Raw genomic sequence first — 57,260 nt, forward strand, 5'->3', positions numbered from 1 at the left:
AGGCGCCCGGCGGTCAGGGCATGCCCGGCGGTGCGGGCGCGCCGCAGCAGGGCCGCGAGGACGCCGGCGAGTCCCGGCCCGAAGAGGCCCGCCGCGAGGAGACCGACCGCGAGCGCGAGGAGCGCGAGGGCCGTGATCGCGACGAGCGCTACCAGGCGGCTCCGCCTGCGGGCGCAGGACCCGCGGAGGGCCGCCCGGGTGCCGGGCCGGTCCCGGTCGCGCCGGACCATCCGCGGCAGACCGGCGGCGAGGACGACCTCGCCCGCCGGATGTGACGTCCTACTTCGGGACGAACTCCACCCCGGTCAGCACCGCGGCGTCGTCCCGGCCGGGCGCGACGACGGTCGCGACGTAGCGTCCGTCGTCCTTCCAGACGTTCGCCTTGAGCGTTTCACCGGGGAACACCACGCCGGCGAAGCGCGCGCCATAGGTGTCCACGGCCGCGGCATCGCCGTCGAGCACGTGGTCGGTGATCGCCTTGCACGTCATGCCGTAGGTGCACAGGCCGTGCAGGATCGGCTTGGGAAAGCCTGCGGTCGAGGCGAATCCGGGGTCGGAGTGCAGCGGGTTGCGGTCGCCGCAGAGCCGGTACAGCAGCGCCTGCTGGGGCAGCACCGGGATCGACAGTTCGAAGTCGGGTGCGCGCTCAGGCGGTGCGGTGCTGGTCGAAGGACCGCGCTCGCCGCCGAAGCCGCCCTCGCCGCGCGCGAAGATCGACCGCTTCTGCGTCCACAGCAGAGTGCCGTCGGGTGCGGTGACGGTGGTCTCCGACCAGATCACCGCGGCCTTGCCCTTGTCCCAGATGTCGGTGAACCGGGTGACGGCCACACCGGTGCCGCTCGCCGGAATCGGGCCAGGCGCCGAGATCGCCTCGCTGGCGTGCAACACCTTCGACAGCTCGATGTCGATGCCCGGGAACTGCACCGTCGGCGGCTTCGTCATGTGGAAGCTCTGCGCGACATTGCCGAACGTCGGCAGCACCTGCGGGGTGTCGTCGGTCAGGTAGCGCAGTTCCCGCGGGTCCATCGGGTCGGCGCCGGCCCCGAGGCCGAGGTGGTACAGCTGCACATCGCTGCTGCTCCACGAGAACTCGTCGGGTTCGAGCTCGGCTCCGAGCGCCTCGTCCAGGTTGATCGGCATCAGTTCCCCGCCCCGCCTGATGTCTGCGCGGCTCCGGCGAGGTGCAGGGCAGCCAGGTAGCCGAACGCCATGGCCGGACCGATGGTCCCGCCGGGGCCCGGATAGGTGTGACCCATCACCGGGGCGCTCACATTGCCTGCGGCATAGAGCCCTTCGATCACCGAGCCGTCGTCGCGAAGCGCCCGGCCGTGCACGTCGGTGCGGATGCCGCCCTTGGTCCCCAGGTCGCCGGGCACCATCTTGGCCGCGTAGTACGGCCCGTGACTGATTTCGCCGAGGTTCGGGTTCGGCTTGACGGTCGGGTCACCGTAGTAGCGGTCGTAGGCGCTCTCGCCGCGGTGGAAGTCCTCGTCGACGCCGGAGCGGGCGAAGCCGTTGAACCGTGCGATCGTGGCCTCCAGCGCGTCGGCCGGCACACCGGTCTTGCCGGCCAGTTCGGCCAGCGTGTCGGCCTTGACGATCACGCCGGACTCCAGCCATTTGCGCGGAATGCGCTGTCCGGGCTGCAGTCCCGCGAAGATGTAGCGGTCACGGTACTGCTGGTCGAACACCAGCCAGGCCGGGATGTTCTCGCCGGGTCCGGATCCCTGGCCGTAGACGCCGCCGTACATGTGGTGGCACGCCTCGACATACGGCATGGACTCGTTCATGAACCGATTGCCGGACATGTTGACGATGATCGAGCCGGGCGAGTTGCGTTCCGAGAGCGCGAACCACGGCGCGCCGACCAGCGGCACCGTCGGTCCCCACCAGGCGTCCTCCATGACGTCCAGTGCGGCGCCGAGCTTCTCGGCCGCCACGATGCCGTCGCCGGTGTTCGCCTTGGCGCCGACGGTCCACTCGGTGCTGATCGGCGCGCGCTGGTACTTCACCCGCATCTGCTCGTTGTGCTCGAACCCGCCGCTGCCCAGGATCACTCCGCGGCGCACCCGGATCAGTTCGGGCTCGGCGTTTGTGGAGTCCCGCGCATCAACAACGTAGACGCCGCGCACCACCCCGTCCTCGATGTAGAGGTCGGTCAGCGCGGTGTTGAGCCGCACCGGGACCCCGGCCTGCTGGAGCCCGATGCGCAGGGGGGCGATCAACGCGCGGCCCATGCCGACCAGGTTCTTGCCGGTCGCCTTCGCCCACGTCGCGCGCATGCCGACCTTCAGGCTGCGCAGCACGCCGCGTGGGTGGCGCTTGAGCTGGTTCAGCCGGACATAGTCCTGCTGCATGACCACCATGTTCATCGGCACCTTGCCGTACGGCGGCTCGAGGCCGTCGAGGTCGGCGCCGAGCTTCTTGGCGTCGAACGGCTTCGGCTCGACGGAGCGACCGGTCGGCTTGCCGCCCGGTGCCTCCGGGTAGTAGTCCGAGTACCCGGGCACCCAGCACAGCTTCAACGGCGAGTGCTTCAGCACGAACGACAACATCTCCGGCGCCCGGTCCAGATAGGTGTCGATCCGCTCGGCCGGCACCACGTCGCCGATGATGGCGTGCAGGTACTGGCGGGCCGCGTCGGGGGTGTCCTTAACGCCGTCACGCTTGAGGATCTCGTTGTTCGGGATCCAGACGCCGCCACCTGACCGCGCAGTGGAACCACCGTAGTGCGGGGCCTTCTCAACGACTACTGTGGAAAGGCCCTGGTGAGCGGCGGTGAGGGCGGCAACCATGCCGGCTGCGCCGCTCCCCACCACGACGACGTCGTACTCCTGTCCGGTCATGTAGAACACGTTATAGAATCGCCCGGCCGACCCACAACTGCGCCGGTCGACGAAACGAGGGGAATTCAGGTAGATGCTCTCTGCCGAGGTGCGTGAGTGGCTTGCCGCCGACCTGGCGCAGGCCGAACGGAGCCGCGTTCCGATCAGCCCGCTGACCGCCCGCGAATCCGACATCGACGTCGTCGACGCCTACGAGATCCAGCTGATCAACATCCGTCAGCGCGTCGCTGAGGGAGCCCGGGTGATCGGCCACAAAGTGGGCCTGTCGTCCGAGGCGATGCAGAAGATGATGGGCGTCGACGAACCGGACTACGGCCACCTGCTCGACGAGATGCAGGTGTACGAGGATCGTCCGGTCCGCAGCGCGAACTACCTGTACCCGCGGGTCGAGGTCGAGGTCGGCTTCATCCTCGCCGACGACCTGCCCGGGGCGAACTGCACCGAGGAGGACGTGCTCGCCGCGACGGCCGCGTTCGCGCCGGCGATCGAGCTCATCGACACCCGGATCACCGACTGGAAGATCAAGTTGTGCGACACCATCGCCGACAACGCGTCCTCGGCGGGTTGGGTGCTCGGCGAGGCCAGGGTGTCGCCGAAGGACATCGACATCAAGGCCATCGACGCGGTGCTGACCAACAACGGCGAGGTCGTCGCAGAGGGGCGCAGCGACGCGGTGCTGGGCAACCCGGTCACTGCGGTGGCGTGGCTGGCGCGCAAGGTCGAGAGCTTCGGCGTCCGGTTGAAGGCCGGCGACATCGTGCTGCCGGGCTCGTGCACACGTGCGATAGATGCACCACCCGGCAGTCATTTCGTCGCGGACTTCGCCGGGTTAGGTTCAGTCAAGCTGAGTTTCGAATAAGCCAGGGGAGAAGCAATGCCGCAGAAGCTGCAAGTCGCGATCGTCGGATCGGGCAACATCAGCACCGATCTGCTGTACAAGCTGCTGCGGTCGGATGTGCTGGAACCGCGGTGGATGGTCGGGATCGACCCGGAGTCCGAGGGTCTGGCGCGGGCGCGCAAGTTGGGTCTAGAGACCACCCACGAGGGGGTGGATTGGCTGCTGGCGCGGGATGAGAAGCCGGACATGGTGTTCGAGGCCACCAGCGCCTACGTGCACCGCGACGCCGCCCCGCGCTACGCCGAGGCGGGCATCCGCGCGATCGACCTGACACCGGCCGCGGTCGGGCCGGGGGTGATCCCGCCGGCGAACCTGCGCGAGCACCTGGATGCGCCGAACGTCAACATGGTGACCTGTGGCGGGCAGGCCACCATCCCGATCGTGCATGCCGTGTCTCGCGTGGTGGATGTGCCCTACGGCGAGATCGTGGCATCGGTGTCGTCGGCGTCGGCCGGGCCGGGGACGCGGGCCAACATCGACGAGTTCACCAAGACCACCAGCGCCGGGGTCTCGGGCATCGGCGGCGCCAGGCGGGGCAAGGCGATCATCATCCTCAACCCGGCCGATCCGCCGATGATCATGCGCGACACCATCTTCTGCGCCATCCCCGAGGACGCCGACCGTGATGCGATCGCGCAGTCGATCCGTGACGTGGTGGCCGAGGTGCAGACCTACGTGCCGGGCTACCGGCTGCTCAACGAGCCGCAGTTCGACGACCCGTCGATGAACTCCGGCGGGCAGGCGGTGGTGACGACGTTCATCGAGGTGGAGGGTGCGGGTGACTACCTGCCGCCCTACGCCGGGAACCTCGACATCATGACCGCCGCGGCCACCAAGGTCGGCGAGGAGATCGCCAGAGAAAAACTTGGAGCAAGCCTTTCTGCAGGATCCGGAGCACAGGCATGAGTACCGACGAGATCTATTTCGACCCCATGTGGGACATCCGGATGACGGACACCTCCCTGCGGGACGGCAGCCACCACAAGCGCCACCAGTTCACCACCGACGAGGTCGGTGCGATCGTCGCGGCCCTGGACACGGCGGGCGTTCCGGTCATCGAGGTCACCCACGGCGACGGGCTGGGCGGGTCGAGCTTCAACTACGGGTTCTCCAAGACCCCGGAGCAGGAGCTGATCAAGCTGGCCGCCGAGACGGCGAAGAACTCCAAGATCGCCTTCCTGATGCTGCCCGGGGTGGGCACCAAGGAGGACATCAAGGAGGCGCAGAACAACGGCGGTTCGATCTGCCGGATCGCCACCCACTGCACCGAGGCCGACGTCTCGATCCAGCACTTCGGCCTGGCCAGCGAGCTCGGCCTGGAGACCGTCGGGTTCCTGATGATGAGCCACACCATTCCGCCGGAGAAGCTGGCGGCTCAGGCCCGCATCATGGCCGACGCCGGCTGTCAGTGCGTCTACGTGGTCGACTCCGCCGGTGCGCTGGTACTCGAGGGGGTCGCCGACCGGGTCTCGGCGCTGGTCGCCGAACTCGGTGAGGACGCCCAGGTCGGTTTCCACGGTCACGAGAACCTCGGGCTCGGGGTGGCCAACTCGATCGAGGCGGTGCGGGCGGGCGCCAAGCAGATCGACGGGTCGTGCCGCCGGTTCGGCGCCGGTGCGGGCAACGCTCCGGTCGAGGCACTGATCGGGGTGTTCGACAAGATCGGTGTGAAGACCGGTATCGACTTCTTCGACATCGCCGACGCGGCCGAGGAGGTCGTCGCGCCGGCGATGCCCGCCGAATGCCTGTTGGACCGCAACGCGTTGATCATGGGCTACTCGGGGGTCTACTCCAGTTTCCTCAAGCACGCCATCCGCCAGTCCGAGCGCTACGGGGTGCCCGCGCACAAGTTGCTGCACCGCGCGGGCCAGCGCAAGCTGATCGGCGGTCAGGAAGACCAGCTCATCGATATCGCGCTGGAGATCAAGCGTGAGCAGGACGCCGCCGCCGAGGTGAGCTGAGCAACGTCTCGATTGTGACATCACAGCCTGTCCCGTTCTGACGCGCAGTCGTTTGCGGGTATGGTGTGCATCGCTGTCGCACCTGCGATGGTTGCCGTGAGCACACCCGGCTTACCGCGACATCGGAGACGCCCTGAACGATCGATCTATGGTGACTGGAACACTCCAGATGCCGGAGCCCATCGGGGGTCCGGTCAGCGATGTGTTCCTCGCACCCCGTGCCCGCGGCTGGATCCACGTCGTCGCCGCATTCCTTGCCGTGCTCGGCGGCGCGGCGCTGATCGGGGTCGCGTGGACCGGTGACCGGCCGACAGCGGCCGGCTGGGCCGCGCTGGTCTACGTTGCCGCGATCATCACGATGTTCAGCGTCAGTGCGGTGTACCACCGGATGCGGTGGACCTCGCCGGTCACCCAGAAGTGGATGATGCGCGTCGACCATTCGGTGATCTTCGTGTTCATCGCAGGCACCTACACACCGCTCGCACTGCTGGCCATGCCGCCGTCGATTGGGGCCGAGGTGCTCGTGGTCGTGTGGACCGGCGCCGCGGCCGGCGTGCTGTTCAAGATGGCCTGGCCGTCCGGCCCGCGGTGGATCGGCGTCAGCCTTTACCTGGCCTTCGGCTGGGCGGCGATCTGGTTCGCCGAGACGCTGCTGCTCGGTGCCGGCCTGACGGTCGTCGCACTCTTGATCGCCGGCGCGGTGCTCTACAACATCGGCGCCGTCTGCTACGGCATGCGCTGGCCGAATCCGTGGCCGACCACGTTCGGGCACCACGAGGTGTTCCATGCGTTCACCGCGGTCGCGGCGCTCTGTCACTTCGCCGCCATCTGGCTCGTGATCGCCTAGCTGCCCGTCGGGCTGTCACCGGGGCCAGGCACGATTGCGGCATGGCGACGCGGACCGAGGCCCAGGCCCTTCTCGAGCAGCTGGCAGGACCGCACGCCACCCTGCGCGACGACCAGTGGACGGCCATCGAGGCCCTCGTCGTGCACCGGCGCCAAGCGCTGGTGGTGCAGCGCACCGGGTGGGGCAAGTCGGCGGTGTACTTCATCGCCGCAAGGCTGCTGCGCGCCGCCGGGCACGGTCCCACCGTCATCGTGTCGCCGCTGCTGGCGCTGATGCGCAACCAGGTGGCCGCCGCCGAGCGGGCCGGGGTGCGTGCCGCGACGATCAACTCGAGCAATGTCACCGACTGGGACGAGATCCACGCCCGGGTGGGGGCCGGTGACCTCGATGTCCTGCTGGTCAGTCCGGAGCGGCTGAACAACCCCGACTTCCGTGACCAGGTGCTGCCCGCGCTGGCCCGCGACGCGGGCCTGGTCGTGGTGGACGAAGCACACTGCGTGTCCGACTGGGGCCACGACTTCCGGCCCGACTACCGCCGGATCCGCACCCTCATCGCCGACCTCGGCGCCGACATCCCGGTGCTCGCCACCACCGCGACGGCCAACGACCGGGTGGTCGACGACGTCGCGAGCCAGCTGGGCGTGGGCGGCCGCGACACGGTGGTGCTGCGCGGCGGACTGGACCGGGAGTCGCTGCGGCTGTCGGTGGTGAACGCGGGCAACCCGGCCCAGCGGGCCGCCTGGATCGCCTCGCACCTCGGGTCGCTGCCCGGCTCGGGGATCGTCTACACCCTGACTGTCGCGCAGGCGCACGACGTGGCGGCGCTGCTGCGGGAGAACGGCCACCCGGTCGCCGCATACACCGGCGCCACCGAGGCCGCCGAGCGCGAGCAGCTCGAGGCGGACCTGCTCGCCAACGAGGTCAAGGCGCTGATCGCGACGTCCGCACTGGGCATGGGTTTCGACAAGCCGGATCTTGGGTTCGTCGTGCACCTCGGCGCGCCGTCGTCACCGATCGCCTACTACCAGCAGGTCGGCCGCGCCGGCAGGTCGACGGCGCAGGCAGAGGTGATCCTGCTGCCCGGCCGGGAGGACCAGGACGTGTGGCGCTACTTCGCATCGGTGGCGTTCCCGTCGGAGGCGATGGTGCGCGACGTGCTGCGGGCGCTCGAGCCCGACCGCCCGCAGTCGACTCCTGCGCTCGAACCGCTCGTCGACCTGAATCGCGCGCGGCTGGAGATGGTGCTCAAGGTGCTCGACGTCGACGGGGCGGTCCGGCGGGTCAAGGGCGGCTGGGTGGGCACGGGTGAGCCGTGGACCTACGACGAGGAGCGCTACCGCAACCTCGACGCGGCGCGCCGGCGTGAGCAACAGGCGATGCTCGAGTACCAGTCGACCGACGAGTGCCGGATGACGTTCCTGCGCCGCCAGCTCGACGATCCGGAGCTGACCGACGGCGAGCGCTGCGGCCGGTGTGACAATTGCGCGGGCAGTCACTACGGCGCCGACGTCGACGACGCGACCGCACAGGCCACCCGGCAACGGCTGCTGCGGCCGGGCGTGGAGATCACCCCGCGCAAGCAGTGGCCGTCCGGGCTGGCCAAACTCGGCGTGCCGCTGTCCGGCCGCATCGGCGACGGGCCGGAGCCGGGGCGGGTGATCGGCCGGCTCACCGATCTCGGTTGGGGCGCGCGACTGCGCGCGGTGCTCGACGCGCCGGACGAGGAGGTGAGCGACGACCTCGTACGTGCCGCGGTCGACGTGCTGGCCGCGTGGGAGTGGCAGACACGCCCCGTCGCCGTCCTAGCGATGGACTCGGTGGCGCGGCCGCGGCTGATCGGGTCGCTGGCCGGCAGGCTCGCCGAGCTGGGCCGTCTCGCGAACCTGGGCACCTTGCGGTACCGGCCCGACCGTCGCCCGGTGAGCGCCGCGAACTCCGCGTATCGCGTTGCCGCGCTGGACGATTCGTGGGAAACGCCGGACCTGTCGACGGTGGGCGGGCCGGTGCTGCTGGTCGATGACCTCACCGACACCGGCTGGACCCTGACGATGGCCGCCCGGGTGGTGCGGGACGGGGGAGCGCCTGCCGTGCTGCCGTTCGCGATGGCCGCGGTCAGCTGAGCGAAGGCCAGGGTGGCTTCTCGCCGCCCAGCTGAACGGTCAGTGCGTCGGCGGACGACATCAGCCGGCGCGCCCGCTTGACGATCTCGGCGGCGCTCAGCGACCGGCCGACGTGCAGGGAGACGACCATGGCCTGGCGCTGATGGTGGTCGTACACGGGGGCGGAGATGACGCTGACGTCGTGGCGTTGCCGCCCGTCGCCGGCGGATTCGCTCCGCAGGTACACCCGCTCGCCGATGTCGGACACCATCTCGCCGAGCAGCGCGCGTAACTCGTGGGGCAGTGTGCTCGGGATGCCCGCGGTCAGCGCGTAGAGCCGCTGCCCGGCCGCAGTCTGCCGCTCCACCAGGTAGCCGTCGGCCCGGCACTCGGCGATCACCCGCTGCAGCCGGTCGTCGTCCGTGCGGAGCGGCACCGTCGGCTCCTTGGCCAGCCATGTCCGTACGGCGTCGTCGTCCCAGAGCACGAACATCAACCCGACGGGCGGCGCGAACGGATAGCTCTGGCCCACGTGCACCGGGGCGCTCACCGCCGGTGGCGACACCAGGTCCAGCACGGTGATGCGCTCCTCGACCACCGCCGACAGCGCGGCCGTCGCCGAGTGGGCCGCCGAGAGCCGGCGCAGCTCGGCGCGCGCGGCCGGGTTGACCCGGAGTGACTCCTGGGCGGTGTGCCCGAGCGCGATCAGCGCGGGGCCCAGCCGGTAGGTCTTGTCCTGCGCGTCGCGCACCAGGTATCCCGCCGCGGTCAGGGTGGTGACGATGCCCAGGCATGTGGGCTTGCTCAGCTGCAGGCGCCGCGCCAGGTCGGACAGCCCGAACCGGCCCTGGGGGTGGCCGGCGAGGTAGTCCAGCACTGCCACCACGCGTTCGGTGGGTGGAGATGTGCGAGCCGTCGACATGTCAGAAATGTACCTTGCCGTTCCAAATATGAACCACGGATCGACCGACGACCATTGACTAGCACTAGAACGCGTTCTAGTTTCAAGGCGTGTACTCCGCACCCTTCGCCGAGGCGATCGCCGAGGCCGAGCGCCTCGTCACCGAAGCGCCGTTCATCGAATCCGAAGCCGATCTGCTCGAGGGTCTGCAGTATCTCGCCGGCGGCATCGCCGCCTGCACGCACCTCGCCTTCGACTACGACCGCGACCACCCGTTCCTGCAGTCGGGGACCGGCCCGTTCACGAAGATGGGTCTGGACAACCCGGACACGCTGTACTTCGGCACCCGGGTGCACCCGGGCCACGAGTACGTCGTCACCGGCAAGCGCGGCACCACCACCGATCTGAGCTTTCAGATGCTCGGGGGCGACTACACCGACGACAACGTGCCGGCCAGCCAGGCCGCATTCGACGACCGTGAACTCGACATCGCCGAGGACGGCACCTTCGAATGGCGGGTCACACCGAACAGCCCGTCACAGTTGCTGATCCGTGAGGTCTACAACGACTGGTCGGCCCAGCGCGGCTACGTCAACGTCGCCCGCACCGACACCGCGGGCACCGCGCCCCCGCCGCTGACGAAGGAACTCATCGAGAAGCGCTACGCCGTTGCGGGCAAGCAACTCGTCCAGCGGGTCAAGACGTGGCTGCAGTTCCCGCAGTGGTTCTACGACAACCTGCCGGTCAACACGATGGTCGCGCCGCGGCTGACGCCCGGTGGGCTGGCCACGCAGTACTCGTCGGTGGGTCGCTTCGACCTCGCGCCGGACGAGGCCATGGTCATCACCCTGCCGGTGTCCGACGCCCCGTACCTGGGCTTCCAGCTGGGTAGCCTGTGGTACATCTCGCTGGACTACATCAACCACCAGACGTCGCTGAACGGCACTCAGGCGCAGGCGGACCCGGACGGCAAGATCCGCATCGTCGTCGCCGACGCCAACCCCGGCGTGACGAACTGGTGCGAAACCCTCGGTCACCGCAAGGGCTATCTCCAGTTCCGGTGGCAGCGCCTCTCGCGGGAGCTGACGGAGGCCGATGGACCGTCGGTGGAGGTCGTCGACGTCGACAAGGTCGCCTCCGCACTGCCGTTCCACGACACGAACAAGATCTCCGACGACGACTGGCGCGAACGCATCGCGCTGCGGCAGCGGCAGATCCAGAACAGAATGGTGGGATGACCCGATGACCGGACTGCTCGACGGCAAGGTGGTCGTGATCAGCGGTGTGGGACCGGCGCTGGGGACCACGCTGGCCCGCCGCTGCGCCGAGAACGGCGCCGATCTGGTGCTGGCGGCGCGCACCGTGGAACGGCTGGACGACGTCGCCAAGCAGATCACCGACCTGGGGCGGCGCGCGGTATCGGTCGGCACCGACATCACCGACGACGCCCAGGTGGCCAACCTGGTCGAGAAGACGCTCGAGGCCTACGGCAGGGTCGACGTCCTCATCAACAACGCGTTCCGCGTTCCGTCGATGAAGCCGTTGGCCAACACCACCTTCGAGCACATGCGCGATGCCATCGAACTCACGGTGTTCGGTGCGCTGCGGTTGATCCAGGGCTTCACGCCGGCGCTGGCCGAAGCGAACGGGTCCGTGGTCAACGTGAACTCGATGGTGGTACGGCACTCCCAGGCCAAGTACGGCGCCTACAAGATGGCCAAGTCCGCGCTGCTGGCGATGTCCCAGTCGCTGTCCACCGAACTGGGCGAGCAGGGCATCCGAGTGAATTCGGTGCTGCCCGGCTACATCTGGGGCGGCACGCTGGAGAGTTACTTCTCCCACCAGGCCGGCAAGTACGGCACCACCGTCGACGAGATCTACAAGGCCACCGCAGCCGCCTCCGACTTGAAGCGGCTGCCCACGGAGAACGAGGTGGCTTCGGCGATCCTGTTCATGGCCAGCGATCTGTCGAGCGGGATCACCGGACAGGCGCTGGACGTCAACTGCGGAGAGTACAAAGCGTGAGCGCACGTACCAACGTCGGCACCGTCGAGGATCTGCACGCGTCGGCCACCAAGGCCTGCGGCCTCGACGATTTCGGCTCCGACGACGACAACTACCGCGAGGCGCTCGGCGTGCTGCTCGAGTCCTTCCAGCGCGATGCCGACCTGACTGAGTTCGGCAGCAAGATGCAGCGCTTCTTCGTCCGCAACGCCCTTGTGGCGCGGCTGGTCTCGGAGGCGGCGTGGAAGCAGTACCCCGAACACGCCGACGTCGCGATCGAACGGCCGATCTTCGTCACCGGGCTGCCCCGGACCGGCACCACTGCCCTGCACCGGCTGCTCTCCGCCGACCCGGGCCACCAGGGTCTCGAGCTGTGGCTGGCCGAGTTCCCGCAGCCGCGGCCGCCGCGCGAGACGTGGGCGGACAACCCCGTCTTCCAGCAACTCGACGCCCAGTTCACCAAGGCGCACGAAGAGAACCCGGACTACACCGGGCTGCACTACATGACTGCCGACGAGGTGGAGGAGTGCTGGCAGCTGCTGCGCCAATCCCTGCACTCGGTGTCCTACGAGACCCTGGCGCACGTCCCGACGTACTCGCAGTGGCTGGCCCGCCAGGACTGGACGAAGTCGTATCAACGGCACCGGCGCAATCTGCAGCTGATCGGGCTCAACGACGCCGAGAAGCGCTGGGTGCTCAAGAATCCGAGCCACCTGTTCGCGCTCGACGCGCTGTTCGCCACCTATCCCGATGCGCTCGTCATCCAGTGCCACCGGCCGCCAGAGACGCTGATGGCGTCGATGTGCTCGCTGGCCCAGCACACCACCGAGGGTTGGTCGCACCGGTTCGTCGGCGAGCAGATCGGCGCCGATTCGCTCGAGACCTGGTCACGTGGCCTCGAGAGGTTCAACACCGTTCGGGCGCAACATGACTCGGCGCAGTTCTACGACATGGACTACTTCGACTTCATCGCCGACCCGGTCGCCGAGGTGGAGCGCATCTACCGGCACTTCGGCCTGCCGTACACCGACGCCGCGCGCGGTGCGATGGAGCAGAGCCACGCCGAGAGCAAGAAGGGGCCCCGAGCGCCGAAGCACACTTACTCGCTGGCCGATTACGGCCTGACCGACGACATCGTCAAGGAGCGCTTCGCCGGCCTCTAGACGGTCACACCGTCATGTCGGCCAGGGTGTTGATGCGCTGCAGCGCATCCCGCGCGACGGACAGCACGTCGAAGCCGTTCCTCTGCGCGCACGCGGTGAGTTCGACGGCCGCATTGTGCGCGGCGACGAAGGCGTTGTCGCACGACCACCCGCCGGTGATGGACCACAGCACGATCTGGGCCGAGCCCGACTCGCGCACAGGCAGAAGGCGGAAGTCGATCGTCTTGCCCTCCATGGTCGTCACCGCCAGGGCGTCATCCCGGCAGGCGTCGATGGTGCGTCTCACCTCGTCGACGGCGGCGGCGGTGTCGAAGTCGGCGCGGTACACCGCGGCCATCTGCTGCACCGAGACGGTACGCGCGGGGTCGCCGTAGAACTGACCGCCGTCGTGCGCGGCAGGCGTCCTGCTGAAGATGAACGGCGGATCGACCTCCTGCGCCAGGCCGGCGCACCTCTCGGGTTCGACGGTCACAAACAGGTTCGATTCGTGCTCCGGTGCGGTCTTCTCGCTCAGCAGGCCGCCGACCTGGCCTGCGGTGATGGGAGCGACGGGCACCACGGCGCGGGGACGGGCGTCGTCCACCACCTGGGTGCAGCCGCCGAGCGCGACACACAGCAGACCTGCCGCCGCGGTCCTGAGCATGGGATCAGTGTCGCAGCTCAGCCGTCGCCGGGCGACGGGGCGGACGACACCTCCTCGAGACAACCCTCGGCGACGGCGTGTTTGATGCTGTCGGCCAACCTCGGGCAACTGCGTGAGCGTGCCGAGTGGCCGCCGGACTCCCGGATCTCGGTGAAGTAGGCGCACCGCTGCGAAGCAGCGGAGTTCCACTGCACGGCGGTGTGTTCCGGGCCGAGCTTCTTCACGTCCACCGCCACGTGGCAGAACCGGCAGTCGATGGACACCAGACCCGCGCTCAGGTAGCGCTCACGGTCGCGACGGCTGGCCTCCCGCACCGCCTCGGCCCGTCGCGGGTCCGCGGCGAAGTCCGGTGCCTTGGACCACGATCCGCGGCTGGGCGCGGCCGGCACGTCGTCCTCGTCATCATGGGCGCCGTGGAGGAGAAGCATCGACCGGGCCAACCGGTCGACGTCCGGTGCCTCCTGGCGCTCGCCCGTCATGACGTGGCCTGTTCGGCCTTTGCGTCGTCGGGTTCCTTCTCGGCTTCCTGACGCTTGAGGTTCTCCTCCACCTCGACCTGCCACTTCTCGTTGGCGGCCGTGGTGTCGACCTCGATCTCGAAACGGTCGGTCATGTCGGGCGTGACGTCGGCGACGTCGACGTAGAACTGCTGGTACCAGCGGCGCATCTGGTAGACGGCGCCGTCCTCTTCGACGAGCAGTGGGTTGTCGATGCGGGTCTTGTGCTTCCAGATCTCGACGTCCTGCAGGAAGCCCTTGCTGACGCCCTCGGTGAACACCCGCGCCAGCTTGTCGGTGGTCTTGTCGTCCAGGCCCTTGGGCTTCTCGACGATGACACCCCACTGCAGCACGAAGGAATCCTGCGAGACCGGGTAGTGGCAGTTGATCAGGATCGACTCGGCCTTGAAGCCGCCGTAGTTGTTGTGCAGCCAGTTGATCATGAACGACGGGCCGAAGTACGACGCCTCGCTGTCCAGGTGCGCCTCGCCATAGGTGGTGCCCATGTCGTTGATGTCCGCACGGCCCACGTTGTGCAGGTACTGCGACGCGATGTGGCCCTCGAAGACGTTCTTGAAGTAGGTCGGCAATCCGTAGTGGATGTAGAAGAAGTGCGCCATGTCGGTGACGTTGTCGATGATCTCGCGGCAGTTGGAGCCCTCGATGAGCATCGAGTTCCACCGCCAGTCGGTCCACTCGTCGCTGGCGAACTCCGGGATCTCGGGGATCTGCACTTCGGGCTGCGGTGGGTTGCCCTCGTGGTCGTGCCACACGAAGAGCAGCCCGCCGCGGACGTCGGTGTGCCAGGCCCGGGTGCGGGCGAGCCGCGGGGTGCGCTTGGCGTACGGGACGAGCTTGCACTTGCCGTCACCGCCCCAGCGCCAGTCGTGGAACGGGCACGCGACCTCGTCGCCCTTGATGGTGCCCTGGGACAGGTTGCCGCCCATGTGCCTGCAATACCCGTCGAGGATCTTCAGTTCGCCCTTCGAGTCAGCGAACACCACGAGCATGGTGCCGAAGATCTCGACACCGTGCGGTTCGCCGTCCAGGAAGTCCTTGACGGGTCCCAGGCAGTGCCAGCCCCGGGCGTACCGGTCGGGCAGCGCTCCGGTGTCGATCTCGCGGACGCCTGCGCCGGCGGTATCAGTAGCCACGTCGCACCTCCAGATCTGGGCTTCTAACTAGAACACGTTACAGTTTTATCCCGCGTTCGCACAATGATTGGCCCGTGACCTGCGGCATACCCATGTCGGCGGCCTTCTGAACTGCTCACTCGCCGTCCAGGGCGGCCAATACCGCGTGCGCGGCGGTGACCCGGGCGGCGATCGGGAAATTCTTGTTGGCCAGCATGACGACGCCGATGCGGCGCTGCGGCACGAAGGCGGCGTAGGCGCCGAAGCCGTCGGTGGACCCGGTCTTGTTGAACAGGGTCGGCGCGCCGGGCTGCTCAGGGGGCAGGGCCGCCACCGGGTGGGGCTCCATCGCCATCGACGTGGAATTGCCCGCGAGCAGCTGGTCGAGGGCGACGGGGTAGGGGTACTGCTCCCAGCCCAGGCCCTGCACCATCGGGCCGACACGGTAGCGGCCGACGTGCGTCGTCTCGACGGCCCGGCGCAACCGGGGCTCCAGGCCGTCGGGGGAGATGTTGTGTTCGACGAACCGGATCATGTCCGTCGCGGTGGACTTCACGCCGTAGGCCTCGGCGTCGAAGACGCCGGGATTGACCCGTACCGGTCGGTCGGTCTTGTCATACCCCCAGGCGTAGGCGTTCTGCGCCTGCGGCGGCACACGCACGAAGCTCTGCGGCAATCCGAGTCCGGGCATGACGTCGGTCTGCATGACGTCGGTGAAGTCGCGGCCCATCGCCCTCGCGCTGAGGTGCCCGAGCAGCCCGATGCTGGCGTTCGAGTACTGCCTGATCCGGCCCGGCGGGGCGGTCGGGTGCCACTGCCGGAAGTACTCCGTCATCGTGGGGGCGTCGGTGACGGCCTCGGGGAACTGCAGCGGGAGCCCGCCCGCGGTGTAGGTGCCGAGATTCGTCAGCGTGGCGCCGTCGATGGGGGCGCCGGTGAGCGCGGGCAGGTAGCGGCCCGGGTGGTCGTCGAGCGAGATGGCGCCCGTCTCGGCGGCGTACCCGGCCAGGGTGGCGGTGAAGGTCTTGCTCACCGACCCGATCTCGAACAGCGTGCCGGGCGTGACGGGCGCCCCGGTGTCCCGTGCCGCCACGCCGTAGCTGAAGAACTGGCTGCGGCCGTCGACGGTGACGGCGACGGCCATGCCGGGGATCCCGTGTTCGGCCATCAGCGGGGCGAACGCGCGGTCCACCGCGGCGGCGACGGTCCCCGGTTCGGCGCCCGCCGGCGCGGCCGGTGCCACAGCGGCAAGGATCGCCGCGGCAAGCAGGATTTTGAGCACTCGCACGGAGCTTCTCCTCGGGGTCGGGTCCGTCGTCCGCCCCAAGGTAGCCGCTACCGGCCGCGCCCCTGCCCCGCGTGCGTCAGGCGGGCTTGTCGGCGGCGACGACCCACATCGAGTAGTACTGCGAACCGCCGCCGTAGGCATGGCCCAGCGCCTTGCGGGCGCCCTGCACCTGGTGCTCGCCCGCCTTGCCCATCACCTGGATCGCGGCCTCGGCGAAACGGATCATGCCCGAGGCGCCGATCGGGTTGGACGACAGCACACCGCCCGACGGGTTGAGCGGGATCCGTCCGCCGATCGCGGTCTCGCCGGCCTCGGTGAGCTTCCAGCCCTCACCTTCGGGGGCGAAGCCGAGGTTCTCCAACCACATCGGCTCGAACCACGAGAACGGCACGTACACCTCGGCGACGTCGATCTCGTCGATCGGGCTGGTGATGCCCGCGGCCTTCCACAGCGCCTTGGCGGCGTCCCGGCCGGCCTGCGGGTTGACCTGGTCGCGGCCCGAGTAGGCGAGTGGTTCGGTGCGCAGCGCGGTCGCGTGGATCCACGCCACCGGATTCCCCTCGGCGACGCGGGCGTCGGCGATCTCTTCGTTGCCGATCACCATCGCGCAGGCGCCGTCGGAGGACGGGCACGTCTCGTCGAACCGGATCGGGTCCCACAGCATCTGCGAGGCCATCACCTTCTCGAGCGTGATGTCGGGCTGGTGCAGGTGCGCCAGCGGGTTCTTGGCGCCGTTGAGGCGGTCCTTCACCGCGACCATCGCACCGATGTGCGTCGGCGCACCCGACCGGCGGATGTAGGAACGCACGTGCGGCGCGAAGTAGCCGCCGGCACCGGCGCCGACGGGCTTGGTGAACGGCACCGGAATGCTCAACGCCCACATGGCGTTCGACTCCGACTGCTTCTCCCAGGCCATCGTCAGCACCCGCCGGTACTTGCCGGACTGCACCAGTGACGCGGCGACCACACCGGTGGACCCGCCCACCGAACCGGCGGTGTGCACCCGGATCAGTGGTTTGCCCGTTGCGCCCACGGCGTCGGCCATGAACAGCTCGGGCATCATCACGCCCTCGAAGAAGTCCGGCGCCTTGCCGACCACCACGGCGTCGATGTCGTCGAACGTCGATCCCGAGTCGGCGAGCGCCCTGTCGATCGCCTCACGGACGAGGCCGTTCATCGACACGTCCTGGCGCTTGGCGACGTACTTCGTCTGGCCGGTGCCCAGCACCGCAGCGAGTTGCTTACCCATCGTGTTACCGGCCTTCCAGGACTGCGACCAGATTCTGTTGCAATGCAGGGCCACTCGTCGCGTGGGCGAGTACCCGTTGCGCGGACCCGTCGAAGATGTGCCGCGCCGCGAAGCCGATGCGCTCGAGGCCCGCCGAGAACATCGGATTGGCGGCCAGCGCGCCGCCGGACGGGTTGATCTTCGTCGAGCCGTTCAGCCCGATCGCCTCTTTGAGGATCAGGTGCTGGTGGGTGAACGGCGCGTAGAGCTCGGCGACGTCGATCGATCCGGCGTCGCCACCCGTGGCGGCCTTCGCCGACGCCGCGGTCGACGGGGACGTCGTCAGGTCGCGGGCGCCCAGGATCGGCGTCTCGATGCGGTGCTCGAATCCGGTGATCCAGGCCGGGTTCTCGCGCAGCTCGCGGGCGCGGTCGCCGGCGGCCAGGACGATCGCGGCGGCGCCGTCGGAGATCGGCGCGATGTCGTGGCGGCGCAACGGATCGGCGAAGTACGGCCGCGCGAGCAGTTCGTCGACGCTCTCGGCGGGCTGCTCGCGGTCGGTGCGCTCGGCGACGGCGAACGAGTCGAGCGCCACCTGGGCCATCTGTTCGGCGGTCCATTTTCCGGCGTCGAGCCCGAGGCGGGCCTGCAGGCCGGCCATCGACACCGAGTCGGGCCACAGCGGCGCGACGGTGTACGGGTCGGTCTGCAGTGCCAGCACGCGGCGCAGGACGCCGGCGCTGGACTTGCCGAAGCCGTAGACCAGTGCCGTGTCGACCTCACCGGTGAGGATCTTGATGTAGGCCTCGTAGAGCGCCCAGGCCGCGTCCATCTCGACGTGGGACTCGTTGATCGGCGGCACGGCGCCGATCGAGTCGATCGCGGAGATGAACGAGAATGCCCGGCCGGCAAGGTAGTCCGACGACCCCGAACACCAGAAGCCGATGTCGGTCTGCTTGAGGCCGAGGTCTTCGTAGAGCTCGGCGAAACACGGCATCAGCATCTCGACGCCGTTGGTGGTGCCGTCGGTGCGGCGCACGTGCGGGGCGTGCGCGAAGCCCACCACTGCAACATCATTCGAGCCAGTCATTGTGTGTGCGCCCCTCAGAGGTGGTGCTTGTAGGTGTCGTACTCGGCGTCGGGCTCACCCGTCGGCCGGAAGTGCGAGATGTTGTCGATGCCAAGACCCCACTCCTCGCGGGGCTTCCACACCGCCTGCACCCGCATCCCCATCCGCACATCGGCGGCCTCGATCTCGGTGACCAGGTGCAGGAACGGGATGTCCGCGCCGTCGAGCAGCACGTAGGCCGCCACGTACGGCGGCTTGATGCGCTGACCCGCGAACGGGATGTTGATGATCGCGAACGTCGTCACGGTGCCCTTGTCCGGCAGCTCGACGAACTCGGTGGTGGGCCGGCCGGTGCCCGGATCCGCTTCGCGCGGCGGGAAATACAGCTTGCCCTCCTTGCCGGTGCGCGCACCGAGCAGCTTGCCCTCCTCCAGCGCCCGCAGGAACGTGCTCTCCGGCAGCGACGCGGTGTGCTGGATCTCGATGCTGCTGTGGGACACCTGCACCGTCACCGGTTCGCGGTCGTCGGTGACGTCGGGGTGCTGTTCGGCCTCGTCGCCGAGCTCGAAGTAGGCGATGTCGGTGATCGCGCCCACCGGCTCGTCGGCCCAGTGCGCGCGCACCCGGGTGCCGGCGCTGATGGCGTCGGACGACCCGGCGTCGACCGCGTGCAGCATCGGGGTGTCGGCGCCGTCCAGCGTGATGAGCGCCCACGCGAACGGACGGTCCAGCGGTTGGCCCTCCAGCGGCTGTGGCTGCCACGTCCACGACACCACCGTGCCGACCTCGCCCACCGGTACGATCTCCGTCAGCTGTTCGTAGCTGACCGGGTCGTATTCGGCGGGTGGCACGAGCACGCGCCCGTCGGTGCCGCGCACGCCGAGGATGCGCCGCGAGCGCAGCGCCGTGAAGAACTGACCGAGGAGTGGTCCGACTGAACGGGTGTAGTCGAAAGACAGTCTCAGCGGCGCGGAGAGCGGCTTCTCATGCTGGTCGATCAGGGCCGGGCTGCTTTGGCTGGCGGTCACGGCATCGAGTAGAACAGGTTCTAACTATGGTTTCAAGAACAGGGTGGCACTGATGAAACTGGGACTGCAGCTCGGCTACTGGGGCGCACAGCCGCCGGAGAACGCCGCGGAACTCGTCGCAGCGGCCGAGGACGCCGGTTTCGACACCGTGTTCACGGCCGAGGCGTGGGGCTCGGACGCCTACACCCCCCTGGCGTGGTGGGGTCGCGAGACCACCCGCATGCGGCTGGGCACGTCGGTCATCCAGCTCTCGGCGCGCACGCCCACCGCCTGTGCGATGGCCGCGCTGACGCTCGACCACCTGTCCGGCGGGCGGCACATCCTCGGCCTCGGCGTCTCGGGGCCGCAGGTCGTGGAGGGCTGGTACGGCCAACGGTTCCCGAAGCCGCTGGCGCGCACCCGCGAGTACATCGACATCCTTCGCCAGGTGTGGGCGCGCGAGGCGCCGGTGCACAGCGACGGCCCGCACTACCCGCTGCCGCTGACCGGCGAGGGCACCACCGGACTGGGCAAGAACCTCAAGCCGATCACCCACCCGCTGCGTGCCGACATCCCGGTGATGCTGGGCGCCGAGGGCCCGAAGAACGTGGCGCTGGCCGCCGAGATCTGCGACGGCTGGCTGCCGATCTTCTACTCGCCGCGCATCGCGGGGATGTACAACGAGTGGCTCGACGAGGGCTTCGCCCGGCCGGGCGCGCGCCGCTCCCGCGAGGACTTCGAGATCTGCGCGACGGCGCAGGTGGTGGTCACCGACGACCGGCCGGCGGTGATGGAGCTGATGAAGCCGCACCTGGCGCTCTACGTCGGCGGGATGGGCGCCGAGGGCACCAACTTCCATGCCGACGTCTACCGCCGGATGGGCTACTCCGAGGTGGTCGACGACGTGACGCGGCTGTTCCGGTCCGACCGCAAGGACGAGGCCGCCAAGGCCATTCCGGACGAGCTGGTCGACGACTCGGCGATCGTCGGTGACCTGGCGTTCGTCGAGGAGCAGATCAAGGCGTGGGAGGCCTCCGGCGTCACGATGATGGTGATCGGCGCGCGGTCGACCGAGCAGATCCGTGATCTCGCGGCCCTGGTCTGAGTAGACACTTCTTGCAAGCTGTCTAGAACACGTTCTAGATTCAACGTGTGACCGAACCCACTGGGTCTTCGCGCAAGCGCTCATCCGCCACCACCCCTGCCCCTGGGCAGACTTCCACGTACACCATCCAGGGCACCACGCTGACCATGCCGGTGCGTATCCGTAGGGCCGACACCCACGTCGCGATGTTCTCCGTCGACGCGGCCGCCGCGCAGCGGTTGATCGACTACAGCGGGCTGAAGGTGTTCGACCTGCGGCCGGGCCGCGCGGTGGTGATGCTGATGCTTGTCCGGTACCACGACGGCGACCTCGGGAAGTACCACGAGTTCGGCACGGCGGTGATGGTCAGCCCGCCGGGCAAGACCCTGAAGGGGCTGGCGTCGATGCAGTCGGCGGCCGCGTTCATCCATCACCTGCCGGTCAACCAGGGCTTCACCCTGGAAGCGGGACAACGCATCTGGGGCTTCCCGAAGATCATGGCCGACTTCTCCGTCCGGGAGACGGGCGGCTTCGCCTTCGACGTCAGCGAGGACGGGAAGCTCATCGCGGGCATCGAGTTCCGCAGCGGCGTGCCGATCCCCTCGGCGTTGACCGCCAAGCCCCAGGTGCTCACCACCTTCAGCCACCGCGACGGCGTCACCCGCGAGATCCCGTGGGAGATGCGGAACTCCGGGATGCGGGTCCGCCTCGGCGGCGCGCGGTTGCGACTCGGTGACCATCCCTACGCAGACGAGCTGCGGTCGCTCGGTCTGCCGAAACGGGCGTTCGCCAGCCAATCGTCTGGCAACGTCGAGATGACCTTCGGCGACGCCCAGGAGATCCGATGACACAGACGCTCCCGACGACCAAGCCCGACGTCGACCTCGCCGACGGCAACTTCTACGCCGACGGGCCCGCCGCCCGCGAGGCCTACCGGTGGATGCGGGCCAACCAGCCGGTGTTCCGGGATCGCAACGGCCTGGCGGCGGCGACCACGCACGCCGCGGTGCTCGACGCGGAGCGCAATCCCGAGCTGTTCTCGTCGACCGGCGGCATCCGCCCCGACCAGCCGGGCATGCCGTACATGATCGACATGGACGATCCGGCGCACGTGCTACGGCGCAAGCTGGTGAACTCCGGCTTCACCCGCAAGCGCGTGATGGACAAGGTGCCGTCGATCGAGCGGCTCTGCGACACCCTGATCGACGCCGTCTGCGAACGCGGCGAATGCGACTTCGTGCGCGACATCGCCGCGCCGCTGCCGATGGCGGTGATCGGCGACATGCTCGGCGTGCTTCCCGAAGAGCGCGACATGCTGCTGCAGTGGTCCGACGACCTGGTGTGCGGGCTGAGCTCGCACGTCGACGAGCTGACCGTGCAGAAGCTGATGGACACCTTCGCCGCCTACACCGCGTTCACCATGGACGTGATCGCCAAGCGGCGGGCCGAACCCACCGACGACCTGTTCTCGGTGCTGGTGCACGCCGAGGTCGAAGGTTCCATGATGGCCGACGACGAGATCGTCATGGAGACGCTGCTGATCCTGATCGGCGGCGACGAGACCACCCGGCACACGCTGTCGGGCGGCACCGAGCAGCTGCTGCGCCACCGCGACCAGTGGGAGAGCCTGCGCGCCGACGTGGAGAAGCTGCCGGGCGCGATCGAGGAGACCCTGCGCTGGACCTCGCCGGTGAAGAACATGTGCCGCACGCTGACCGCCGACACGGAGTTCCACGGCACCGAGCTGAAGCAGGGCGAGAAGCTGATGCTGATGTTCGAGGCGGCCAACTTCGACGAGGAGGTGTTCGGCGATCCCGACAACTTCCGGATCGATCGCAATCCGAACAGTCACCTGGCCTTCGGCTTCGGAACGCACTTCTGCCTCGGCAATCAGCTGGCCCGCCTCGAGCTGCGGCTGATGCTGACCAAGGTGTTGCAGCGGCTGCCCGACCTGCGCCTCGCCGACGGCGCGACGGTGCCGCTGCGGGCGGCCAACTTCGTCAGCGGGCCGGAGGCGATGCCGGTGGTGTTCACGCCGACCGCGCGGGTGCTCTGACTCTCTTCCGCCGAGCGTGCGGTCAGTGCGAAATTTCGCCCGAGATTTCGCAGTGAGCTCACGCTCGGCGACCCCAGGCGGCCTGTAGCCGACAGATGATGCCCCCTTCGGTGTCCTGGGACGTGACCCGGATGTCGGTCCAGCCCAGCTCGGTGACGGCGTCGTGGCGGTGGATGTCCTTGTTGAAGCGGATGGGTCCGCGATGGTGGGCGCCTTCGTAGTCGAGCGCGACCTTGATGTCCTCCCAGCCCATGTCGAGCACGGCCACCAGGACGCCGTACCGGTCGCGAACGGGGATCTGTGTGGTCGGCGGCGGAAAGCCGTTGCGAATGACCAGGAGTCGTAGCCACGTCTCTCGCGGCGATTCGGCGCCCGGGTCCACGAGCGCGAGAGCCCGACGCGCCGCCCGAATGCCGCGGCGGCCTCGGTACCGCTCCGCGAGGAGTTCGACGTCGGCGACTTTGAGGTGGGTGGCATTCGCCAGTGCGTCGATCGCGGCGACAGCCGAGCCCTGCGGATAACGGCATGCCAGGTCGAGTGCGGTGCGGACCGGAGTCGTCACCGCGATCCCGCCGATCACCTCGACCTCGTCGTCGGCGACCTGACCCGACCACGTGTGGATCCCGCGCGGTGGCCGGCGGTTGCCCCACAGCAGCTCGGCATCGCGCTTCGCGTCGACCCACTTGGCACCGTACAGAGCGGCTGCCGACTGACCCGCGACGACAGCCTCGCGTCGTGACCACAGCCACGCCGCGCGAGCCTTCGTCACCGCGGAGACGTCAGTGCCGGGCGCGACATAGACGTCCGGGTAGAGCGCGACGAAGCGGCTGCGCAATTGATACGGCGTGAGCCGACCCGAAGTCACGGCCTCGCTGCCGATGAACGCGTCCCCCATGGCAGAAGTGTGCCGAGACCGGCCGACAACTCACCGAGCGTGCGGTCACTGCGAAATTTCGACCGATTTCTCGCACTGAGCGCACGTTCGGCGCCCCGACCCCCGGAGCCGCCTACTTCATCTGGAAGTTGGGCGCCCGCTTCTCCTTGAACGCCCGCGGGCCTTCCTTCGCGTCGTCGCTGATGAAGACCTCGATGCCGATCTTCGTGTCGATCTTGAACGCGTCGTTCTCGTGCAGGCCTTCGGTCTCATGGATCGACCGCAGGATGGCCTGCACGGCGAGCGGACCGTTCTTGTTGATCACCTCGGCGATCTCGAGTGCCTTGTCCAGGGCGGTGCCGTCGGGCACGACGTAGCCGATCAGGCCGTACTGCAGGGCCTCGGCGGCGGTGATGTGCCTGCCGGTGAGCAGCAGGTCGCACGCGATGGTGTACGGGATCTGGCGCGGCAGGCGCACCGCCGACCCGCCCATCGGGTACAGGCTCCACTTGGCCTCGGAGATGCCGAACTTGGCGCTCTCACCGGCGATGCGGATGTCGGTGCCCTGCAGGATCTCGGTGCCGCCCGCGATGGCGGGTCCCTCGACGGCCGCGATCAGCGGCTTGGTCAGCCGGCGGCCCTTGAGCAGGCCGTCGATGCGCGACGGGTCGTAGGCGCCGCTCTTGAAGGAATCGCCGGGAGGCGCCTTGGTCGCGGCCTTGAGATCCATGCCCGCGCAGAAGTAGCCGCCGGCGCCGGTGAGGATGCACGTCCGGATCTCCGGATCGTTGTCGACGCGGTCCCAGGCCTCGACCATTATCGAGAGCATCTCGGTCGAGAGCGCGTTGCGCGCCTCGGGCCGGTTGAGCGTCAGGATCAGAGTGTGTCCGCGCTGCTCAATGAGGGCGTCGGGGCCCTTTTCCGGCTCGCTCACAGGTATCCGCCTTCCCACCGATCAACCACAGACTTGTCACGAAATGTAACACGTTCTAGTTTAGGGATCGTGGCCCTGAACATCGCCGATCTTGCCGAGCACGCCATCGACGCCGTGCCTGACCGTGTCGCCCTGATCAGCGGCGACGAAACGCTGACCTACGGCCAACTCGAGGAGAGGGCCAACCGGCTGGCGCACTACCTGCTCGAGCAGGGGGTGAAGAAGGACGACAAGGTCGGTCTGTACTGCCGCAACCGCATCGAGATCGTGATCGCGATGCTGGGCATCGTCAAGGCGGGCGCCATCCTGGTCAACGTCAACTTCCGCTACGTCGAGGGCGAGCTGAAGTACCTGTTCGACAACTCCGACATGGTCGCGCTGGTGCACGAGCGCCGCTACGCGGACCGGGTCGCCAACGTGCTGCCCGAGACGCCGAACGTCAAGACGATCCTGGTCGTCGAGGACGGGTCCGACGACGACTTTCAGCGCTACGGCGGCGTCGAGTTCTACGCCGCCCTCGAACAGTCGTCGCCCGAACGCGATTTCGGCCCGCGCAGCGAGGACGACATCTACCTGCTCTACACCGGCGGCACCACCGGCTTCCCCAAGGGCGTGATGTGGCGCCACGAGGACATCTACCGGGTCCTGTTCGGCGGCACCGACTTCGCGACGGGTGAGCCGATCGCCGGCGAGTACGACCTGGCCAAGCAGGCCGCCGAGAACGCACCGATGATCCGCTACCCGATCCCGCCGATGATCCACGGCGCCACCCAGTCCGCGACGTGGATGGCGCTGTTCTCCGGGCAGACGGTGGTGCTGGTGCCGGAGTTCGACGCCGACGAGGTGTGGCGGACCATCGAGAAGCACAAGGTCAACCTGCTCTTCTTCACCGGCGACGCGATGGCCCGCCCGCTTCTGGATGCGCTTCTGGCGCACCAGGACAACGGCAACACCTATGACCTGTCGAGCCTGTTCCTGCTCGCCAGCACCGCGGCGCTGTTCTCCACCAGCATCAAGGAGAAGTTCCTCGAGCTGCTGCCCAACCGCATCATCACCGACTCGATCGGGTCCTCGGAGACCGGCTTCGGCGGCACCAGCGTGGTGGCCAAGGGGGAGTCCCACACCGGCGGCCCGCGCGTGACGATCGACAAGAACACCAAGGTGCTCGACGAGGACGGCAACGAGGTCGAGCCCGGATCGGGCAAGCGCGGCATCATCGCCAAGTGCGGCCACATCCCGGTCGGCTACTTCAAGGACGAGAAGAAGACCGCCGAGACGTTCAGGACGTTCAACGGTGTGCGCTACGCGATCCCGGGTGACTACGCCGAGGTCGAGGCCGACGGCACGGTGACGATGCTCGGCCGCGGATCGGTGTCGATCAACAGCGGCGGCGAGAAGATCTACCCCGAAGAGGTCGAGGCCGCACTCAAGGGACACCCCGACGTGTTCGACGCGCTGGTGGTCGGTGTGCCCGACCCGCGCTTCGGACAGCACGTGGCGGCCGTCGTGCATTCCCGCAGGGGCAGCCGCCCGGCGCTGGCCGACCTCGACGCGTTCGTGCGTAAGGAGATCGCGGGATACAAGGTGCCGCGCAGCCTCTGGTACGTCGACGAGATCAAGCGGTCACCCGCGGGCAAGCCGGACTACCGGTGGGCCAAGGACCTGACCGAGGAGCGCGCCGCCGACGAGGTGCACGCCAAACACGTGGGAGCGGGAGCGTAGGCGCATGAGAACCGAGCTGTGCGATCGCTTCGGCATCCAGTACCCGATCTTCGTCTTCACGCCGTCGGAGAAGGTGGCGGCGGCGGTCACCCGTGCCGGCGGCCTCGGCGTGCTCGGATGTGTGCGCTTCAACGAGGCCGACGAACTCGAGAACGTCCTTCAGTGGATGGACGAGAACACCGAGGGCAAGCCCTACGGCGTCGACATCGTCATGCCGGCGAAGATCCCCACCGAGGGCACGTCGGTCGACATCAACAAGTTGATCCCGCAGAGCCACCGCGACTTCGTCGACAAGACGCTCGCCGACCTCGGCGTGCCGCCGCTGCCCGAGGACGAGGAGCGCTCCGAAGGCGTGCTCGGGTGGCTGCACTCGGTGGCCCGCAGCCACGTCGAGGTGGCACTCAAGCACCCGATCAAGCTGATCGCCAACGCGCTCGGCTCGCCGCCGAAGGACGTCATCGACCAGGCGCACGAGGCCGGGGTCCCGGTGGCCGCGCTGGCCGGCTCCGCCAAACACGCACTGCGGCATGCGGAGAACGGTGTCGACATCGTCGTCGCGCAGGGGCACGAGGCCGGCGGTCACACCGGTGAGATCGGTTCGATGGTGCTGTGGCCGGAGATCGTCGATGCGCTCGGCGGCAAGGCCCCCGTGCTGGCCGCCGGTGGCATCGGCACCGGCCGGCAGGTGGCCGCGGCGCTCGCGCTCGGCGCCCAGGGTGTCTGGATGGGCTCGGCGTTCCTGACCTCGGCCGAGTACGACCTCGGCGTGCGCCGCGAGTCCGGCGTCTCGGTGATCCAGGAGGCGATGCTCACCGCGACGTCGGCCGACACCGTCCGGCGCCGCATCTACACCGGCAAGCCTGCCCGGCTTCTCAAGACGAAGTGGACCGACGCCTGGGATGCGCCCGACGCGCCGGAGCCGCTGCCGATGCCGTTGCAGAACATCCTCGTCAGCGAGGCGCATCAGCGGATGAACGAGTCGGACAACCCCGCGACCGTGTCGATGCCGGTGGGCCAGATCGTCGGACGGATGAACGAGATCCGGCCCGTCGCCGACATCATCGCCGAACTGGTGACGGGTTTCGAGGAGGCCAGCAGGCGGCTCGACGGGATCCGCGGGAGCTGACCGGCCTGCTCAGAAGGTGATCGTGGTCTTCTCGTCGATGTCCATTGTCGCCGGGGCCAGCACCATGCCCTGATCCTCGAGCGAGTCCGCGTTGAGTTGCAGCACGTACACCGCGTCGGGACCCGGGATCACGACGGTCTTCTGGGCGACCAGCTTGGTCACGCCGTCCTGCACCCACGTCCCGCCCAGCTGGAACGCGGGATACTCGCCGAGAGTGCTCGTTTCGCCCTCGTTCATCGCCGACCAGCCGGACAGGTTCTTCAGCTCGCCCGACGCGAGATCGATGATGGCCTGCGGGTCGACATTGCCCTCGAGCCTGGACACCAACGCCACGATCGACGGCTGGTACTGCTCGGATTCCGGACCGGTGTAGGCGATCGCGCCATAGGCCCACTCGGGCGTCTGATCGCCGGCGGTCACCCATCCCTCGGGGATCGGGAGGTCGATGACGGGTGCGCCGGGGTCGCCCATCTTGACCGGCGTCTCCTTGATGCCGTTCTCGGCGATGTAGCTGGCGATGGTCGGGTTGGCGCCGGCGGCGTCCTCGTCGCGCGGCGCGATGCGCAGCTTGTCGGGCGCGGCCGCTGCCGAAGAGGTTGTGCTGGAGGGGCTCTCGCTGCTGGTGGCGCTGCTGGTGCTCGAGGCGGCGGGCTCGGTGTCCGAGCCGCAGCCGGACAGGGCGAGCCCGAGGACGGCGGCCGCGGCCACCGCTCCAGTTATGCCGCTGGTTTTCATCAATCGACCTCCATGGAGTGGAAACGCGGAACACCGCGACAACACCGCAAACTTGTCGAGTGCGAGCGAAGCGTAGCTCACCCGGGTTGCCTGGGCTGTCCGATTTGTTCACGACGGTTCGCGCCGGTGTCCCTAACGTGAACGGTATGGATATCGCGCTCACCGGAACCACGATCGAGATCGTCGCGAAGGACCTGCGGCGGACGCTGGAGTTCTACCGCCTGCTGGGTTTGGCCGTTCCGGAACCCGAAGGCGCCCCGCACGTCGAGGCCGAACTGCCCGGCGGCAATCTGCTCGCCTTCGACACCGAGGAGACCATCGCCGGGATGCACCCGGGGTGGACCCCGCCCGTCGCGGCGGGCCGGGTGGCGCTGGCATTCCGGGTCGGCTCGCCCGACCAGGTCGATGCGCTATACGAAAGGCTCACCACGGCGGGTCATTCCGGCGCTCTCGAGCCGTTCGACGCGCCGTGGGGGCAGCGCTATGCCACCGTGACGGACCCCGACGGCACATCGGTGGACCTGTTCGCGCCGCTGCCCAGCTGAGCGATCCCGACGCCTGCCAGCGTGCGGACCTCGCGGTGCAGGTGCGGCTGATCGGCGTAACCGGCGCGCGCGGCGACCTCGGCTGCGGCGAGTCCGTCGCCGAGCAGACGCACCGCACGACGGAACCGCAGCACCCGCCGCAGCGCCGCCGGGCCGTAGCCGTACACCGCCGCGCAGTGCCGCTGCAGGGTTCGTGCGGACCAGCCCACCTCGGCGGCCACCGCCGACACCGCCGCACCGTCGGCCAGGCGTGCGGTGACGTGGCGCAGCACCGGCAGCGACCACGGCGCCGTCTCGGTGGCCGGTTCGCCGGCGGCCAGTGCGTCGGTCATCACCAGCAGCGGCCGGTCGGCGACATCGGGTCGCAGGTCGGCCACCGGCACCCGCTCATCGCGGAGCTCGGACGCCGGGACATCCAACAGCCGGGGCAGCACGCCGGGTCGGAACCGCAGTCCGCGCACCGTCTCCCGGTGCGGTCCGCTGTGGTGTGCGCCTGTGTCGGGTCCGGCGACGACCACGCGGCCGTCCATCCGGATGAGATCCATGCATCCGTCGGGTAGTACCCGACCCGGCTCGGCGGACCCGTCGCGTGTCCATCCGCACTCGATCAGATCGCGAAGCCGGCGCGGCGGCGGGAATTCGCGGTAGCCCACCTCGTCGACGTTACCGCCGCCGCGCTTCGGCCAACCCACCGCGGGACGGGGCCCGAACCCATAACCTGGACACATGTCCAGCGAGGTGTCCGACCACCGCGTGACGTGCCCGCTCTGCGAGGCGATGTGCGGGCTGCGGGTCCTGGTGCGCGACGACCGGGTGCTGAGCATCCGCGGCAACGGCGACGACGTGTGGTCGCGCGGCCACCTCTGCCCGAAGGGCACCACACTGGGGCAATTGCACGAGGACCCCGACCGGTTGCGGATGCCGATGGTCAAGGGCAGCGACGGTGTGCACCGCACGGTCGGATGGGACGAGGCGTTCGCCGAGGCCGAGCGGCGGCTGCGGCCGGTGCTGGAGGAGGACGGCGCCAAGGCGCTGAGCGTCTACGTCGGAAATCCCGTGGCGCACAACCTCGATCTCGCCTCCTACATCGGCGCGTTGGTCGGCATGGCCGGAGCGGCGGGCATGCCCGCGTACTACTCGCCGGGAACCGTCGACCAGTGGCCGCTCAACGTGGTGGGCACGCTGCTGTTCGGCGGGATGTGGAACGCGCCGATCCCCGACCTCGAGCGCACCGACCACCTCGTCATCCTCGGCGCGAACCCCGCTGCCTCCCAGGGCTCGATGCTGTCCGCGCCCGACGTGATGGGACACCTCGCCGACATCCGTCGCCGCGGCGGCGCCGTGGTCGTCGTCGATCCGCGCCGCACCCCCACGGCCGACCGCGCCACCGAGTGGGTGCCTATCCGCCCCGGCACCGACGCACTGCTGCTGTTCGCCATTCTGCGAATCCTGGCCGCCGACGGCAACATCCGGCGGCCCGCGCATCTGGAGGGCAAGGTGGACGGGCTCGACGAGGCGATCGCGCTCGCCGATCCCTTCACCGCGGAGCGGGTCAGCGCGGCCACCGGCATCGAGGCAGCCACCATCCGGCGCATCGCCGCCGGCCTCGCCGCGGCGCAGTCGCCCGTGTTGTACAGCCGGATCGGCACCTGCACACAGGAGTTCGGCACGCTGACCACCTGGCTGGTGTTCGCCGTCAACGTGGCGCTCGGGGCCGTCGACCGGCGCGGCGGGGCGGTGTTCGCCAAACCGGCGGTGTTCTCGCCGATGTTCATGAGGCCGCCCGATCAGACAGGTGAGCGGTGGGAATTCGGCCGCTTCCGCAGCCGGGTCCGCGGCGCTCCGGAAGTCCTCGGGCAGTTCCCGCTCAGTTGCCTCGCCGAGGAGATCGACACCCCGGGGGACGGCCGCATCCGCGCGCTGATCACGGTGGCGGGCAATCCGGTGATCTCGGCGCCCGGCGCACGTCGGCTCGACATGGCGCTGCCGAAGCTCGACGCGATGATCGCGGTCGACAACTGGCTCAACGAGACCACCCGGCACGCGCACGTCATCCTGCCCGGGCTGTCGCCGCTCGAACGCGCGCACAGCGACGACCTGTACTGGATGTACGCCGTCGCTTCGTGCCTCAAGTGGTCGGAGCCGGTGTTCCCGCCCGACCCGGGCCGCCCGGCGGAATGGGAGATCCTGCTGCGGCTGGGCGCTGCGGCGCTCGGCGTTCCGGTTCCGGAGGTCGACGTGGCGGCGATGGACGACATGTACACCACCGGGCTGCTGTCGGCGATGTGCGACCAGCCGGGAACACCGCTGACGGGACGCGACCCGGGTGAGGCGTTCGCGGCGCTGTCCGGCGTCGGACCGGCGAGGCTCGCGGACCTCGGAATCCGTCTGGGGCCGTGGGGAGATCAGCTGGGCCTGCGGCCCGGCGGGCTGACGTTGGACGCAGTGCGCGCCCACCCCGACGGACTACGGCTGGCCGAACTGGACGGCGGGCGCCTCGACGAGGCCGTCACCACACCGTCGGGCCGGATCGAGTTGATCCACCCGTGGATCACCGACGACATCCCGCGCCTGCTCGACCGGATCGACCGCACGAGCGCGGATCTGGTCCTGACCAGCCGGCGTCACCTGAGGTCCAACAACTCGTGGCTGCACAACGTCCCGGCCCTGATGCGCGGGCGCGACCGCTGCACGCTGCTGATCCATCCCGACGACGCCCGTTCGGCAGGCGTCGCGAACGGGGACCTCGCCGTGGTCACGACGAGCGCGGGTTCACTCGAGATACCGGTCGAGACGTCGGACGAGATGATGCCCGGCGTGGTGTCCCTGCCGCACGGGTGGGGCCACGGCAGGCCCGGCACCCGGCTCGAGGTCGCCAACGCCCATCCGGGTGTCAACTCGAATCTGCTGAACCCGGTCGACGTGATCGACGTCCCGAGCAACACCCATGTGGTGAACGGGGTGCCGTGCCGGGTCAGCGCGCCGGCCGGCTGATCTCCCACACCGGGTCGGCGCAGCCGGTGCCTTCGGCGGACAACTGCCGCTTGAGCACCTTGAACGTCTCGGTGCGGGGCAGTTCGGCGGTGATGCGGACGAACGACGGCCACTGCTTGGGGCCCAGATCGTCCTGCGCCGAAAGGAATTCGCGCAGTCGCGAGGCATCGAGGCCGGCACCGGGACCCAGCACCAGCGCGGCCATCACCTGGTCGCCGACGGCCGGGTCGGGAATGGGATAGACGGCCACGTGGGCGACGTCGGGATGGCGCGCCAGGATCCGCTCGATCGGCGCGGTGCCCAGGTTCTCGCCGTCGACGCGCATCCAGTCGCCGAGCCGGCCGGCGAAGTACACGAAACCGTTCTCGTCGCAGTAGGCGAGATCACCGCTGTGATACATGCCGCCCGCCATCCGTACGGCCTCGGCGTCGGGGTCGTTGTAGTAGCCGCGGAACTGGCCGCGCCCGCGGGGATTGACCAGTTCGCCGATCTTGCCGGGTGGACATGGTTCGCCGGTCTCGACGTCGACGACGGCCACCTCGTCGGTCAGCGGCCCGAGGGCGCCGTCCGGGGTGTCCGGCGTGCGCGCGATCGACACCCCGCCCTCGGTGGACCCGAAGCCGTCGACCACCACCACGCCGAACCGCCGCGCGAAGCGGTCCAGGTCGCGCGGCGCACCCTCGTTGCCGTACAGGAACTTCAGCGGATTGTCGGCGTCGTCGTCGCGCTCGGGCGTGGCGAGGATGTAGGACAGCGGTTTACCGACGTAGTTGGCGTAGGTGGCGCCGAAGCGGCGGACGTCGGACATGAACGCCGAGGCGGAGAACCTGCGCCGCAGCGCGATCGACCCGCCGGCGGCCGCGGCCACCGCCCAGCCGGCCATGATCGCGTTGGAGTGGAACAGCGGCATCGACAGGTAGAACGTGTCCGCCGGACCGAGGCCGAACCGGTCGGCGAGCATCCGGCCGGGGAACGCCACCTTCTCGTGGGTGACGCGTACCGCCTTGGGTTCGCCGCTGGTGCCGGAGGTGAAGATCAGCATGTACAGGTCGTCGGACGCGACGTCGGCGAACCGCACCGGGGTGCCGTGCTGCGCGGCCAGCTCGTCGGCCCACGCCGTCGACCCGACGTCGACGAACTCCACCCCGTCGGGCACCGGACCCGCGTCGTCGGCGAGCACCAGCTGGCAGTCGGCCCGGTCGATGTCGCGGGCGAGCGCGGCGCCGCGGCGAGTGGGGTTGAGCCCCACCGGCACCAGCCCCGTCATGGCCGCGGCGACGAGCACCGTGGAGAAGAACGGCGTATTACCCAGCAGCACACCGATGTGCGGCGGGCGGTCCGGGTCCAGCCGCGCCCGCAGCGCCGCACCGAGTGCCGCGCCGTCGGCCAGGTGTTGCCGCCAACTGACGAACGAGTCGTCGGCGTACACACCACGGTCGTCGACCTCGGCCAACGGTTCCAGCAGTCGACCGACGGTCGGCCCGCCGTCCACGGTCAGACCGGGGTGTCGGCCAGCTCGCGGCCGATGCGCAGCAGCGCACCGGTGGCGCCGCCGACCGCGAACTCGGTCTGCTTGGCGGCCAGGAAGTACCGGTGCACCGGGTGGTCCATGTCGATGCCGACGCCGCCGTGCACGTGCACCGTCGTGTGGGCGACCCGGTGGCCGGCCTCGGCCGCCCAGAATGCCGCACTGGCGACGTCGATGTCGGACGCAAGGTCCTCCGACAGCCGCCAGGCCGCCTGGGTCAGGGTGAGCCGGAGACCCTTGATGTCGATGTAGCCGTCGGCGAGGCGCGACGACACCGCCTGGAAGCTGCCGATCGGCCGGTCGAACTGCTCGCGCTCCCTGGCGTATTCGGCGGTCAGCTCGAGCGCGCGCTCCAGCACGCCGAGCTGGAAGGCACTTCGGCCGAGCATGGACCTCGCGGTGAGCCACGACACCGCGTCGCCGAGTCCGCGGTCGCCGCCGACCTCGACGCCCTGCAACTCCAGGTATCCGACGCTGCCCAGACCGGTGGTCTCCAGCGCGCGCACCGAGACCCCCGGGTCGTCCTTGCTCACCAGGAAGACCGTGGTGCCGGAGTCCGTTTCGGCCGGCACCAGGAACGCGTCGGCCACCGGCCCGTAGGGGACCTGGGTGCGGGTGCCGGTCAGGGTGTGGTTCCCGCCGCTCGCCGTCGCACGGACCGGACCTTCGCCCATCTCGCCGTCCAGGGCGATCGTGAGCACCTTGCCGCCGGTGACCGCGGGCGCCGCCCACTCCTGTTGCAGCGCCTCGGTTCCGAACGCGGCGAGCGCACCGGCGGCCAGTACCACCGATTCGAGGTACGGCACCGCGGCCAGCTGGCGGCCCAGCGCCACCAGCACCGCCACCTCCTCGAGCACCCCGTACCCGCCGCCGCCCAGCGACTCGGGGGCGGTGGTGCTCAGCACGTCGGCGTCGATCAGCTTCTGCCACAGTTCCCGGTCGAAGCGGTGCTCCTGCTTGTCGAGCTCGCGCTGGTGCTCGGGGGTGACCACCGACTCGGTGATGGTGCGGACCAGGCCGCCGAGGTCGTCGGCGGCTTCGGTTGTCGTGAAATCCATTTCGAGGCCCTTTCCTACCGGTTGACCCGGGGCAGGCCGAGGGCGACCATGCCGATGATGTCGCGCTGGATCTCGTTCGTGCCGCCGCCGAAGGTCAGGATGAGCGCCGAGCGGTGCATCCGCTCGATGCGCCCCCGCAGCAGTGCGCCGGGGGAGTCGGCCCGCAGCGTCGCCGAGGTGCCGAGCACCTCCATCAGCAGCCGGTAGGCCTCGGTCGCCAGCTCGGTGCCGTACACCTTGGCCGCCGAGGCGTCGGCGGGCGAGGGACCGGCGCCGCCGGCGGAAGCGAGTTCCCAGTTGACCAGCTTGAGCACCTCGGCCTTGGCGTGCACCCGGGCCAGGTTGAGCTGCACCCACTCCGAGTCGATCAGGCGGTTGCCGTGCGCGTCCTTGGTGTGCTGCGCCCAGTCGCGGACCGCGTTGAGCGCCACATAGATCGGCTGGGCCGAGACGAGGGCGACGCGTTCGTGGTTCAGCTGGTTGGTCACCAGCTTCCAGCCTGCGTTCTCCTCGCCGACCAGACTGGTCGCGGGAACCCGGACGTCCTGGTAGTAGGTGGCACTGGTGTCGACGCCCGACATCGTGTGCACCGGCGTCCAGGAGAAGCCGTCGGCCGTGGTGGGCACGATGAGCATCGAGATGCCGCGGTGCTTCTTGGCCTCCGGATTGGTCCGCACCGCCAGCCAGACGTAGTCGGCGTAGGCGATCAGGCTGGTCCACATCTTCTGGCCGTTGATCACGTAGTCATCGCCGTCGCGCACCGCGGTGGTGCGCAGCGAGGCGAGGTCGGTGCCCGCGCCGGGTTCGGAGTAGCCGATCGAGAAGTGCAGTTCCCCGGCGGCGATGCGGGGCAGGAAGAACTTCTTCTGCTCCTCGGTGCCGAACGCCATGATGGTCGGCGCGACGCTGTTGATCGTGAGGAACGGGACCGGGACGTTGGCGATCGCCGCCTCGTCGGTGAAGATCAGCGCGTCGATGGGCGGGCGGCCCTGGCCGCCGTACTCGGTCGGCCAGTTCAGCGTCAGCCAGCCGTCCCTGCCCATCTGCGCGACGGTCTCGCGGTAGACGTTGCCGCGCCCCATCTCGCCGTCGTTGGAGGCGAGTGCCTCTGCCCGGTCGGGCGTCATGAGCTTGGCGAAGTAGGCGCGCAGTTCGCGGCGCAACTCCTCCTGTTCGGGGCTGTAGCCGATCCGCATGGCGGTGAATCCTCACTTGTCGGCACCCTGCCGTGGGCACCCTGGTATCCACCTGGTTGTAACACGTTCTAGTCTTGGGGTCCAGGCCGGTGTTGCACACGCGCCTGAAGCCGGGGTCGTATTCTGACCCTTCGTCACGGGCGGGCCGTCCGAACAGCGGTTGCGAGGAGGTTGTCATGCGAGTGGAAGTCGACCGGGACCGTTGCGAGGGCAATGCGGTCTGCGTGGGGATTGCCCCGGATCTGTTCGATCTCGACGACGAGGACTATGCCGTCGTCAAGCAGGATCCGGTGCCCGCCGACCAGGAGGACGTCGCCGAGCAGTCCGTCGCCGAATGCCCCCGTGCCGCCCTGATCCGGAAAGACTAGAGGTATTCATAAATTGACTGATTCAGACGTGACCGATCTGTCCGGACGGGTCGCCGTCGTGACCGGCGCGGCCGCCGGGCTGGGCCGCGCCGAGGCGATAGGGCTCGCGCAGGCCGGCGCGTCGGTCGTCGTGAACGACATCGCCGCGGCGCTCGACAAGTCCGACGTGCTCGACGAGATCGCCGCCGCAGGCGCCAAGGGGGTCGCGGTGGCCGGCGACATCAGTGAGCGCGCCACCGCCGACGAACTGGTGGAGACGGCGGACGGCCTCGGCGGGCTCGGCATCGTCGTCAACAACGCCGGCATCACCCGCGACCGGATCCTGTTCAACATGTCCGACGAGGAGTGGGACGCCGTCATCGCCGTGCACCTGCGGGGGCACTTCCTGCTCACCCGCAATGCGGCCACCTACTGGCGGTCCAAGGCGAAGGCCGGGGACGGGACCGTCTACGGACGCATCATCAACACGTCGTCGGAGGCCGGCCTGTCCGGTCCGGTCGGCCAGCCGAATTACGGCGCCGCCAAGGCCGGCATCACCGCGCTGACGTTGTCGGCGGCGCGCGCACTCGAGCGCTTCGGCGTGCGGGCGAACGCCATCGCGCCGCGGGCCCGCACCGCGATGACCGCCGGGGTCTTCGGCGACGCCCCGGAGCTGCCGACGGGGCAGGTCGACCCGCTGTCGACCGACCACGTCGTGAACCTGGTCCGGTTTCTGGCGTCACCCGCCTCGGGAGGGGTCAACGGACAGCTCTTCATCGTCTATGGTCCGACTGTCACGTTGGTGGCGGCGCCGGTCGCGGAGCATCAGTTCACCGCCGACGCCGACGCGTGGGACCCCTCGGAGCTGAGTTCGACACTGCGCGAATACTTTGCTGACCGGGATCCCGAGCGCGGCTTCTCCGCCACCGCGCTGATGGAGTCACGAGACTGACAGTCTCGGTTGTCAGCCGGCCGATGAGGCTAGAACACGTTTCAGAATGATCTGTGTCACACTGGCGCTGACCAGCGTGGATATAACGAAATGGACCGGTTTTGCGGTTCTTTGACACTGCGAACTTGTTCTAGTTACTATGAGCCGGCTCACTAAGAGCAGTGCTTAAACCCGGGGTGGAATGGCCGCCGTCACAAGCGGTCCGGGGTTTTTCGCCACGGCGAGAATCCCGACAACTCCCCCCGCCCTGAGAACGGAGCCGAGGTTGTTCGAACAGCTCGCGGTCCCGGCTCGGGCTGTGGGCGGTTTCATGCAGATGTCCGTCGAAACTCTCCGAGCCACGTTCCGTCGGCCGTTCCAGTTTCAGGAGTTCCTCGACCAGACCTGGATGATCGCCAGGGTTTCGCTCATTCCGACGGTGCTGATCTCGATTCCGTTCACGGTGCTGGTCGCGTTCACCCTCAACATTCTGCTGCGCGAACTCGGCGCCGCGGATCTGTCGGGCTCCGGAACCGCGTTCGGCACCGTCACCCAGCTGGGTCCGATCTCGACCGTGCTCGTCGTCGCCGGCGCGGGGGCGACTGCGATCTGCGCCGATCTGGGCGCTCGCACCATTCGCGAGGAGATCGACGCGATGCGGGTGCTCGGCATCGATCCCATCCAACGACTCGTCGTGCCGCGGGTGCTGGCGTCGACGGTCGTGGCCATGTTGCTCAACGGTCTGGTGATTGCGATCGGCCTGAGCGGCGGCTACGTGTTCTCCGTGCTCCTGCAGGGCGTGAATCCGGGAGCGTTCATCAGCGGCCTGACCATCCTGACCGGGTTGCCCGAGTTGGTGATCTCAGAAGTCAAGGCCCTTTTGTTCGGCGTCATGGCCGGATTGGTCGGGTGCTACCGAGGCCTCACCGTCAAGGGCGGACCCAAGGGTGTCGGAGAAGCTGTCAACGAGACCGTCATCTATGCCTTCATCTGCCTCTTCGTGATCAATGTGCTGATGACGGCGATCGGCGTTCGGATCACCCAATGAGTCAGCTCGGAAGTTACGACGCGTCGCTGCGAATCCGGCGTGCGTTCCGATGGCTGCCTCGGGCTGTCGACACGTTCGGCGAGCAGGCATTGTTCTACGCCGAGTCGATCCGATACATCCCGCACGCGCTGGTGCACTACCGCAAGGAAACACTCCGGCTGATCGCCGAGATGACGCTGGGCTCCGGTGCGCTGCTGCTCATCGGCGGCACGGTCGGCGTCGCGGCGTTTCTGACCCTGGCGTCGGGCGGCGTCATCGCGGTCCAGGGTTACGAGTCGCTCGGCAACATCGGCATCGAGGCGCTGACCGGGTTCCTCTCCGCGTTTCTCAACGTGCGCATCGTTGCGCCGATCATCGCCGGCATTGCGCTCGCCGCCACCATCGGCGCCGGCACCACCGCCCAACTGGGCGCGATGCGCATCGCCGAGGAGATCGATGCCACCGAGGCGATGGCCATACATTCACTCTCCTACCTGGTGTCCACCCGCATCATCGCCGGGTTGGTCGCGATCGTTCCGTTGTACTCGCTGGCGACCTTGGCTGCGTTCTTCTCCGCCCGCACGATCACCGTCTACGTCAACGGACAATCCGGCGGTCTCTACGACCACTACTTCAACACGTTCCTGATACCGACGGACCTGCTGTGGTCTTTCGCCCAGGCCATCGTGATGGCGGTCGCGGTGATGCTGGTGCACACCTACTACGGATACAACGCCTCCGGCGGACCCGTCGGCGTAGGCGTCGCGGTGGGTCAAGCGGTACGGACGTCGCTAATTGTCGTGGTCGTCATCACCTTGTTCATTGCACTCGCCGTGTACGGCGCGTCCGGTAATTTCAACCTCTCGGGGTAGAAGGGGAGGCCAGACATCGTGTCGAGGACCACCGCGATCAGGATCGCCGCCGCAGTGCTGGCGACGATCATCGTGGCGTTCACGGTGTTGACTTATCTGTCGTATACCGCGGCGTTCAGCCCGACCGAGACCGTGACGGTGATGTCACCGCGGGCCGGATTGGTGATGGACAAGGAAGCAAAGGTCAAGTACCGCGGTATCCAGATCGGCAAGGTCGAAGACATCGCCTATACGGGTGACCAGGCGAAGTTGACGCTGGCGATCAGCAAGGACCAGTTGCGTTTCGTCCCGTCGAACGCCCCGGTACGAATCGCCAGCACCACCGTGTTCGGTGCGAAGTCGGTAGATTTCATGTCGCCGGAGCAACCGTCGGACGCGCCGTTGCGTCCCGGCGCCACCGTCGCCGCCCAGGCCGTGCAACTGGAAGCCAACACGCTGTTCCAGACCCTGATCGACGTGCTGCACAAGGTCGACCCGATGAATCTCAACGCGACCATATCGGCGATCGCCGAGGGGTTGCGCGGTCACGGTGACGAATTCGGCGGTAGCCTTGCAGGGTTGAATCAGTATCTGAAGCAACTGAACCCGAAGTTGCCCACTGTCGAATCGGACTTCGCGCAGACAGCGACGGTCGCCAACATCTACGGCGATGCCGGTCCCGATCTGGTCACCGTGATCGACAACGTGCCGACCATCAGCAACACGATCGTCGATGAGCAGGAGAACCTCAACGCGACGCTGCTGGCGGCAACCGGCTTGGCGAACGAGGGATACGCAACGTTGGAGCCGGCGGCAGACGACTACATCGCAGCGATCCAGCGGCTGCGGGCGCCGTTGACGGTGCTGGGGGACTATTCGCCGGTACTCGGCTGCATAGTGCAGGGTGTCAAGAAGGGGGCCGAGCGGGGTGCAAGCGTCGTCGGCGGCATGAAACCCGGCGCGATGGTCAGTTCCAGCTTCGTCCTGGGCGTGCCGTCCTACACGTATCCGGAGAGTCTGCCGATCGTGAATGCGTCGGGCGGTCCGAACTGCCGCGGCCTGCCCAACCTCCCCACCAAGCAATACGGTGGCTCCTTCTACCGTTCGCCTTTCCTGGTCACCGACAATGCCGTAATCCCGTACGAGCCGTTCACCGAGGTGCAGGTCGACGCCCCGAGTACCTTCCAGTTCTTGTTCAACGGGGCATTCGCAGAACGAGACGACTTCTGATGAGCCGCCGGGGAAATCTGATCAAGGTGAGCATTTTCGCGGTGGTCATGCTGCTCATCTCCGCCGGTCTGGTGGTGGTTTTCGGGGAAATCAGGTTCGCTTCGAGCAACACCTATCACGCCACGTTCGCCGACGCCGCGCGGCTGAAGGGCGGCAACGACGTGCGGATCGCCGGCGTTCCGGTGGGCAGTGTCGGCGATGTGAAATTGAACCCCGACAACACCGTTGACGTGGCGTTCAACATCGACAAGAAGTATCAGATGTACACCTCGACGCGGGCCGCGATCCGCTATGAGAACCTCGTCGGCGACCGCTATATGGAGATCACCTCGGGTCCGGGCGAGCTTCGGAAGTTGCCGTCGGGTGGGATGGTTCCCATCGACCAGACCCAGCCGGCCTTGGATCTCGATGCTCTGCTCGGTGGCCTACGCCCGGTGGTCAAGGGTCTCGACGGCGAGCAGATCAACCAGATAAGTGGTGCGGTCATCGAATCGCTGCAAGGCGAGGGTGGTGCGCTGTCGCGATTGCTCTCGGAAACAGGAACATTCAGTCAGACTCTGGGCGATCGCTATCAGGTGATCTCCGAGGCGATCAAGAATCTGAACGAGGTGCTGGGGACCATCGACGAGAAGAGCGTCGAGTTCGATGCGAGCGTGGACGAACTCCAACAGCTGGTCAGCGGACTGGCGGAGGGCCGGGACCCGATCGCAGAGGCCATTCCGCCGCTGGCATCCGCCTCAGCGGATCTGACCGACATGCTTGTCGATTCGCGACGGCCGCTGCAGGGCGTGCTCGAAAACCTTCGTCCGCTTTCGACCGAGCTCGACAATCGAAAGGATGAGGTCAACCGCGTCATCGAACCATTGGCCGAAAACTATCTGCGGCTCAATTCCCTTGGCGCGTACGGCTCGTACTTCAACTACTACATCTGCGCGACGACGCTCAAATTCAACGGGCCGGCAGGCAGCGACATCTTCCTGCCGATCGGTGGCGTGCCGGACCCGTCGAAGGGCAGGTGTTCAGACAATGGATAAGACCATCCGGGCGGGTGTACTCGGGATCGCGGTCGTGGCGTGTGTCGTGATCGTTGCGTTCGGCTACACCAGCTTGCCGTTCTATCCGCAAGGCAAGACCTACGAGGCCTTCTTCGCCGACGCAGGTGGTATCTCGCCGGGCAACGACGTCAACATCTCCGGCATCACGGTCGGCAAAGTGACCGACGTCGGCCTCGCGGGCAACGCCGCAAAGGTGGCGTTCACCGTCGACCGCAAGGTCAGGCTCGGCGATCAGACTCTCGTATCGATCAGGACCGAAACCGTTCTGGGGGAGAGGTCGTTGGGGATCGTTCCGCAGGGTAGCGGGTCGGTGACATCAATTCCCCTGAGCCGCACCACTGCTCCGTACACCTTGAACATGGCGCTGCAGGACCTCGGTCAGAATTCCGGTGCGCTCGACAAGGACCAGTTGACCCAGGCGTTGCAGGTGCTGACCGATTCGTTCCGCGACGCGACGCCCGAGCTGCGCCGCACGCTCGACGGGGTGGCCACGTTGTCGCGCAGCATCAACGCCAACGACGAAGCGCTGGGTCAGCTGTTGACACGCGCCAGGTCGGTGACGGCGGTGCTCGCAGACCGGGCCGGTCAGGTGAACCAGCTCATCACCGACGGCAACCAGCTCTTCGCCGCGCTCGATGAGCGACGGGCTGCGCTGAGCAGTCTGATCGCCGGCATCGACGATGTGTCACAGCAGATTTCGGGGTTCGTCGCCGACAACCGCCGCGAATTCGGCCCAGCCCTGAGGAAATTGAACTTGGTGTTGGACAACCTGCTCGAACGTCGTGAACACATCAGCCAGGCGCTGAAGCGTCTGCCGGGCTACGCCACCTCGCTCGGCGAGTCGGTCGCGTCGGGTTCAGGCTTTCAGGTCAACCTACCCAATGCGATACCGAACGGTACGCAGTCGGCCGCACTACTGGACCTCTATTTCCAACCGGGCAAGATTCCCGACAGCCTCGCCGACCTCCTGCGCGGGTTCATCAACGAGCGGCTGATAATAAGGCCGAAGTCGCCGTGAGCCGCCTCTTGCGCTACGGCGTCATCGCCGCGCTACTGGTTGCGCTGATCGGTGGCGTCGCCATGGTGTGGCCGCGGGTCTCCACGTACACAGTGGTCGGATACTTCACCTCGGCGGCGGGCGTCTATCCGGGCGACGAGGTTCGTATCATCGGCGTGCCTATCGGCTCGATCGAATCCATCTCGCCGCAGGCCGATGCCGTCAAGATCACCATGAGGGTGAAGGAAGACGTCAAAGTGCCCGCCGACGCTCGCGCGGTGGTCATTGCCCCGAACCTCGTGGCAGCCCGGTTCATTCAGCTGACCCCTACCTATAGTCAGGGTCCGGCAATGGAGGATGGCGGCACCATCGAGCTGGGCCGCACCGCCGTGCCGGTCGAGTGGGACGACGTCAAGACCGAGCTGACCAGGCTCAGTCGGCAGCTCGGACCGTCGGCGGGCGAAGTTCACGGCCCGTTGAGCAGCTTCGTCAATCAGGCCGCCGATACCTTCGACGGAAACGGCGACTCGTTTCGACAAGCCGTGCGCGAATTGTCGCAGACTGCGGGGCGGCTGGGCGACTCACGCATGGACCTGTTCGGCACGGTGAAGAACCTGCAGATCCTGGTCGACGCGCTGTCGAGGAGCAACGAGCAAATCGTGCAGTTCAGCGGGCATTTGGCCTCGGTCTCTCAGGTGTTGGCCGACAGCGCGGTGGGGCTGGACGACACCTTGGGCAGTCTCAACCAGGCCCTGTCGGACGTCCGCGGCTTCCTCGACGAGAACAACGCGGCGCTGATCGACAACGTCAACAGGCTGACCGACTTCACCAGCATCCTGACAACGCAGACCGACGACGTCGAGCAGATACTGCACGTCCTGCCGAACGCGATGGCGAACTTCTACAACATCTACAACCCGGCGCAGGGCACCGCGAATGGTCTTCTGGGCCTGCCGGAGTTCGCCAATCCGGTGCAGTTCATCTGCGGCAATTTCGACGCGGCGGGGATGCCCGACTATGACAAGCGATCCGAGATCTGCCGCCAGCGGATGGCTCCGGTGCTCAAGCGCCTCGCGGTGAACTACCCGCCCTTCATGGCGCACGGGATCAACACGATCAGCGCGTACAAGGGCCAGGTGATCTACGACACCCCGGCGACTGAGGCCAAGGCGCAAACCTACATCCCGCACCTCGAGTGGATCCCCAGCGACGGGCGGTTCCCGCCCCGTGCCGGTGAGGGAGGAGATCCCACGTCGTTGCTGCTGCCACCGAACCCGGTTCCTGGTCCGCCGCCGCCTGCGCAGCCGTACACGCTTGGTCCGGTGGTACTGCCGCCCGGTCCAGCGCCCGGTGGTCCGCCGCCCGGTCCGGCTCCGGGTGCGCCGGCACCAGCTGCGCCCGGTCCGCTTCCGGCCGAGATCGGCGCGCCGGTGCAGCCGATCGCTCCGCAACAACACGGAGGCGGAGGATGACGCGAAAGTCGTTGCAAAGCAACAGTGGCCGCGTGAGCAGGTGCATGGTGGCCGTCGGCTCCGGCGTCGTTCTACTCACCGGGTGCCAGTTCGGCGGGCTGAACTCCCTGAACATGCCCGGCACGGCCGGTCACGGCGCGGGCGCCTACACCATCGCCGTGGAGCTGCCCGACGTTGCCACTCTGCCGCAGAACTCGCCCGTGATGGTCGACGACGTCACCGTCGGCAGCGTGTCGGGGGTCGAGGCTGTGCAGCGGTCAGATGGCAGCTTCTATGCTGCGGTGCAACTGTCCCTCGACCGCGAAGTCCGGCTGCCGGCCAACGCGACGGCCAGGGTCGCGCAGACATCGCTGTTGGGTTCACAGCACATCGAGCTGTCGGCTCCGGTCGATCAACCCCCGGTGGGCGAGCTACGTGACGGGTCGGAGATCCCGTGGAGCCAGGGCGGCCGCTACCCCACTACCGAGGAAGTGCTGTCCGCCTTGGGTGTCGTCGTCAACAAGGGCAATCTCGGTGCGCTGCAGGACATCACCCAAGAGGTCTACAACGGGGTGGCGGGCCGTGAGGATCAGTTCGCGGGCCTGATCCCGCGGCTCGCCGAGCTGACCGCGTCGTTGAACCGGCAGACCGAGGACATCATCGCCGCTGTCGAAGGCCTGAATCGGTTCGCCGGAGTCCTCGCCCGCAGCAAGGACAGTCTCGGCCGGACCCTGGACACCCTTCCGGCAGCGTTGCGCGTGCTCAACGACAATCGGACGAACATCGTTGACGCGTTCGCCGCACTGCAGAGTTTCGCCACCGTCGGAGCACGCATCCTGGCCGAAACGAAGGACGATTTCGCGGAGGACTTGATCGACTTGTACGCGGTGATCAAGCCGCTCAATGACAACCGTGCGGACCTCGTCTCCTCCCTGGACAGCCTGGCGACCTTCCCGTTCCCGGGCAGGAATCTGCATCGTGTGGCCAGGGGTGACTACTTCAACGTCTTCTCCACCTTCGATCTGACTATCCGCCGGCTCGGCGAGACCATCTTCACGACGTCGTTCTTCGACCCGAACATGAAGCGCCTCGCCGAGGTCGTCAACCCGCCGGAGTTCTTGACCGGGGAGATGGCGAACCTGTCCGGGCAGGCCGCCGATCCGTTCAAGATCCCGCCCGGTACCGCGTCGGGCCAGGAGGTGCCGCCCGAGTAATGCTCAACCGAACCGCGCGAATCCAACTGATGATCTTCGCCGTCGTGACCGTGGTCACCGTCGGCGCGATCTCCTTCTTCTACCTCCGTGTGCCCGCCCGGCTGGGCGTCGGTGTGTACGGTGTCACGGCCGAATTCGTCGCCGGTGGCGGGCTGTACGAGAACGCCAATGTCACCTATCGCGGCGTGCAAGCCGGCCGCGTCCAGGCCGTGGAGTTGACCGACGACGGCGTCGCCGCGCGCATGGAACTCAACAGCGATGTCAAGATTCCGGCGAACTCGACCGCCACCGTCAAGAGTGTGTCTGCGATCGGCGAACAATACGTCGATTTCGTTCCGCCCGCCGATCCCTCGCCGGCGTTGCTGCACAACGGTGCAACCATCCCGAAGGAACGGACGGCGATACCGCAGGACGTCGCCGAGTTGCTGGGTGAGGCAGACCGATTGGTGAACAGCCTCGACAACACCCGCATCCAGGACCTCCTACGCGAGACGTTCGACGCGTTCAACGGCTCAGGGCCCGAACTGGCGCGACTCATCCAATCGGCACGGTCGCTGATCGAGGAGGCCAACGCAAGTTGGCCGCAGACCGCGACGCTGATCGACCAGGCGGAACCGTTCCTCGAGGCGCAGATTCGCAGTGGCGATGACATCCGGTCGTCGGCCGACGGCCTTGCGCGCTTGACCACCGAAGTGGCCAACGCCGATCCGCAACTGCGTGCGCTGCTTGCGGAGGCACCGGGGGCGGCCGCCGAAGCCAGCGAGACCTTTGCGGGCATTCGGCCCTCGTTCCCAGTGCTGGCGGCCAACTTGGCCAACTTCGGCCGCGTCGGCGTCATCTACCACAGGTCGATCGAACAGGCGCTGGTCATCTTTCCTGCCCTGCAGGCATCGCTGCTGACGATCGGCGGCCAACTTCCCGCGGACGAAGGTGGCAAGCAGGACTTCAAGATCTCGATCAACGACCCGCCGCCGTGCAACACCGGATTCTTGCCGCCGTCGGAGATTCGCACACCAGGCGACACCACGCTGCGCGAGCTACCCAATGACTTGTACTGCAAGGTCGCGCAGAACGATCCGATGGTTGTGCGCGGCGCGAGAAACTATCCCTGTCAGGAGATCCCCGGCAAACGCGCGCCGACGATTCAGTTGTGCCGCGACCCCCGTGGCTACGTCCCGATCGGCAACAGCCCGTGGCGCGGTCCGCCGGTGCCGATCGGCACACCGATGGACGTCCTGGAGGACGACACGCCCGAGGACGGGCGCAACATCTTCCCGCCCAACAAGTTCCCCTACATCCCACCTGAGAACGACCCGGACCCGGGATACCCCGTCGCGCCGGGTTTGGTGCCGCCCGGGGTCCAAACCGGCCCGGGGCCGGCGCCACATCAACCGTGGCCGTACATTCCGCCTCCGAACGATGGCCCACCGCCACCGCCGCTGACGGCGTGGATACCGCCGGCGCCGTACCCGCAGGCATGGCCACCGCCGCCGGTCGGGCCGGCGATCAACGGTCCTCCAACACCGCCGCCGATATTCGCTGGGCCCTACAACACCGCGGCTCTGCCACAAGCCCCCGCAGCTCCGCCGCCACCCGCTGCGCCGGTTCCGCAGGGTGCGCCGGTGCCGCAGGCGAGCGGGGCGGCTTACGGGACGTACGACCAGAACACCGGAGTTTTCGTCGATCCGGCCGGCGGTACCGGGGTGTATGCCGCCGGTGTCGCTGATATGCGGCCGCAGGAGAATTGGGTTGATCTCATGCTCTATCCGAGGCGGACCTGATGACGCCTAGTTCGGCACGGCCGGAACAGGCCCGACGTCGCCGCGCTTCCCGGCCTGCAGGGCCGGCGAACGGTAAAGCCGCCGAGGCCGCCGTTGCGCGCGTTGAGACCGCGAAGCCGACCGGTGCAACGTCTGCACGCAAGTTCCGGAAGGCTGCGCCCCCGCCACGCCGGATGCCGCACCGACGGCTGGTCGCAGTCGTTGCTTTGGTGTCTGGGCTCGTCGCGACGAGTGTTCTCGGCGTTGCAGTGGCGGTACTGATCGTCCAGAAACAACACACGGAAGCAACGCAAGCACGCAACCAGCGGTTCGTCGACACGGCGACACAGACCGTGGTGAACATGTTCAGCTTCAGGCAGGACACCATCGACGAGAGTGTCGACCGTTTCTACGACGGCACCAGCGGGCCATTGCGCGACATGTTCAGCCAGAACAACAACGTGGTGAACCTCAAGGCGATTTTCCGGGACACCGGCGGCAGTTCGGAGACGGTGATCAACGGTGCTGCTTTGGAAAGCTTCGACGACATCAGTAAGAACGCGGCGGTGTTGGTGTCGGCTCGGGTCACGGCCAGCGACATGGACGGCAACAACAGGCCATCGCAGCCGTACCGGCTGCGCATCGTCGTGCACGAGGATGACGACGGGCGGATGACGGCCTACGACCTCAACTATCCCAACGGCGGCAACTGATGCGCTGGCTCGTCAGCGGAATCATCGGGCTGATGGCGGTTGCGTTCGTCAGCCTGGCCGCCGTGGGTGGTGGCCTCTACTGGCAGCGGGTGGAGACGCGTGGAGAGCAGTCGGCCCGCGCCGAACTCGGACCACTTGCGCAGCAACAAATCCCGACGGTATTCACCTACGACTACAAGACGGTCGAGCGCAACCTCATCGATTCCTACAACCTGCTCACGCCCGACTACCGCAGGGAATTCGAGCAGAGGGCGAACGCCGACATCATTCCGCAGGCGCGGGAGCGAGAGGTAGTGAGCCAAGCCAACGTGGTCGGCGTCGGAGTCCTGAATGCGCAGCGCAACTCGGCAGCGGTGATGGTGTACATCAACCGCACAGTGTCCGAAAAGTCGAATCGCGACCAACCGATCTATGACGGCGCGCGACTGCGGGTGGAGTACGAACGAATCGACGGGAAGTGGCTGATCAGTTACATCACGCCGATCTAGGCGCGCGGTGACTCGGTGTCGGCCAACGCGTCGAGGAAAGCCCGCGCCCACCGGTCGACGTCGTGGGCGAGCACCTGCCGGCGCAGCGCGCGCATCCGGCGCCTGCCCTCCTCTGGCGCCTGGCTCAGCGCCGCCTCGATCGCGTCCTTGACGCCCTCGAGGTGATGCGGGTTGGCCAGGTATGCCTGTCGCAGTTCGGCTGCGGCGCCGGTGAATTCGCTGAGCACCAGCGCGCCACCGAGATCGCTGCGGCAAGCCACGTACTCCTTGGCCACCAGATTCATCCCGTCGCGCAGCGGCGTGACCAGCATGACGTCTGCGGCGACGAAGAACGCGATCAACTCGTCACGGGGAATCGGCCGGTGCAGGTAATGCACGATGGGGTGGCCGACTTCGCCGTGCTCGCCGTTGATGTGGCCGACCTGACGCTCGATGTCCTCGCGCATCGCGATGTAGCTCTCGACGCGTTCCCGGCTCGGGGTCGCCAGCTGCACCAGCACGGTGTCGTCGCGGTCCACCCGTTTCTCGTCGAGCAGTTCGGACAGCGCGTGCAGGCGGACGTCGATGCCCTTGGTGTAGTCGAGCCGGTCGACACCCAGCATGATCTTGCGGGGATTCCCGAGCTCGGCACGGATCGCGCGGGCCCGCTGCCGGATCTCCCGGTTCCGTGCCTTGGTGTCGAGTTCGGCCGAGTCGATGGAGATCGGGAACGCGCCGACCTTGACGGTGCGGAAGCCGACCTGCACCTCACCGAATCTGGATCGCACACCGACGTTGCCGCGTGAGGTGTTGGCCCCGACCAGCCTGCGGGCCAGGATCAGGAAGTTCTGCGCGCCGCCGGGCAGGTGGAAGCCGACGAGGTCAGCGCCCAGCAGACCCTCGATGATCTCGGTGCGCCACGGCATCTGCATGAACAACTCGACCGGCGGGAACGGGATGTGCAGGAAGAATCCGATGGTGAGGTCGGGCCGCAGCATCCGCAGCATCTTGGGCACCAGCTGAAGCTGGTAGTCCTGCACCCACACCGTCGCGCCCTTTGCGGCCGCACGTGCGGTGGCCTCGGCGAACCGCCGGTTGACCTCGACGTAGCGCTCCCACCATTCGCGATGGTAGATCGGCTTGACGATCAGGTCGTGGTAGAGCGGCCACAGCGTGGCATTGGAGAAGCCCTCGTAGTACTTGGCGACGTCGTCGGCCGACAGCGACACCGGGTACAGCTGCAGGCCGTCGTCGTCGATCGGGTCTTCGTCGCTGTCGGGGACGCCCGCCCAGCCGATCCATGCCCCGTGCCGCTTACGCAGCAGCGGCTCCAGCGCCGTGACGAGGCCACCGGGGCTCCGCTTGTAGGTCGTGGTGCCGTCCGGGTGGCGCTCGATGTCGATCGGCAGCCGGTTGGCCACGACGACGAAGTCGGAGTCCCCGGAGTCGGACTGTGCGCCGGCCTCCGGTGACACCTACGCCTCGATTTTCGACGGTCCAATGCCGAGCATCGAGAGGAAGACCCGGCATTCGTCGGCATCGGTGGCGTAGGCGGCGACCACCTGCCTGGCCTGACGGGCAGTGCTGTCGGCCAGTGGTTCGACGTCGCCGAGCTCGGCGGCTTCAGTTTTTGCGGGCATACCCCAACTCTAGGCGACTTCACGGGCGTACGGTTCATCGCCTGTTACTACAGGGTGTAGCTGATCATGGCCGCGACTGCGTGAAGGCGGGCCGCGCGGTGCCCGTAATGTGCCTGCCATGGCCGATGAGCAGGTGACTTACGAAACTCTCGACGAGGGCCGGATAGCCCGCATCTGGCTCAATCGGCCGGAATCCCAGAACGCGCAGTCCCGCACCCTGCTCGTGCAGCTGGACGAGGCCTTCACCCGCGCGGAGGCCGACGACCAGGTGCGCGTGGTGATCCTGGCCGCCCGCGGGAAGAACTTCTCGGCGGGACACGACCTGGGTTCGGAGGCGGCCCTGGCCGAGCGCAAGCCCGGGCCCGACCAGCATCCGACATTCCGCTCACATGGCGCGACGCGGTCCGCCTCGATGGAGAAGCTGTACCTGCAGGAGTGGCACTTCTACTTCGAGAACACCAAGCGCTGGCGCGATCTGCGCAAGATCACGATCGCGCAGGTTCAGGGCAACGCCATCTCCGCCGCGCTGATGCTGATCTGGGCGTGCGACCTCATCGTCGCCGCGGACGACGCGAAGTTCAGCGATGTGGTGGGCGTCCGGCTCGGGATGCCGGGCGTCGAATACTACGCACACCCTTGGGAGTTCGGTCCCCGCAAGGCCAAAGAGCTGCTGCTGACCGGTGATTCGATCGACGCCGAGGACGCCTACCGGCTGGGCATGGTGTCCAAGATCTTCCCGGTCGAGGAGCTCACGGACAAGACACTCGAGTTCGCCCGCCGGATCGCCGAACGGCCCACGATGGCGGCGCTGCTGATCAAGGATTCGGTGAACGCGGCCAGCGACGCGATGGGGTTCACCGAGGCGCTTCGGCACGGTTTTCACATCCACGAACTCGGCCACGCGCACTGGGCCGCGCACAACGAGAACCGATTGCCGCTCGCCCTGCCGCCCGATGTCCCGGACTGGCGGACGCTCGGCGCACCGAAGCCGGCCCGGCGCGATCAGCCGTGACGTATAACTAGAACCTGTTCTAGTAAACCTGGCTTAAGGGGTCGCGGTGCAGCTGTCGTTGGCGGATCGGACGTACGTGGTCACCGGTGGTGGCAGCGGCATCGGCAAGGGCGTGGCGGCCGCGGTGGTGGCGGCCGGTGGCAGGGTGATGCTGGGCGGCCGCAACGCCGACCGGCTGGCTGCCGTCGCCGAAGAGCTCGGCGGTCATGACTCGGTGCGTTACGAACCGACCGACATCACCAACGAGGACGAGGCGGCCCGCCTCGTCGACGCGGCCACCGCCTGGCACGGGCGCCTGCACGGCGTGGTGCACAGCGCGGGCGGTTCGGAGACCATCGGTCCGATCACGCAGATCGACTCCGACGCCTGGCGGCGCACGGTGGACCTCAACGTCAACGGCACGATGTACGTGCTCAAGCACGCCGCGCGCGAGCTGGTCCGCGGCGGCGGCGGATCGTTCGTCGGGATCTCGTCGATCGCGTCGAGCAACGTCCACCGCTGGTTCGGCGCCTACGGTCCGAGCAAGGCGGCGCTCGACCACATCATGATGTTGGCCGCCGACGAGCTCGGCCCGTCATGGGTGCGCGTGAACGGCATCCGTCCCGGCCTGATCCAGACCGACCTGGTTGGCCCGATCCTGGAGTCCCCGGAGGTGTCGGCGGACTACCGTGCCTGCACTCCGCTGCCCCGCTTCGGCGAGGTCACCGACATCGCGAACCTCTGTGTGTTCCTGCTCAGCGACGCCGCGGAGTGGATCACCGGGCAGGTGATCAACGTCGACGGCGGCCACGGCCTGCGTCGCGGACCGGACATGTCCGGCATGCTCGAGCAGTTGTTCGGTGCCGACGGTCTGCGCGGAGTCGTCGCCAAGTAACACCCGCGCGCGGTATACCTGGCGCCATGCCGGCCGATGTACCGCTACTACTGGTGCTCGACCTGGCCGGCACGTTCGCCTTCGCGCTCAACGGCGCGCTGACCGCGATACGCGCCGAACGCCTCGACATCTTCGGGGTGATCACCCTCGGCATGTTCACCGGTCTGGGCGGCGGCACGATCCGCGACGTGCTGCTCGACGACCTGCCGCCTGCCACCTTCGTCGACTGGCGTTACCTGGCGCTTGCGGCGGCCGGCGGCCTGACGGCCTTCGCGTTGAGCCACGTGCTCGAGCGGCTGGCCACTGTGATCACCGTCCTGGACGCGGTCGGGCTGAGCGTGTTCGCGGTGCTGGGCGCGGTGAAGGCGCTCGACATGGGATTCGGTGTGCCACAGGCGATGATCGTCGGCACGATCACCGCCGTGGGCGGCGGAACGATCAGGGACGTGATGATCGGCCGGGTACCGGTCGTGCTGCGCAGCGAGCTGTACGCCATTCCAGCGCTGCTGGGGGCGGGCTGCGCGGCGGCGGCCTACGGCCTCGGGTACCGCGGCACGGTGGCGGCACTCGCCGCGGCGGCGGTCTGCTTCACCGTCCGCATGGTCGGCGTCCGGTTCGATCTGCACGCGCCGCGGCCGCCCGGGCGACACTGATCACCGGGCCGCCGCGTGGACGCGTTCGCGGTAGCGGGTGCGGGCATCGTCGCGGACCACCGTGGCCGCGTCGAGGTGCTCGCCGCGCAGGTATCCGGCCACTCCGAGCGCCGTCGCGGCGAAGCCGAGCGACCACGCCGTCCATGCGCCCACTCCGGCGGTGAAGCCGACCACCCACGGCGCCATGAACAGCGCCAGTCCGACGACGGACAGCTTGAAATAGTCGCGGGTGGGATCGGCGGCGAGCAGCGACCACAGCGCCGTCACCGCGATGAGGACGCCTGCGCCGGCGATGACGACGGTCGCTGCCGACGATGTGCGGACGAACGTGGCGGCCAGCACCACCGCGACGGCGCCCAGCGCCAGGGCAGCACCACTGAGCCACTTCGCGATCACGCCGGGCCGCACCTCGCGGCTGCCGTACTCGTTGACGCCGAGCTTGGTCGGCGGGTCGCCGGTCACCCAGCCGATGCCGCCGCAGATCAGGGCCAGCACGCCGGCCACCCCGGCGGTCCACGCGGCGCCGCGGTCGGGGACGAAGCCCGCGCCGAGCCACGGCAAGACGGCCAATGTCAGACCCGCGACCAGGACTCCCCAGTGTCCCGGGACGGGGTCTCGGGCGAGGAGTGACATCGAGGCGAAGAAGACGATGAACGCACCCAGTCCGAGCGTGAGGCCCTGCCCCACTTGAGTCGACGAGAACGCGAACGCTCCGATGACGGCGCCGATGCCTACCACCAGCGCCGCCAGACTCGTCCAGAGTCTGCCTGGTCTCTTCACTTCTCGCTCCTCACTACGGGTTCTTTCGTTCGTCTGGGCCGTGGGTGCGCTACGACAGCGCGCCGCCTTCGGCCTCCCATCGCTCGATCCAGATGTCAGCGTTGGCATACATGGGTTTTCGGCTCCTCGTGTGTTCGTTGGTCATCGCGACTGTGCTCAGCGCGCGACTGTGCGAACTGATCCGCGTCGCACGGCCTGTCGCGTATGGCGTGGCGCAGTCGCGGAAAGTGGGTGGCCGAAACCTGCTGGCCACACATTCCATTGTCGTCGACACAGCCGCCCGGCTGCCTGCGCCAAGCGGACAACATCGTCGTCGTCGATTGTCGCCGACCGACAAGGGCCGGCGCAGAGATCAGCCGGTGAGGGTGTGGATGCCGTGGGGGACGGCCCTGAGCATCGTGACGATCATGGTCTTCCCGTTGGGCGTGGTGTAGCTGCACTGGTGTCCCGGGCGGGCCCCGGCGATCGCGGCGCCGAGCGGTGACTGCACGGAATAGACGTCGAGCTCGCCGTATTCGGCACCGCGCACACCGAGCAGGAACGTGTCGGTTTCACCGGTGTCGTCGTAGCGGACGGTCACCACCATGCCGGGTTCGGCGATGCCGTCGTTGGGCGGATCCTCGCCGACGACTGCGTTCATCAGCAGGTCGTGGATCTGCTGGATGCGGCTTCGCCGGGCGGCCTGGACGGCGGCCGCGTTCTCGTCGGTGTCCTCGTCTCCGTTCGTGCTGGTGGTGAGCCGGCGCAGTGTGGCCAGTTCGTGCTGCAGGTGCTCATGGGCCTGCGGCGACAGCCAGACGGTGTGCTTCTCGATCATGCGGGTTCCTTCCGGTTCGGGGGATTGCCGTCAGGGGCGGGCGAAGGAGAAGCTCCGCCCCTGACGACTCGCGGGCCCGTGTGGGCCGAGGTCAAAGGGTCGAAAACGCTGTGCCACAGAGACTCAGCGACCGGTGCGGCGTAGGGGGTCGAGTTCGCGCAGCGCGTCCGGTTGCTTGCCGGTGGTGATCTGTTCGGCGAGGAGGCGCCCGGTGACCGGTCCGTGCGCCAGGCCCCACATGCCGTGTCCGCCCGCCACGTACACATTGCGGGACATCTCGCCGACCAGCGGTCGACCGTCGGGCGTCACCGGCCGCGGCCCGACCCAGACGTCGGTGCGCTCGGCCCAGCGGACACCCTCGAGCAGTGAGCCGGCCGAGGCGACGATGGCGCCGACGCGTGCCGGCACCGCCGGTTCGTAGGGGTCGCGGAACTCCATCGTTCCCGAGACGCGCAACCCGTCGCGGTAGGGCGTGCACGCCACCCGGATGCCGGGGAGGTAGAAGGGTCCCGGTAAGGGCCGGTCCACGGGCACGGTGAACGAGTAGCCGCGCCCGGACTGCACGGGTACGCGCAGTCGGCCGGCCAACCGGGACAGCCACGCGCCGGTGGCGACGACCACGGCGTCCGCGGTCATGGGATCGCCGTCGCGCAGAAACACTTCCGCGCCGACTCCACTGCTGTAGACGCCCTGGACCTCCGCAGTGTGGATCGTGGCGCCGCGGTCGACGACGGCGCGGGCCAACGCGTGTACGAAGCGGCCCGGGTCGATGAAGCGCTGTCCGTTGACATTGATCGCGGCGGTGATCGCCGGCGAGGCGAGCGGCACCTGTTCGCGCAGCGCTGCACCGCTGAGGTGGGTGACGTCCACCGACTGGCCGGCTTCGGACAGTCCGTCGAGTTCGGCCAGCATGTGCCGCGCCTCGTCGGCGCTGCGGAACAGCGCGGTGATGGGGGCATCGGTCACCGGTGCGTCGACCCCGTTGGAGACGAGCACGTCGAAGGCTTCGATGCACTCTTCGTTGAGCGGCAGGTTGGCGCGCACCGCGCGTCGCAACGTCGACCGTCGGCAGCTGGCGGCGAACTGGAACAGGAAGCGTCCCAGCCCGCTGTCCGCGGCGAGTGGGATGTGCAGCGGTGCGGCGGGGTCGCGCAGCGCGCGCAGCCCGTACCGCAGCGTGGCGGGGGAGTTCAGCGGCAGGGTCAGCGTGGGCGCGATCCAGCCGGCGTTGCCCCAGGACGCTCCGGCGGCAACACCGGTGCGGTCGACCACGGTGACCTCGACGCCGCGCTCCTGCAGGAACCACGCCGTGGACAGCCCGACGATGCCTGCACCGACCACGATCGCCGATCGCGGTCCGCCGTCGATGCGCTCATTGCCGGCCATCACATACCTCCTCAGGTGTCACTCCCATGGTGGTGTGCGGGGCCACCACGTGGCTTGCCCCGAACCGACAACCCGCTTCGACGGCGTTGTGCCGATGCGACAACGCCTACTCAGCGCGGGGTCAGTCGGTCTCGGCGGCCGCGAGTTCGATCGACATCGCCTGCCGCTTGTGTGCGTCGTCCAGCTGCAGGTCGGTGATCTCGGCCATCTTGCGCAGGCGGTAGCGCACGGTGTTCTCGTGCACTCCCAGGCGTTCGCCGGCCTCGGTGGGGTCACCGAGGGCCTCGAGCCAGGCCCTCAGCGTGGCCACGTATTCGGTGGCGTTGGCGCGGTCATGGCGGCGCAGCTCGGCCACCGGCCCCCGGCCCGGCGACCGACCCGAGCGTGCCGCCATCCGCAGCCGGGCCAGCACGATCTCGTCCCACGATTCGTCGTAGGCCGGGGGCTCCGTTGCCGGCGGCCGCGTCTCGTGCAGCGCCAGACACTCGTCGGCCTCCTGGCGCGCCGCCGGCAGGTCCGGTACCGCTGCGGGCTTGCTGATGCCCGCCACCACCGTCACCCGGTCGGGCAGTGCCGCCCGCACTCCGGCGACCCAACGGCGAGCCGCGGCGGCCTGCTCACCGGGCAGCAGTGTGTAGACGGTGTTCCCGGCCAGTGCGCTGCGACCGGGCCGCGACCAGCCGAACCCACTGGTGGCGCGGTCGAACAGCATCAGCAGCGGGGCATCGCGGTCGGCGGCGATGAAGGCCTGCAGCGCGATGACCCGCATGGGACCCTGCGGCAGCCCGAGCCTGCTGGTCGACGCCGTCGCGTCGGCGCTGCCGTCGAGCAGCCGGATCACCTGTTCCGACTCCACCTGGCGCTCGAGGTCCGCGCTGGCCCGGGACCGCAGCAGATGCAGTGCCACCGTGCGGGCGCCGTCGGTCAGAGCGGTGAGTGCCTCGCCCTCCAATGGAGCCGTGCACGACACCCACACCGAACCCATCAGCACCCGCGCCGAGCGCACGGCCACCACCATCCGGCCGGAAAGGCCCTGATCGGCAGCGGCGCCGACGAACAGCGGCTCGTCGGACACCGCGAGATGCGCGGAGATCCCACGCTCGTCGAAGAACGCGCGAAGGCGCTCCGGTGCCTGCCTGCCCATGATCGTCGCCGTGCGTGCGTCGTCGGCATTCCTCTGCACCATGGAGTACGCCAGCACGCGCGAGAGCGGGTCCTCGATGGTGACCGCGCCGCCGGTTGCCTCGGCGAGGCTGTCGGCCAGTGCGAACAGGTCCGTGGGTCCGCGACCGGAGTCGGTCTCGCGGCCTTCGAGCACGAGGCCGTAGACCACGGCGGCCAGTTCGCTCCAGGACATGGCCGGGTCCACCGCCAGCACCGCGACGTCGGCCGCGCCGCCGTCGGCAACCGTGTCGTCCTCCGCAGTGTCGCGGACGAAGACGGCCGCCGCGCGGGCGGACGCCGCCCACCGCACCGCCTCGGCCACCGTGGCGGCGCCGATGGCCAACAACACGTCACCGACGACGGTCCGGCCGTCGACGTCTTCGTGCACCACGACGCCGGCCAACCCGGTGGAGCGCGGAATGGGGCATGACCGCAGCCGAACGCCGTAGGCGCCCAGTACATTCACCAATCGGTCCAAAGTGACCACACGCTGCTCCTCTGGCGTCGCGGCTGAGACGGACCGTGTGTGCCTACGGTCAAGGCTAGCCCCACGTCCCACGCGAATCGGGGGATTGCGCCCCGGGAGTGCGCTGATCAGTGGTTCACGCCGTCGGGGCGTCACCTCCCGAATCCCGCTCTGCGAGTGCGCCGATCGCCGACCAATCGAGGTGGCCGCCGCCGAGGGCGAGCAACGTCAGGAATCGGTCGCGCAGCAGGCTGGCGATCGGCAGCGGCACCTGCAGGCTCTCCCCGGCCGCCAGCACCAGCCGGACGTCTTTGAGTCCGCCCTCGGCCGCGAAGCCCGCCCGTTCGAATTCCTGGCGCGCCAACAGCCCTCCGTAGGTGTGGTAGACGGGCGCGTCGAAAAGTGTGGATGTCAGCAGTTCCAGATACTGCTGCTTGTCCACGCCGGCCTTGCCGACCAGCGCCATCGCCTCGCCGACCGATTCGATGACCGACGCGATGAGGAAGTTGCCGCTCAGTTTCACCAGGTTCGCCGTCTTGGGTTCGTCTCCGACCGTGAACGTGCGCCGGCCGATCGCCTCGAACACCGGCGACATCGCCGCCACCACCTCCGGCGCCCCGGCGACGACGACGAAGAGCTTGGCGGCGGCCGCCGCTTCCGGCCGTCCGAACACCGGTGCCGCGACGAAGCCCTGCCCGGCGTCGCCGTGTGCGGCCGTGAGCCGCTCGCTGAGCGCCACGCTGATCGTCGACGCCGAGACGTGCACCGCCCCGGCAGGCAGCGACGCGAGGATCCCGTCGTCGCCGAACGTCACCGCCTCGACGGCCCCGTCATGGGCGAGCATCGAGACGACCACCTCTGCGTCGCACGCCTCGGCCACGGTTCGGGCGGGCCGCGCGCCCGCGGCGGCGAGCGCGTCGACCTTGTCCTGCGACCTGTTGTACGCGGTGACCTCGTGGCCGGCCCGCAGCAGGTTCGACGCCATACCC

The 57,260-nt window shown here is 68.2% G+C and carries 54 protein-coding genes and 1 pseudogene (1 of these 55 running past the window's edge); 31 read left to right on the forward strand and 24 right to left on the reverse strand.

All coding sequences use genetic code 11. From position 1 onward, the window contains the following. Positions 1-275: pseudogene (locus tag Q2100_RS00790) on the forward strand (hypothetical protein); the annotation flags it as partial. Between the two features lie 4 nt (positions 276-279). Here Q2100_RS00790 and Q2100_RS00795 read toward each other — a convergent pair. Next, positions 280-1,140, reverse strand: coding sequence for an enoyl-CoA hydratase ChsH3 (locus tag Q2100_RS00795; RefSeq protein WP_302912434.1), 861 nt, complete (start codon positions 1,138-1,140; stop codon positions 280-282). Further along, on the reverse strand, positions 1,140-2,846 hold the full coding sequence (kstD, locus tag Q2100_RS00800) for a 3-oxosteroid 1-dehydrogenase (protein WP_302912435.1): 1,707 nt from the start codon (positions 2,844-2,846) through the stop codon (positions 1,140-1,142). The genes Q2100_RS00795 and kstD overlap by 1 nt, the downstream gene beginning before the upstream one ends. 73 nt (positions 2,847-2,919) lie before the next feature. Here kstD and Q2100_RS00805 point away from each other — a divergent pair, with 73 nt between their 5' ends. The 5 genes from Q2100_RS00805 (at position 2,920) to Q2100_RS00825 (ending at position 8,672) form a co-directional block, all read left to right on the forward strand. Next, a complete protein-coding gene (locus tag Q2100_RS00805; RefSeq protein WP_302912436.1) occupies positions 2,920-3,705 on the forward strand; it encodes a 2-keto-4-pentenoate hydratase in 786 nt (261 codons plus the stop codon). Between the two features lie 15 nt (positions 3,706-3,720). Next, entirely contained in the window at positions 3,721-4,650 is a 930-nt protein-coding gene (locus tag Q2100_RS00810) for an acetaldehyde dehydrogenase (acetylating) (RefSeq protein ID WP_302912437.1), read from the forward strand. Continuing rightward, complete coding sequence (gene dmpG, locus Q2100_RS00815; protein WP_302912438.1) at positions 4,647-5,705, forward strand: 4-hydroxy-2-oxovalerate aldolase; 1,059 nt, start codon at positions 4,647-4,649, stop codon at positions 5,703-5,705. The genes Q2100_RS00810 and dmpG overlap by 4 nt, the downstream gene beginning before the upstream one ends. Positions 5,706-5,853: 148 nt before the next feature. Beyond that, positions 5,854-6,552 carry a PAQR family membrane homeostasis protein TrhA gene (trhA, locus tag Q2100_RS00820; protein WP_302912439.1) on the forward strand — a complete coding sequence of 233 codons (699 nt, stop codon included), beginning with the start codon at positions 5,854-5,856 and terminating at the stop codon, positions 6,550-6,552. A gap of 41 nt (positions 6,553-6,593) precedes the next feature. Beyond that, positions 6,594-8,672, forward strand: coding sequence for a RecQ family ATP-dependent DNA helicase (locus tag Q2100_RS00825; RefSeq protein ID WP_302912440.1), 2,079 nt, complete (start codon positions 6,594-6,596; stop codon positions 8,670-8,672). Here the strand turns inward: Q2100_RS00825 and Q2100_RS00830 are convergent. After that, positions 8,665-9,573: an IclR family transcriptional regulator gene (locus Q2100_RS00830; RefSeq protein ID WP_302912441.1), complete on the reverse strand. Its 909-nt coding sequence runs from the start codon at positions 9,571-9,573 to the stop codon at positions 8,665-8,667. The two genes, Q2100_RS00825 and Q2100_RS00830, sit on opposite strands and share 8 nt — an antisense overlap. Before the next feature lie 89 nt (positions 9,574-9,662). Between Q2100_RS00830 and Q2100_RS00835 the strand changes: the two genes are divergently transcribed. The 3 genes from Q2100_RS00835 to Q2100_RS00845 are packed head-to-tail and all read left to right on the forward strand — an operon-like array spanning position 9,663 to position 12,719. Then, positions 9,663-10,790, forward strand: a complete 1,128-nt coding sequence (locus tag Q2100_RS00835; RefSeq protein ID WP_302912442.1) for a hypothetical protein — start codon at positions 9,663-9,665, stop codon at positions 10,788-10,790. A gap of 4 nt (positions 10,791-10,794) precedes the next feature. Continuing rightward, the gene (locus Q2100_RS00840; RefSeq protein ID WP_302912443.1) at positions 10,795-11,577 is read left to right on the forward strand and encodes an SDR family oxidoreductase; all 783 of its coding nucleotides are present in this window, start codon (positions 10,795-10,797) and stop codon (positions 11,575-11,577) included. After that, positions 11,574-12,719, forward strand: coding sequence for a sulfotransferase family protein (locus tag Q2100_RS00845; RefSeq protein ID WP_302912444.1), 1,146 nt, complete (start codon positions 11,574-11,576; stop codon positions 12,717-12,719). The genes Q2100_RS00840 and Q2100_RS00845 overlap by 4 nt, the downstream gene beginning before the upstream one ends. Before the next feature lie 4 nt (positions 12,720-12,723). Here the strand turns inward: Q2100_RS00845 and Q2100_RS00850 are convergent, their stop codons facing one another. The 7 genes from Q2100_RS00850 to Q2100_RS00880 all read right to left on the reverse strand — a co-directional run bounded on the left by Q2100_RS00850 (position 12,724) and on the right by Q2100_RS00880 (position 19,605). Further along, positions 12,724-13,362, reverse strand: a complete 639-nt coding sequence (locus tag Q2100_RS00850; protein ID WP_302912445.1) for a sensor domain-containing protein — start codon at positions 13,360-13,362, stop codon at positions 12,724-12,726. A gap of 17 nt (positions 13,363-13,379) precedes the next feature. Next, complete coding sequence (locus tag Q2100_RS00855) at positions 13,380-13,841, reverse strand: hypothetical protein (RefSeq protein WP_302912446.1); 462 nt, start codon at positions 13,839-13,841, stop codon at positions 13,380-13,382. After that, a complete protein-coding gene (locus Q2100_RS00860; protein WP_302912447.1) occupies positions 13,838-15,013 on the reverse strand; it encodes a 3-ketosteroid-9-alpha-monooxygenase, oxygenase component in 1,176 nt (391 codons plus the stop codon). The genes Q2100_RS00855 and Q2100_RS00860 overlap by 4 nt, the downstream gene beginning before the upstream one ends. Positions 15,014-15,128: 115 nt before the next feature. Beyond that, a complete protein-coding gene (gene ampC, locus Q2100_RS00865) occupies positions 15,129-16,280 on the reverse strand; it encodes a class C beta-lactamase (RefSeq protein WP_302912448.1) in 1,152 nt (383 codons plus the stop codon). Between the two features lie 76 nt (positions 16,281-16,356). Continuing rightward, the gene (locus Q2100_RS00870) at positions 16,357-17,529 is read right to left on the reverse strand and encodes a thiolase family protein (RefSeq protein ID WP_302912449.1); all 1,173 of its coding nucleotides are present in this window, start codon (positions 17,527-17,529) and stop codon (positions 16,357-16,359) included. A gap of 4 nt (positions 17,530-17,533) precedes the next feature. Continuing rightward, a complete protein-coding gene (locus Q2100_RS00875) occupies positions 17,534-18,598 on the reverse strand; it encodes a thiolase family protein (protein WP_302912450.1) in 1,065 nt (354 codons plus the stop codon). A gap of 14 nt (positions 18,599-18,612) precedes the next feature. Beyond that, on the reverse strand, positions 18,613-19,605 hold the full coding sequence (locus Q2100_RS00880; RefSeq protein WP_302912451.1) for a Zn-ribbon domain-containing OB-fold protein: 993 nt from the start codon (positions 19,603-19,605) through the stop codon (positions 18,613-18,615). 52 nt (positions 19,606-19,657) lie between these two features. On the opposite strand from Q2100_RS00880, the gene Q2100_RS00885 reads away from it, so the two are divergent. The 3 genes from Q2100_RS00885 to Q2100_RS00895 all read left to right on the forward strand — a co-directional run bounded on the left by Q2100_RS00885 (position 19,658) and on the right by Q2100_RS00895 (position 22,724). Further along, complete coding sequence (locus Q2100_RS00885) at positions 19,658-20,689, forward strand: LLM class F420-dependent oxidoreductase (protein ID WP_269892909.1); 1,032 nt, start codon at positions 19,658-19,660, stop codon at positions 20,687-20,689. Positions 20,690-20,835: 146 nt separating this feature from the next. Further along, positions 20,836-21,516, forward strand: a complete 681-nt coding sequence (locus Q2100_RS00890) for an acetoacetate decarboxylase family protein (protein WP_302912485.1) — start codon at positions 20,836-20,838, stop codon at positions 21,514-21,516. After that, positions 21,513-22,724 (forward strand): cytochrome P450, encoded by a 1,212-nt coding sequence (locus tag Q2100_RS00895; RefSeq protein ID WP_302912452.1) that lies wholly within the window; start codon positions 21,513-21,515, stop codon positions 22,722-22,724. The genes Q2100_RS00890 and Q2100_RS00895 overlap by 4 nt, the downstream gene beginning before the upstream one ends. A gap of 58 nt (positions 22,725-22,782) precedes the next feature. On the opposite strand, the gene Q2100_RS00900 is transcribed toward Q2100_RS00895, so the two are convergent. Together Q2100_RS00900 and Q2100_RS00905 are read right to left on the reverse strand one after the other, a co-directional pair. Then, positions 22,783-23,619, reverse strand: coding sequence for a type IV toxin-antitoxin system AbiEi family antitoxin (locus tag Q2100_RS00900; protein ID WP_302912453.1), 837 nt, complete (start codon positions 23,617-23,619; stop codon positions 22,783-22,785). 112 nt (positions 23,620-23,731) lie between these two features. Then, a complete protein-coding gene (locus Q2100_RS00905) occupies positions 23,732-24,532 on the reverse strand; it encodes a crotonase/enoyl-CoA hydratase family protein (RefSeq protein ID WP_264014072.1) in 801 nt (266 codons plus the stop codon). 69 nt (positions 24,533-24,601) lie between these two features. Between Q2100_RS00905 and Q2100_RS00910 the strand changes: the two genes are divergently transcribed. Then, complete coding sequence (locus Q2100_RS00910) at positions 24,602-26,254, forward strand: medium/long-chain-fatty-acid--CoA/3-oxocholest-4-en-26-oate--CoA ligase (RefSeq protein WP_302912454.1); 1,653 nt, start codon at positions 24,602-24,604, stop codon at positions 26,252-26,254. A 4-nt stretch (positions 26,255-26,258) separates the two neighbouring features. Beyond that, positions 26,259-27,380 (forward strand): NAD(P)H-dependent flavin oxidoreductase, encoded by a 1,122-nt coding sequence (locus tag Q2100_RS00915; RefSeq protein WP_302912455.1) that lies wholly within the window; start codon positions 26,259-26,261, stop codon positions 27,378-27,380. 9 nt (positions 27,381-27,389) lie between these two features. On the opposite strand, the gene Q2100_RS00920 is transcribed toward Q2100_RS00915, so the two are convergent. Beyond that, positions 27,390-28,115, reverse strand: coding sequence for an envelope biogenesis lipoprotein LpqN (locus Q2100_RS00920; RefSeq protein WP_302912456.1), 726 nt, complete (start codon positions 28,113-28,115; stop codon positions 27,390-27,392). A 146-nt stretch (positions 28,116-28,261) separates the two neighbouring features. On the opposite strand from Q2100_RS00920, the gene Q2100_RS00925 reads away from it, so the two are divergent. After that, the gene (locus Q2100_RS00925; protein WP_302912457.1) at positions 28,262-28,660 is read left to right on the forward strand and encodes a VOC family protein; all 399 of its coding nucleotides are present in this window, start codon (positions 28,262-28,264) and stop codon (positions 28,658-28,660) included. On the opposite strand, the gene Q2100_RS00930 is transcribed toward Q2100_RS00925, so the two are convergent. Further along, complete coding sequence (locus tag Q2100_RS00930; protein WP_302912458.1) at positions 28,597-29,352, reverse strand: AraC family transcriptional regulator; 756 nt, start codon at positions 29,350-29,352, stop codon at positions 28,597-28,599. The two genes, Q2100_RS00925 and Q2100_RS00930, sit on opposite strands and share 64 nt — an antisense overlap. 34 nt (positions 29,353-29,386) lie before the next feature. On the opposite strand from Q2100_RS00930, the gene Q2100_RS00935 reads away from it, so the two are divergent. Further along, a complete protein-coding gene (locus Q2100_RS00935) occupies positions 29,387-31,654 on the forward strand; it encodes a molybdopterin-dependent oxidoreductase (protein WP_302912459.1) in 2,268 nt (755 codons plus the stop codon). Here the strand turns inward: Q2100_RS00935 and fadD17 are convergent. From fadD17 to Q2100_RS00950, 3 genes are read right to left on the reverse strand one after another with little or no spacing between them, the layout of a single operon-like run. Continuing rightward, positions 31,635-33,146 carry a long-chain-fatty-acid--CoA ligase FadD17 gene (fadD17, locus tag Q2100_RS00940; RefSeq protein WP_302912460.1) on the reverse strand — a complete coding sequence of 504 codons (1,512 nt, stop codon included), beginning with the start codon at positions 33,144-33,146 and terminating at the stop codon, positions 31,635-31,637. The two genes, Q2100_RS00935 and fadD17, sit on opposite strands and share 20 nt — an antisense overlap. A 2-nt stretch (positions 33,147-33,148) precedes the next feature. Next, positions 33,149-34,240 (reverse strand): acyl-CoA dehydrogenase family protein, encoded by a 1,092-nt coding sequence (locus tag Q2100_RS00945; protein WP_302912461.1) that lies wholly within the window; start codon positions 34,238-34,240, stop codon positions 33,149-33,151. 14 nt (positions 34,241-34,254) lie between these two features. Continuing rightward, positions 34,255-35,436 (reverse strand): acyl-CoA dehydrogenase family protein, encoded by a 1,182-nt coding sequence (locus tag Q2100_RS00950; RefSeq protein ID WP_302912462.1) that lies wholly within the window; start codon positions 35,434-35,436, stop codon positions 34,255-34,257. A gap of 176 nt (positions 35,437-35,612) precedes the next feature. On the opposite strand from Q2100_RS00950, the gene Q2100_RS00955 reads away from it, so the two are divergent. The 12 genes from Q2100_RS00955 (at position 35,613) to Q2100_RS01010 (ending at position 47,500) form a co-directional block, all read left to right on the forward strand. Then, positions 35,613-35,804 (forward strand): ferredoxin, encoded by a 192-nt coding sequence (locus tag Q2100_RS00955; protein WP_264014062.1) that lies wholly within the window; start codon positions 35,613-35,615, stop codon positions 35,802-35,804. Between the two features lie 28 nt (positions 35,805-35,832). Beyond that, complete coding sequence (locus tag Q2100_RS00960) at positions 35,833-36,735, forward strand: 3-oxoacyl-ACP reductase (RefSeq protein WP_302912463.1); 903 nt, start codon at positions 35,833-35,835, stop codon at positions 36,733-36,735. A gap of 265 nt (positions 36,736-37,000) precedes the next feature. Further along, a complete protein-coding gene (locus Q2100_RS00965) occupies positions 37,001-37,762 on the forward strand; it encodes an MlaE family ABC transporter permease (RefSeq protein ID WP_264014061.1) in 762 nt (253 codons plus the stop codon). Continuing rightward, a complete protein-coding gene (locus Q2100_RS00970; protein ID WP_269892894.1) occupies positions 37,759-38,613 on the forward strand; it encodes an MlaE family ABC transporter permease in 855 nt (284 codons plus the stop codon). Before Q2100_RS00965 ends, Q2100_RS00970 begins: the two co-directional genes overlap by 4 nt. An 18-nt stretch (positions 38,614-38,631) precedes the next feature. Further along, on the forward strand, positions 38,632-39,822 hold the full coding sequence (locus tag Q2100_RS00975; RefSeq protein WP_302912464.1) for an MCE family protein: 1,191 nt from the start codon (positions 38,632-38,634) through the stop codon (positions 39,820-39,822). Then, positions 39,822-40,856, forward strand: a complete 1,035-nt coding sequence (locus Q2100_RS00980) for an MCE family protein (protein WP_302912465.1) — start codon at positions 39,822-39,824, stop codon at positions 40,854-40,856. Before Q2100_RS00975 ends, Q2100_RS00980 begins: the two co-directional genes overlap by 1 nt. Then, complete coding sequence (locus Q2100_RS00985; protein WP_302912466.1) at positions 40,849-41,895, forward strand: MCE family protein; 1,047 nt, start codon at positions 40,849-40,851, stop codon at positions 41,893-41,895. The genes Q2100_RS00980 and Q2100_RS00985 overlap by 8 nt, the downstream gene beginning before the upstream one ends. After that, positions 41,892-43,346 (forward strand): MCE family protein, encoded by a 1,455-nt coding sequence (locus tag Q2100_RS00990; RefSeq protein ID WP_302912467.1) that lies wholly within the window; start codon positions 41,892-41,894, stop codon positions 43,344-43,346. Before Q2100_RS00985 ends, Q2100_RS00990 begins: the two co-directional genes overlap by 4 nt. Further along, on the forward strand, positions 43,343-44,539 hold the full coding sequence (locus Q2100_RS00995; protein ID WP_302912468.1) for an MCE family protein: 1,197 nt from the start codon (positions 43,343-43,345) through the stop codon (positions 44,537-44,539). Before Q2100_RS00990 ends, Q2100_RS00995 begins: the two co-directional genes overlap by 4 nt. After that, positions 44,539-46,320: an MCE family protein gene (locus Q2100_RS01000; protein ID WP_302912469.1), complete on the forward strand. Its 1,782-nt coding sequence runs from the start codon at positions 44,539-44,541 to the stop codon at positions 46,318-46,320. The genes Q2100_RS00995 and Q2100_RS01000 overlap by 1 nt, the downstream gene beginning before the upstream one ends. Further along, complete coding sequence (locus tag Q2100_RS01005; RefSeq protein ID WP_302912470.1) at positions 46,320-47,012, forward strand: Rv1363c family protein; 693 nt, start codon at positions 46,320-46,322, stop codon at positions 47,010-47,012. The genes Q2100_RS01000 and Q2100_RS01005 overlap by 1 nt, the downstream gene beginning before the upstream one ends. Next, positions 47,012-47,500, forward strand: a complete 489-nt coding sequence (locus tag Q2100_RS01010; RefSeq protein WP_302912471.1) for an Rv1363c family protein — start codon at positions 47,012-47,014, stop codon at positions 47,498-47,500. The genes Q2100_RS01005 and Q2100_RS01010 overlap by 1 nt, the downstream gene beginning before the upstream one ends. Here Q2100_RS01010 and Q2100_RS01015 read toward each other — a convergent pair. Further along, the gene (locus Q2100_RS01015) at positions 47,497-48,954 is read right to left on the reverse strand and encodes an alpha,alpha-trehalose-phosphate synthase (UDP-forming) (RefSeq protein WP_302912472.1); all 1,458 of its coding nucleotides are present in this window, start codon (positions 48,952-48,954) and stop codon (positions 47,497-47,499) included. The two genes, Q2100_RS01010 and Q2100_RS01015, sit on opposite strands and share 4 nt — an antisense overlap. Then, a complete protein-coding gene (locus Q2100_RS01020; protein ID WP_264014052.1) occupies positions 48,955-49,119 on the reverse strand; it encodes a hypothetical protein in 165 nt (54 codons plus the stop codon). A gap of 118 nt (positions 49,120-49,237) precedes the next feature. Between Q2100_RS01020 and Q2100_RS01025 the strand changes: the two genes are divergently transcribed. Genes Q2100_RS01025 through Q2100_RS01035 form a run of 3 tightly spaced genes read left to right on the forward strand, consistent with a single transcriptional unit; the run spans position 49,238 to position 51,658 of the window. Beyond that, the gene (locus Q2100_RS01025) at positions 49,238-50,131 is read left to right on the forward strand and encodes an enoyl-CoA hydratase (RefSeq protein WP_302912473.1); all 894 of its coding nucleotides are present in this window, start codon (positions 49,238-49,240) and stop codon (positions 50,129-50,131) included. 46 nt (positions 50,132-50,177) lie between these two features. Continuing rightward, entirely contained in the window at positions 50,178-51,005 is an 828-nt protein-coding gene (locus tag Q2100_RS01030) for an SDR family oxidoreductase (RefSeq protein WP_302912474.1), read from the forward strand. 26 nt (positions 51,006-51,031) lie between these two features. Further along, positions 51,032-51,658: a trimeric intracellular cation channel family protein gene (locus tag Q2100_RS01035; protein WP_264014049.1), complete on the forward strand. Its 627-nt coding sequence runs from the start codon at positions 51,032-51,034 to the stop codon at positions 51,656-51,658. Here Q2100_RS01035 and Q2100_RS01040 read toward each other — a convergent pair whose 3' ends face one another. From Q2100_RS01040 to Q2100_RS01060, 5 genes are all read right to left on the reverse strand, one after another. Continuing rightward, positions 51,659-52,438 carry a hypothetical protein gene (locus Q2100_RS01040; protein WP_302912475.1) on the reverse strand — a complete coding sequence of 260 codons (780 nt, stop codon included), beginning with the start codon at positions 52,436-52,438 and terminating at the stop codon, positions 51,659-51,661. A 352-nt stretch (positions 52,439-52,790) separates the two neighbouring features. Continuing rightward, positions 52,791-53,255, reverse strand: coding sequence for a GreA/GreB family elongation factor (locus Q2100_RS01045; RefSeq protein WP_302912476.1), 465 nt, complete (start codon positions 53,253-53,255; stop codon positions 52,791-52,793). A 123-nt stretch (positions 53,256-53,378) separates the two neighbouring features. Further along, positions 53,379-54,641, reverse strand: coding sequence for an NAD(P)/FAD-dependent oxidoreductase (locus Q2100_RS01050; protein ID WP_302912477.1), 1,263 nt, complete (start codon positions 54,639-54,641; stop codon positions 53,379-53,381). A gap of 121 nt (positions 54,642-54,762) precedes the next feature. Further along, positions 54,763-56,292, reverse strand: a complete 1,530-nt coding sequence (locus tag Q2100_RS01055) for a PucR family transcriptional regulator (RefSeq protein WP_302912478.1) — start codon at positions 56,290-56,292, stop codon at positions 54,763-54,765. Between the two features lie 115 nt (positions 56,293-56,407). Continuing rightward, positions 56,408-57,260, reverse strand: the 3' portion of a protein-coding gene (locus tag Q2100_RS01060) for an NAD(P)-dependent oxidoreductase (RefSeq protein ID WP_302912479.1). 38 nt of this gene lie beyond the right edge of the window; only the last 853 of its 891 coding nucleotides appear in the window; its start codon lies beyond the right edge, outside the window; it ends in the stop codon at positions 56,408-56,410.

The organism is Mycolicibacterium arseniciresistens (genome assembly GCF_030519285.1).
In the GTDB taxonomy this organism is placed as follows: domain Bacteria; phylum Actinomycetota; class Actinomycetes; order Mycobacteriales; family Mycobacteriaceae; genus Mycobacterium; species Mycobacterium arseniciresistens.

Bases quoted from the DNA above. Each gene is read 5' to 3' on its own strand.
- Q2100_RS00795 (WP_302912434.1), bottom strand. From the start codon at position 1,140: ATGCCGATCAACCTGGACGAGGCGCTCGGAGCCGAGCTCGAACCCGAC.
- kstD (WP_302912435.1), bottom strand. From the start codon at position 2,846: ATGACCGGACAGGAGTACGACGTCGTCGTGGTGGGGAGCGGCGCAGCC.
- Q2100_RS00805 (WP_302912436.1), top strand. From the start codon at position 2,920: ATGCTCTCTGCCGAGGTGCGTGAGTGGCTTGCCGCCGACCTGGCGCAG.
- Q2100_RS00810 (WP_302912437.1), top strand. From the start codon at position 3,721: ATGCCGCAGAAGCTGCAAGTCGCGATCGTCGGATCGGGCAACATCAGC.
- dmpG (WP_302912438.1), top strand. From the start codon at position 4,647: ATGAGTACCGACGAGATCTATTTCGACCCCATGTGGGACATCCGGATG.
- trhA (WP_302912439.1), top strand. From the start codon at position 5,854: ATGGTGACTGGAACACTCCAGATGCCGGAGCCCATCGGGGGTCCGGTC.
- Q2100_RS00825 (WP_302912440.1), top strand. From the start codon at position 6,594: ATGGCGACGCGGACCGAGGCCCAGGCCCTTCTCGAGCAGCTGGCAGGA.
- Q2100_RS00830 (WP_302912441.1), bottom strand. From the start codon at position 9,573: ATGTCGACGGCTCGCACATCTCCACCCACCGAACGCGTGGTGGCAGTG.
- Q2100_RS00840 (WP_302912443.1), top strand. From the start codon at position 10,795: ATGACCGGACTGCTCGACGGCAAGGTGGTCGTGATCAGCGGTGTGGGA.
- Q2100_RS00850 (WP_302912445.1), bottom strand. From the start codon at position 13,362: ATGCTCAGGACCGCGGCGGCAGGTCTGCTGTGTGTCGCGCTCGGCGGC.
- Q2100_RS00855 (WP_302912446.1), bottom strand. From the start codon at position 13,841: ATGACGGGCGAGCGCCAGGAGGCACCGGACGTCGACCGGTTGGCCCGG.
- Q2100_RS00870 (WP_302912449.1), bottom strand. From the start codon at position 17,529: ATGGGTAAGCAACTCGCTGCGGTGCTGGGCACCGGCCAGACGAAGTAC.
- Q2100_RS00875 (WP_302912450.1), bottom strand. From the start codon at position 18,598: ATGACTGGCTCGAATGATGTTGCAGTGGTGGGCTTCGCGCACGCCCCG.
- Q2100_RS00885 (WP_269892909.1), top strand. From the start codon at position 19,658: ATGAAACTGGGACTGCAGCTCGGCTACTGGGGCGCACAGCCGCCGGAG.
- Q2100_RS00890 (WP_302912485.1), top strand. From the start codon at position 20,836: ATGCCGGTGCGTATCCGTAGGGCCGACACCCACGTCGCGATGTTCTCC.
- Q2100_RS00895 (WP_302912452.1), top strand. From the start codon at position 21,513: ATGACACAGACGCTCCCGACGACCAAGCCCGACGTCGACCTCGCCGAC.
- Q2100_RS00900 (WP_302912453.1), bottom strand. From the start codon at position 23,619: ATGGGGGACGCGTTCATCGGCAGCGAGGCCGTGACTTCGGGTCGGCTC.
- Q2100_RS00915 (WP_302912455.1), top strand. From the start codon at position 26,259: ATGAGAACCGAGCTGTGCGATCGCTTCGGCATCCAGTACCCGATCTTC.
- Q2100_RS00920 (WP_302912456.1), bottom strand. From the start codon at position 28,115: ATGAAAACCAGCGGCATAACTGGAGCGGTGGCCGCGGCCGCCGTCCTC.
- Q2100_RS00925 (WP_302912457.1), top strand. From the start codon at position 28,262: ATGGATATCGCGCTCACCGGAACCACGATCGAGATCGTCGCGAAGGAC.
- Q2100_RS00935 (WP_302912459.1), top strand. From the start codon at position 29,387: ATGTCCAGCGAGGTGTCCGACCACCGCGTGACGTGCCCGCTCTGCGAG.
- Q2100_RS00945 (WP_302912461.1), bottom strand. From the start codon at position 34,240: ATGGATTTCACGACAACCGAAGCCGCCGACGACCTCGGCGGCCTGGTC.
- Q2100_RS00950 (WP_302912462.1), bottom strand. From the start codon at position 35,436: ATGCGGATCGGCTACAGCCCCGAACAGGAGGAGTTGCGCCGCGAACTG.
- Q2100_RS00955 (WP_264014062.1), top strand. From the start codon at position 35,613: ATGCGAGTGGAAGTCGACCGGGACCGTTGCGAGGGCAATGCGGTCTGC.
- Q2100_RS00970 (WP_269892894.1), top strand. From the start codon at position 37,759: ATGAGTCAGCTCGGAAGTTACGACGCGTCGCTGCGAATCCGGCGTGCG.
- Q2100_RS00980 (WP_302912465.1), top strand. From the start codon at position 39,822: ATGAGCCGCCGGGGAAATCTGATCAAGGTGAGCATTTTCGCGGTGGTC.
- Q2100_RS00985 (WP_302912466.1), top strand. From the start codon at position 40,849: ATGGATAAGACCATCCGGGCGGGTGTACTCGGGATCGCGGTCGTGGCG.
- Q2100_RS00995 (WP_302912468.1), top strand. From the start codon at position 43,343: ATGACGCGAAAGTCGTTGCAAAGCAACAGTGGCCGCGTGAGCAGGTGC.
- Q2100_RS01000 (WP_302912469.1), top strand. From the start codon at position 44,539: ATGCTCAACCGAACCGCGCGAATCCAACTGATGATCTTCGCCGTCGTG.
- Q2100_RS01005 (WP_302912470.1), top strand. From the start codon at position 46,320: ATGACGCCTAGTTCGGCACGGCCGGAACAGGCCCGACGTCGCCGCGCT.
- Q2100_RS01010 (WP_302912471.1), top strand. From the start codon at position 47,012: ATGCGCTGGCTCGTCAGCGGAATCATCGGGCTGATGGCGGTTGCGTTC.
- Q2100_RS01020 (WP_264014052.1), bottom strand. From the start codon at position 49,119: ATGCCCGCAAAAACTGAAGCCGCCGAGCTCGGCGACGTCGAACCACTG.
- Q2100_RS01025 (WP_302912473.1), top strand. From the start codon at position 49,238: ATGGCCGATGAGCAGGTGACTTACGAAACTCTCGACGAGGGCCGGATA.
- Q2100_RS01035 (WP_264014049.1), top strand. From the start codon at position 51,032: ATGCCGGCCGATGTACCGCTACTACTGGTGCTCGACCTGGCCGGCACG.
- Q2100_RS01045 (WP_302912476.1), bottom strand. From the start codon at position 53,255: ATGATCGAGAAGCACACCGTCTGGCTGTCGCCGCAGGCCCATGAGCAC.
- Q2100_RS01050 (WP_302912477.1), bottom strand. From the start codon at position 54,641: ATGGCCGGCAATGAGCGCATCGACGGCGGACCGCGATCGGCGATCGTG.